The 57,671-nt window shown below is 49.1% G+C and carries 54 protein-coding genes, 7 tRNA genes and 1 other RNA gene (2 of these 62 only partly in view); 58 read left to right on the plus strand and 4 right to left on the minus strand.

Translation table 11 applies throughout. The features are described from left to right. The 38 genes from selB to MAMMFC1_RS06350 all read left to right on the plus strand — a co-directional run. A protein-coding gene (selB, locus tag MAMMFC1_RS06165; protein ID WP_126307398.1) for a selenocysteine-specific translation elongation factor crosses the window boundary here: on the plus strand, window positions 1-1,401 show its 3' portion. The gene continues 480 nt to the left of window position 1, outside the view; 1,401 of the gene's 1,881 nt are visible here — the last part of the coding sequence; its start codon lies beyond the left edge, outside the window; its stop codon occupies window positions 1,399-1,401. 359 nt (window positions 1,402-1,760) lie between these two features. Beyond that, window positions 1,761-2,867: a class II glutamine amidotransferase domain-containing protein gene (locus MAMMFC1_RS06170; RefSeq protein WP_126307400.1), complete on the plus strand. Its 1,107-nt coding sequence runs from the start codon at window positions 1,761-1,763 to the stop codon at window positions 2,865-2,867. Beyond that, window positions 2,855-4,489, plus strand: coding sequence for a glutamate synthase-related protein (locus MAMMFC1_RS06175; protein WP_126307402.1), 1,635 nt, complete (start codon window positions 2,855-2,857; stop codon window positions 4,487-4,489). The genes MAMMFC1_RS06170 and MAMMFC1_RS06175 overlap by 13 nt, the downstream gene beginning before the upstream one ends. A 14-nt stretch (window positions 4,490-4,503) precedes the next feature. Further along, window positions 4,504-6,804 (plus strand): FAD-dependent oxidoreductase, encoded by a 2,301-nt coding sequence (locus MAMMFC1_RS06180; RefSeq protein ID WP_126307404.1) that lies wholly within the window; start codon window positions 4,504-4,506, stop codon window positions 6,802-6,804. Window positions 6,805-7,269: 465 nt separating this feature from the next. Continuing rightward, the gene (locus MAMMFC1_RS06185; protein WP_126307406.1) at window positions 7,270-8,445 is read left to right on the plus strand and encodes an ABC transporter substrate-binding protein; all 1,176 of its coding nucleotides are present in this window, start codon (window positions 7,270-7,272) and stop codon (window positions 8,443-8,445) included. Window positions 8,446-9,026: 581 nt separating this feature from the next. Further along, on the plus strand, window positions 9,027-9,923 hold the full coding sequence (locus MAMMFC1_RS06190) for a branched-chain amino acid ABC transporter permease (protein ID WP_126307408.1): 897 nt from the start codon (window positions 9,027-9,029) through the stop codon (window positions 9,921-9,923). A gap of 9 nt (window positions 9,924-9,932) precedes the next feature. Beyond that, complete coding sequence (locus MAMMFC1_RS06195) at window positions 9,933-10,898, plus strand: branched-chain amino acid ABC transporter permease (protein WP_126307410.1); 966 nt, start codon at window positions 9,933-9,935, stop codon at window positions 10,896-10,898. Beyond that, window positions 10,879-11,640, plus strand: coding sequence for an ABC transporter ATP-binding protein (locus tag MAMMFC1_RS06200; RefSeq protein WP_408631230.1), 762 nt, complete (start codon window positions 10,879-10,881; stop codon window positions 11,638-11,640). Before MAMMFC1_RS06195 ends, MAMMFC1_RS06200 begins: the two co-directional genes overlap by 20 nt. A gap of 15 nt (window positions 11,641-11,655) precedes the next feature. After that, entirely contained in the window at window positions 11,656-12,360 is a 705-nt protein-coding gene (locus MAMMFC1_RS06205; RefSeq protein WP_126310478.1) for an ABC transporter ATP-binding protein, read from the plus strand. A 178-nt stretch (window positions 12,361-12,538) separates the two neighbouring features. Beyond that, window positions 12,539-13,183 carry a CBS and ACT domain-containing protein gene (locus MAMMFC1_RS06210; RefSeq protein WP_126307414.1) on the plus strand — a complete coding sequence of 215 codons (645 nt, stop codon included), beginning with the start codon at window positions 12,539-12,541 and terminating at the stop codon, window positions 13,181-13,183. Window positions 13,184-13,317: 134 nt separating this feature from the next. Continuing rightward, window positions 13,318-14,253, plus strand: a complete 936-nt coding sequence (locus MAMMFC1_RS06215) for a cation diffusion facilitator family transporter (RefSeq protein WP_232035701.1) — start codon at window positions 13,318-13,320, stop codon at window positions 14,251-14,253. A 318-nt stretch (window positions 14,254-14,571) separates the two neighbouring features. Continuing rightward, window positions 14,572-15,828: an aminopeptidase gene (locus MAMMFC1_RS06220; protein ID WP_126307418.1), complete on the plus strand. Its 1,257-nt coding sequence runs from the start codon at window positions 14,572-14,574 to the stop codon at window positions 15,826-15,828. A gap of 271 nt (window positions 15,829-16,099) precedes the next feature. Continuing rightward, window positions 16,100-17,149, plus strand: coding sequence for a selenide, water dikinase SelD (gene selD / locus MAMMFC1_RS06225; protein ID WP_126307420.1), 1,050 nt, complete (start codon window positions 16,100-16,102; stop codon window positions 17,147-17,149). Next, window positions 17,139-17,747, plus strand: coding sequence for a sulfurtransferase-like selenium metabolism protein YedF (gene yedF, locus MAMMFC1_RS06230; protein WP_126307422.1), 609 nt, complete (start codon window positions 17,139-17,141; stop codon window positions 17,745-17,747). Before selD ends, yedF begins: the two co-directional genes overlap by 11 nt. Next, the gene (locus MAMMFC1_RS06235; RefSeq protein WP_126307424.1) at window positions 17,747-18,064 is read left to right on the plus strand and encodes a DUF3343 domain-containing protein; all 318 of its coding nucleotides are present in this window, start codon (window positions 17,747-17,749) and stop codon (window positions 18,062-18,064) included. Before yedF ends, MAMMFC1_RS06235 begins: the two co-directional genes overlap by 1 nt. Before the next feature lie 67 nt (window positions 18,065-18,131). After that, entirely contained in the window at window positions 18,132-19,007 is an 876-nt protein-coding gene (locus MAMMFC1_RS06240; RefSeq protein ID WP_232035703.1) for a mechanosensitive ion channel family protein, read from the plus strand. A gap of 13 nt (window positions 19,008-19,020) precedes the next feature. Continuing rightward, window positions 19,021-19,227 carry a DUF951 domain-containing protein gene (locus tag MAMMFC1_RS06245; protein WP_174234365.1) on the plus strand — a complete coding sequence of 69 codons (207 nt, stop codon included), beginning with the start codon at window positions 19,021-19,023 and terminating at the stop codon, window positions 19,225-19,227. Between the two features lie 37 nt (window positions 19,228-19,264). Beyond that, window positions 19,265-20,371 carry a redox-regulated ATPase YchF gene (gene ychF, locus MAMMFC1_RS06250; RefSeq protein WP_126307428.1) on the plus strand — a complete coding sequence of 369 codons (1,107 nt, stop codon included), beginning with the start codon at window positions 19,265-19,267 and terminating at the stop codon, window positions 20,369-20,371. Between the two features lie 84 nt (window positions 20,372-20,455). Beyond that, window positions 20,456-21,670: an MFS transporter gene (locus tag MAMMFC1_RS06255; protein ID WP_126307429.1), complete on the plus strand. Its 1,215-nt coding sequence runs from the start codon at window positions 20,456-20,458 to the stop codon at window positions 21,668-21,670. A 151-nt stretch (window positions 21,671-21,821) separates the two neighbouring features. Next, entirely contained in the window at window positions 21,822-22,106 is a 285-nt protein-coding gene (rpsF, locus tag MAMMFC1_RS06260) for a 30S ribosomal protein S6 (RefSeq protein ID WP_126307431.1), read from the plus strand. A gap of 24 nt (window positions 22,107-22,130) precedes the next feature. After that, entirely contained in the window at window positions 22,131-22,535 is a 405-nt protein-coding gene (locus tag MAMMFC1_RS06265) for a single-stranded DNA-binding protein (RefSeq protein ID WP_126307433.1), read from the plus strand. 18 nt (window positions 22,536-22,553) lie between these two features. Next, window positions 22,554-22,790: a 30S ribosomal protein S18 gene (gene rpsR / locus MAMMFC1_RS06270; protein WP_126307435.1), complete on the plus strand. Its 237-nt coding sequence runs from the start codon at window positions 22,554-22,556 to the stop codon at window positions 22,788-22,790. A gap of 178 nt (window positions 22,791-22,968) precedes the next feature. Next, window positions 22,969-23,271: a MazG-like family protein gene (locus MAMMFC1_RS06275; RefSeq protein ID WP_126307437.1), complete on the plus strand. Its 303-nt coding sequence runs from the start codon at window positions 22,969-22,971 to the stop codon at window positions 23,269-23,271. Between the two features lie 14 nt (window positions 23,272-23,285). Beyond that, window positions 23,286-24,245 (plus strand): YybS family protein, encoded by a 960-nt coding sequence (locus MAMMFC1_RS06280; protein ID WP_126307439.1) that lies wholly within the window; start codon window positions 23,286-23,288, stop codon window positions 24,243-24,245. A gap of 15 nt (window positions 24,246-24,260) precedes the next feature. Further along, on the plus strand, window positions 24,261-26,297 hold the full coding sequence (locus MAMMFC1_RS06285) for a DHH family phosphoesterase (protein ID WP_126307441.1): 2,037 nt from the start codon (window positions 24,261-24,263) through the stop codon (window positions 26,295-26,297). Further along, window positions 26,257-26,706, plus strand: coding sequence for a 50S ribosomal protein L9 (gene rplI, locus MAMMFC1_RS06290; RefSeq protein WP_126307443.1), 450 nt, complete (start codon window positions 26,257-26,259; stop codon window positions 26,704-26,706). The genes MAMMFC1_RS06285 and rplI overlap by 41 nt, the downstream gene beginning before the upstream one ends. Before the next feature lie 283 nt (window positions 26,707-26,989). Continuing rightward, entirely contained in the window at window positions 26,990-28,930 is a 1,941-nt protein-coding gene (lonC, locus tag MAMMFC1_RS06295) for a Lon family ATP-dependent protease (RefSeq protein WP_126307445.1), read from the plus strand. A 73-nt stretch (window positions 28,931-29,003) separates the two neighbouring features. Continuing rightward, window positions 29,004-30,338, plus strand: a complete 1,335-nt coding sequence (gene dnaB / locus MAMMFC1_RS06300; RefSeq protein WP_126307447.1) for a replicative DNA helicase — start codon at window positions 29,004-29,006, stop codon at window positions 30,336-30,338. Between the two features lie 327 nt (window positions 30,339-30,665). After that, window positions 30,666-32,048 carry an NAD(P)/FAD-dependent oxidoreductase gene (locus MAMMFC1_RS06305; protein ID WP_126307449.1) on the plus strand — a complete coding sequence of 461 codons (1,383 nt, stop codon included), beginning with the start codon at window positions 30,666-30,668 and terminating at the stop codon, window positions 32,046-32,048. A 271-nt stretch (window positions 32,049-32,319) separates the two neighbouring features. Further along, complete coding sequence (gene purB / locus MAMMFC1_RS06310; RefSeq protein ID WP_126307451.1) at window positions 32,320-33,612, plus strand: adenylosuccinate lyase; 1,293 nt, start codon at window positions 32,320-32,322, stop codon at window positions 33,610-33,612. A 21-nt stretch (window positions 33,613-33,633) separates the two neighbouring features. Beyond that, a complete protein-coding gene (locus MAMMFC1_RS06315) occupies window positions 33,634-34,917 on the plus strand; it encodes an adenylosuccinate synthase (protein ID WP_126307453.1) in 1,284 nt (427 codons plus the stop codon). Between the two features lie 105 nt (window positions 34,918-35,022). Then, window positions 35,023-35,098 (plus strand) — tRNA-Lys (locus MAMMFC1_RS06320). A 124-nt stretch (window positions 35,099-35,222) separates the two neighbouring features. Next, window positions 35,223-35,299 (plus strand) — tRNA-Asp (locus MAMMFC1_RS06325). Window positions 35,300-35,379: 80 nt separating this feature from the next. After that, window positions 35,380-35,455, plus strand: a tRNA-Phe gene (locus MAMMFC1_RS06330). Window positions 35,456-35,608: 153 nt separating this feature from the next. After that, window positions 35,609-36,259, plus strand: coding sequence for a phosphoribosyltransferase (locus tag MAMMFC1_RS06335; protein ID WP_126307455.1), 651 nt, complete (start codon window positions 35,609-35,611; stop codon window positions 36,257-36,259). 99 nt (window positions 36,260-36,358) lie between these two features. Then, entirely contained in the window at window positions 36,359-36,856 is a 498-nt protein-coding gene (locus MAMMFC1_RS06340) for an NUDIX domain-containing protein (RefSeq protein ID WP_126307457.1), read from the plus strand. A gap of 293 nt (window positions 36,857-37,149) precedes the next feature. After that, window positions 37,150-37,223 (plus strand) — tRNA-Gly (locus tag MAMMFC1_RS06345). A gap of 214 nt (window positions 37,224-37,437) precedes the next feature. Then, window positions 37,438-37,698, plus strand: a complete 261-nt coding sequence (locus tag MAMMFC1_RS06350; protein WP_126307459.1) for a GlsB/YeaQ/YmgE family stress response membrane protein — start codon at window positions 37,438-37,440, stop codon at window positions 37,696-37,698. Window positions 37,699-37,801: 103 nt separating this feature from the next. On the opposite strand, the gene MAMMFC1_RS06355 is transcribed toward MAMMFC1_RS06350, so the two are convergent. Beyond that, window positions 37,802-38,251: a GNAT family N-acetyltransferase gene (locus tag MAMMFC1_RS06355; RefSeq protein ID WP_158618667.1), complete on the minus strand. Its 450-nt coding sequence runs from the start codon at window positions 38,249-38,251 to the stop codon at window positions 37,802-37,804. Between the two features lie 168 nt (window positions 38,252-38,419). Further along, the gene (locus tag MAMMFC1_RS21360) at window positions 38,420-38,563 is read right to left on the minus strand and encodes a hypothetical protein (RefSeq protein ID WP_158618668.1); all 144 of its coding nucleotides are present in this window, start codon (window positions 38,561-38,563) and stop codon (window positions 38,420-38,422) included. A gap of 294 nt (window positions 38,564-38,857) precedes the next feature. Here MAMMFC1_RS21360 and MAMMFC1_RS06360 point away from each other — a divergent pair, with 294 nt between their 5' ends. The 10 genes from MAMMFC1_RS06360 (at window position 38,858) to MAMMFC1_RS21365 (ending at window position 45,382) form a co-directional block, all read left to right on the plus strand. After that, the gene (locus MAMMFC1_RS06360; protein ID WP_126307463.1) at window positions 38,858-40,285 is read left to right on the plus strand and encodes a glycosyltransferase; all 1,428 of its coding nucleotides are present in this window, start codon (window positions 38,858-38,860) and stop codon (window positions 40,283-40,285) included. A gap of 89 nt (window positions 40,286-40,374) precedes the next feature. Further along, window positions 40,375-41,745, plus strand: coding sequence for a triphosphoribosyl-dephospho-CoA synthase CitG (gene citG, locus MAMMFC1_RS06365; protein WP_126307465.1), 1,371 nt, complete (start codon window positions 40,375-40,377; stop codon window positions 41,743-41,745). A 73-nt stretch (window positions 41,746-41,818) separates the two neighbouring features. Continuing rightward, window positions 41,819-43,066 carry an HD domain-containing phosphohydrolase gene (locus MAMMFC1_RS06370; RefSeq protein WP_126307467.1) on the plus strand — a complete coding sequence of 416 codons (1,248 nt, stop codon included), beginning with the start codon at window positions 41,819-41,821 and terminating at the stop codon, window positions 43,064-43,066. Between the two features lie 196 nt (window positions 43,067-43,262). After that, a tRNA-Thr gene (locus MAMMFC1_RS06375) sits at window positions 43,263-43,338 on the plus strand. A gap of 240 nt (window positions 43,339-43,578) precedes the next feature. After that, a complete protein-coding gene (locus MAMMFC1_RS06380) occupies window positions 43,579-43,803 on the plus strand; it encodes a death-on-curing protein (protein WP_126307469.1) in 225 nt (74 codons plus the stop codon). A 147-nt stretch (window positions 43,804-43,950) separates the two neighbouring features. After that, the gene (locus MAMMFC1_RS06385; RefSeq protein WP_126307471.1) at window positions 43,951-44,334 is read left to right on the plus strand and encodes a helix-turn-helix domain-containing protein; all 384 of its coding nucleotides are present in this window, start codon (window positions 43,951-43,953) and stop codon (window positions 44,332-44,334) included. 77 nt (window positions 44,335-44,411) lie between these two features. After that, window positions 44,412-44,486 (plus strand) — tRNA-Gly (locus tag MAMMFC1_RS06390). A gap of 48 nt (window positions 44,487-44,534) precedes the next feature. After that, window positions 44,535-44,866, plus strand: an RNA gene (gene rnpB, locus MAMMFC1_RS06395) — RNase P RNA component class B. 34 nt (window positions 44,867-44,900) lie between these two features. Next, window positions 44,901-44,977, plus strand: a tRNA-Arg gene (locus MAMMFC1_RS06400). A gap of 207 nt (window positions 44,978-45,184) precedes the next feature. Next, a complete protein-coding gene (locus tag MAMMFC1_RS21365) occupies window positions 45,185-45,382 on the plus strand; it encodes a hypothetical protein (RefSeq protein ID WP_158618669.1) in 198 nt (65 codons plus the stop codon). Between the two features lie 49 nt (window positions 45,383-45,431). Here MAMMFC1_RS21365 and MAMMFC1_RS06405 read toward each other — a convergent pair whose 3' ends face one another. Both MAMMFC1_RS06405 and MAMMFC1_RS06410 read right to left on the minus strand, forming a co-directional pair. Continuing rightward, window positions 45,432-46,268, minus strand: coding sequence for an SDR family oxidoreductase (locus MAMMFC1_RS06405; protein WP_126307473.1), 837 nt, complete (start codon window positions 46,266-46,268; stop codon window positions 45,432-45,434). Between the two features lie 70 nt (window positions 46,269-46,338). After that, window positions 46,339-46,602 carry an Atu4866 domain-containing protein gene (locus tag MAMMFC1_RS06410; protein WP_126307475.1) on the minus strand — a complete coding sequence of 88 codons (264 nt, stop codon included), beginning with the start codon at window positions 46,600-46,602 and terminating at the stop codon, window positions 46,339-46,341. Window positions 46,603-46,927: 325 nt separating this feature from the next. Between MAMMFC1_RS06410 and MAMMFC1_RS06415 the strand changes: the two genes are divergently transcribed. The 10 genes from MAMMFC1_RS06415 to MAMMFC1_RS06465 all read left to right on the plus strand — a co-directional run. Next, window positions 46,928-47,845, plus strand: a complete 918-nt coding sequence (locus tag MAMMFC1_RS06415; protein WP_232035704.1) for an AraC family transcriptional regulator — start codon at window positions 46,928-46,930, stop codon at window positions 47,843-47,845. Window positions 47,846-47,985: 140 nt separating this feature from the next. Further along, on the plus strand, window positions 47,986-48,867 hold the full coding sequence (locus MAMMFC1_RS06420; protein WP_126307476.1) for a DMT family transporter: 882 nt from the start codon (window positions 47,986-47,988) through the stop codon (window positions 48,865-48,867). A gap of 335 nt (window positions 48,868-49,202) precedes the next feature. Then, on the plus strand, window positions 49,203-49,856 hold the full coding sequence (locus tag MAMMFC1_RS06430) for a hypothetical protein (RefSeq protein WP_145987616.1): 654 nt from the start codon (window positions 49,203-49,205) through the stop codon (window positions 49,854-49,856). A 16-nt stretch (window positions 49,857-49,872) separates the two neighbouring features. Then, complete coding sequence (locus MAMMFC1_RS06435) at window positions 49,873-50,298, plus strand: DUF7005 family protein (protein ID WP_408631231.1); 426 nt, start codon at window positions 49,873-49,875, stop codon at window positions 50,296-50,298. A 124-nt stretch (window positions 50,299-50,422) separates the two neighbouring features. After that, complete coding sequence (locus tag MAMMFC1_RS06440; protein WP_197723929.1) at window positions 50,423-51,769, plus strand: radical SAM/SPASM domain-containing protein; 1,347 nt, start codon at window positions 50,423-50,425, stop codon at window positions 51,767-51,769. 67 nt (window positions 51,770-51,836) lie between these two features. Continuing rightward, a complete protein-coding gene (locus MAMMFC1_RS06445) occupies window positions 51,837-52,115 on the plus strand; it encodes an NHLP leader peptide family RiPP precursor (protein WP_126307479.1) in 279 nt (92 codons plus the stop codon). A gap of 278 nt (window positions 52,116-52,393) precedes the next feature. Continuing rightward, a complete protein-coding gene (locus tag MAMMFC1_RS06450) occupies window positions 52,394-53,566 on the plus strand; it encodes an efflux RND transporter periplasmic adaptor subunit (RefSeq protein ID WP_126307480.1) in 1,173 nt (390 codons plus the stop codon). A gap of 19 nt (window positions 53,567-53,585) precedes the next feature. Then, on the plus strand, window positions 53,586-54,557 hold the full coding sequence (locus MAMMFC1_RS06455; protein ID WP_126307482.1) for an NHLP bacteriocin system secretion protein: 972 nt from the start codon (window positions 53,586-53,588) through the stop codon (window positions 54,555-54,557). Between the two features lie 2 nt (window positions 54,558-54,559). Next, window positions 54,560-56,719 (plus strand): NHLP family bacteriocin export ABC transporter peptidase/permease/ATPase subunit, encoded by a 2,160-nt coding sequence (locus MAMMFC1_RS06460; RefSeq protein WP_126307484.1) that lies wholly within the window; start codon window positions 54,560-54,562, stop codon window positions 56,717-56,719. A 21-nt stretch (window positions 56,720-56,740) separates the two neighbouring features. Next, on the plus strand, window positions 56,741-57,671 hold the start of the coding sequence (locus tag MAMMFC1_RS06465) for an NHLP bacteriocin export ABC transporter permease/ATPase subunit (RefSeq protein ID WP_126307486.1). The gene runs 2,009 nt beyond the window's last position; only the first 931 of its 2,940 coding nucleotides appear in the window; it begins with the start codon at window positions 56,741-56,743; its stop codon lies off the right edge, out of view.

A 57,671-nucleotide genomic window follows, 5' to 3' on the forward strand; every position in this document is an offset into this window, starting at 1 on the left:
AAGAACACTTTGGCCCAGTTGGCCAAAACAGTCCCGGCCCGTAACGGCTCAGCCCCTTTCCGTTTGTGGATTGACAGGGTATTTACAGTGAAGGGATACGGGGTAGTGGTAACAGGATCAGTCCTAAGCGGCAGCGCCAAGAGCGGCGATACGATGATTCTGTATCCTGCCGGCAAATTGGTGCGAGTCCGGGGATTTGAGTCTCACGGCCGGAAAACCGAAGTAATCTATGCCGGACAAAGAGCGGCGATAAATATTAGCGGCGTGGATATGGAGGAAATATTCCGCGGCATGGCCCTAAGTTCGCCGGAACGGGGAGAGATAAGCAACTTATGGGACATAACAGTGGAATGGCTGCAGGAAGTGGCGAGCGGTACCAGAGTAAGGCTCCATCTGGGCACAGGCGAATTTTTAGGGAGAGTCTACCAATATAAGGACACTTCTAATAAATATATGCGGCTCATATTGGAAGCGCCTTTGGCCGCCAGCCTGGGAGACAAGGGAATCTTGCGGCTATATTCGCCGCAGTACTTGTTAGGAGGCGCAACTTTGCTGGCTCCCGGCAAAGCCAGCCGGAAGTTTGGTCCCGAACTGGCAGAATTAGAACAAGCCATAGCGGCCGGGAATACGGAAGGAATGATCTGGGGAAGACTTGCCGGCGCACATAAGATTCAGGGCGTTGAAGATATCAGGCGACAGGCAGGTTATCTTACGGATATTACGGTTGCTGCGGCTGTGGCCGGCTTGGAAAAAGACGAAAAGCTTGTTAACCTGAAGGAAGGCTATATAGCCCGTCCGGTACTTGAGCAAATGACAAAGCAGATGCTGGCGGTTTTAAAGGAATATCACCGCAGCCAGCCGGACAGGGGCGGGATGGGCAAGGATATCCTGCGGCAAAAGCTGAAACTGGATGAAAAGACATTTGAAAGGCTGTTGGAATACTGGCATGCCCATAGCGGTATAATCATGACCGGCGGCGATATCGCTTTAGCAGCACATGCGGCCAAGCATGGCGACTGGAAACAGGATCTGACGGCCAAGGCGGAGGCTGCTTTGGCCGGAATTGGGTTAACAGACATAGATATACTTCTTTTGGGGGAAAAGTTGGCTTTACCATTTGAAAAAGCTAAAGCCGCTCATGAGATTTTGACTCGCGCCGGCATTCTCATAAAGGTGGGCGATATGTTTGTATACAGAAAAACAATTCAATACATTGCGCAACTTATTCAGAAGCATTTTCAGGTGTATTCCACCCTGTCGGTAGCCGAGTTACGGGATATGCTTAACACTTCCCGCAAGGTGGCGGTGCCGCTGATGGAGTATTTTGATATGCATAAATATACAATAAGAGACGGAGATTTACGGCATGCGACCCGGAAAATACTAGATTTGTCAGAATAAAAGAAATTTAATGCAGCATATTGACAGTATAACAATTCATTTTTATAATTATATTTACAACTATTCGTGTATAGAAATGTACATCTACAATGTACAAATGCTTTGAGGGAGTGTGTCTAGGGTTCCGCGCCAATAGGCGGACTGGGCCAAGCGGCACAGGTGCAACACAGCACGCACTACACCGTTGGTATAAAAGACCCGGCGGAAGGTCCTGGAACGGGGTGTTTCCGGTCTTCACCGGGTTTTTCTATGTTTGAGACTGTTGAAAAGTTGAAAAAATGCTGGTGCATCTTTTTGAACAGTCTCAAGTAGAGATACAAAGCCCGGGAAATTATGATTTTTAGTGAGGTGGGGAGAAAATGTGCAGAATTGGCGCAATAAAAAGCAAGGCGGCGTTTCATCCGTCCCAGGCGCTGCATTTAATGCTGCCGCAACAGGAAGGGCATGACAATTCGGGTTTTGCCATGATAATGCAAGATCTTGACGGAGTATTTGCCAAACATAAAGACAAACCGCTGTTGTCGCTGGCCTGTACGCAAAAGGGTGCGTCGCTGGTGGAGCAATATATGGAGACAAACAACTTTACACCCGTTTTTGAATGGATACCCCGGGGGAACCGGCAGCCGGGCCTGGACATCAAAGCTATGCCGTATTACATTTTCCGGGCGTATGATTATCCGGAATATTACCGGGATGGCAGCCAAGAAGCCAAAGCGGAGCTTCTTCTCGATACCCGGCTGGCATTAAGGGCCTTGCTGGACAAAGAAGAACAGGGATATGTATATTCATTTTGGCCCGACGTGCTGACACTCAAGGAAATCGGCGATCCGCGGGATATTGCGGTCTATTTCAGACTCTGGGACAATAACGGCGAAATGAAAGCTAAGAATGTGGTTGTACAGTGCCGCCAGAATACCAATTACGATATCGTGCGCTATGCCGCCCACCCCTTCTTTATACAGGGATATACCCTTTGCGCCAACGGGGAAAATACTTTTTTCACCAAGAATAAAGAATATCAAAAATCGTTGCACCGGGGGTACATCGGTTTTGAATCCGACTCCCAAAACTTTTTATATACGCTGCACTATGTGTTAAACATACTTAAGTGGCCGATCAAGTATTATAAGCACGTCATTACCCCGCTGCCGTTTGATGAGATCCAGCAGCGTCCCGACAAACAGGAGCTGACTGCTATCCGCCAATCCCTGGGGCATCTGGAGATTAACGGCCCGAATACAGTGATTGCCATGTTGCCGGATGGACGAATGATGACTTGCTGTGATTCCAAAAAGTTGCGCCCGGTTGTAGTCGGCGGCGACGGCACAACAATCGCAATTTCATCGGAAGTATGCGGCCTAAACCAGATTCTCCCGCATCGGAATCCCGAGTTTGATGTATACCCCAACGAGCGGGAAGTTGTGGTGATAACCCCGGAAATGGAGGTGCAGCGATGGAAGCAGTGAGAACACAGGACATTTCGGCCAATGACCTTAACTGGAAAATAGACTATCAGCATGACCGGTGTACCATGTGCGGCTCCTGTGTTGCCGCCTGCACTTTCGGCGCTATCCAGCCGGTGATGGAACGCCGGTCCATGACCATTTCCACCGGACATCAGCCGGAACCCACGCAAAAGCATATGGCGGTACCGGTGATCAAGCAGGCGGCAAAGCTTGCGAATACCTGCGTCGGTTGCGGCATGTGCGAAAAAGTCTGTCCCAACCAGGCGATCAAGCCTGTCAGAAATTCCGACACCAGGTTCAATCTTTTAGCGAGAGCCGGCGGTTCGCCAATCAAGCGGGGAGGACGTACCAACCTGAATACTGACCGTACTCTCGACAAGATAGTCATCGGCCGTATTTCGCAAATGACTGACCCGGCATTGGATTCAGAGCGGCATACTTTTGACATACTGTCTCCCTTCGGCCGGGTGCTGCTGCCCCACGAACTGCCGCTGGCAGTTGAAGGCGGCAACCTGAAACTTAGCGGCCGGATGCCGAGTGTTAACTGGATATATCCCGTCATTTTCAGCGATATGTCCATTGGCGCCCTTTCCACCCGGGCCTGGGAAGCTCTGGCCCTGGCAACCGCCTACCTTAATAAAAAGCACAATATGCCGGTACGCATGTGTTCGGGTGAGGGTGGTATGCCGGTGAAACTGCTGCAGTCGGAACATTTAAAATATATGATCTTACAAATTGCTTCGGGTCATTTCGGCTGGAATCGGATTATTAAAGCTATGCCGCTGATGCGGGTTGATCCGGCCGGTGTCCTGATCAAAATCGGTCAGGGAGCCAAACCGGGCGACGGCGGGCTTCTGCCGGCGGCTAAAGTGTCCAATACCGTGCAGCAGATTCGCGGCGTTCCCAAAGCAGACCTGCTGTCCCCTCCCAATCATCAGGGACTCTATTCCATTGAAGAATCGGTGCAAAAAATGCATATGTCCTTAAATGCCGCTTTTAAATTTAGGGTGCCTGTAGCCATAAAATGCGCTGCTTCCGCTACTTCCGTATCGGTATATAATAATTTGCTTAGAGACCCGTATCATATTTGCGGCGGCTTCTTCCTTGACGGTATCCAGGGTGGTACCGGGGCGGCCAACGAGGTATCTCTCGACCATACCGGTCATCCGGTAGTATCGAAGATGCGGGAATGTTATCTGGCCGCCGTCAGGCAGGGGCGGCAAGGACAAATACCCTTATGGGGCGGCGGCGGTATCGGACTTACCGGCAATGCAGCCGCTGATGCCTTTAAAATGATTAGTCTCGGCGCCAACGGAGTAATCATCGGCAAGATTCTGATTCAGCTTATGGGCTGCGTCGGCAATGAGGCGGGACGCTGCAACGCCTGTAATACCGGCAAGTGCCCGGCCGGAATATGCACCCAGGACCCGCGCCTCACGCGGCGGCTTGATATCGATAAAGCGGCGCAAAATGTTGTTGAATATATGCTGGCTTTAGACAGTGAACTCAGAAAACTCATGGCGCCCATCGGCAACAGTTCGCTGCCGGTAGGACGGTCGGATGCCTTAGTGACAACGGATAAAGCCATTTCCGAGAAATTAGCCATTCAGTACGTCTGTTAGGAGGAGGGTAAGACATGTTTAAAATTAATACACTCGACGGTAACAACCGGATGTCTACCCAGGATCTGCTGCAGGCGATACAGGAGGCTCTTGCCCAGGGTGAGACGGAATTTTATATTGAAGCGTCAGGTCAGCACGATATTGGCGGGCCACTATGGCATCCGGAAGGAAAAACACTGAAATTTGTGGTAACCAATCCCGGACAAAGGGTAGGGTCCATGTGCCTGCCCGGTACCGAGATTATTGTTGAAGGGACGGCATCAGCCGATGTCGGCTGGCTGAATGCCGGCGGCAAAATAGTAGTAAAAGGCGACGGCGGTGATACCGCTGCCCACTGCGCCGCGGCCGGCGCCATCTACGTCGGGGGCCGGGCCGGGACTCGCTCCGGGTCGCTGATGAAGCATGATCCGCTGTATGATCCGCCTGAGTTTTGGGTATTAAAGAACTGTGGCAGCTTTTCCTTTGAATTTATGGGCGGCGGTATTGCGGTAGTCTGCGGTTATGACAGCGAGCAGTTTGCATCGGTATTAGGTGATCGGTCCTGTGTCGGCATGGTTGGCGGAGTATTGTACTTCCGTGGACGGGCCAGCGGTATATCCAGGAAGGACACCAAAATTCTGACCCTTGATGCCGGCGACATCGCCTATCTGGACAGGCAAATGGATGATTTTTTGGCTTCCATTGGCCGGCCGGAATTACGGAACGAACTCAGCCGGTGGGAAGAGTGGCACAAAGTTGTACCCTTAACTTATGACGAGCGTCCCAAAAAAGCAAATACCAATATTTTTGCTTTCCGTCATGAATCCTGGATACCGGGAGGAATTTTCAGCGACGTCTATGCTGATGATTTTCAGGTTATCGGCTTGGTAACAACTGACAAATACCGGCGTCAGGTGCCAGTGTGGGAAAATGCCCGTTATAGCGCACCCTGCGAATTTAACTGTACTGCATCCATACCGTCCCAGCTGCGTTTTAATTTGCTGCGGGAAGGAAGAATAGAAGAGGCTTATCGATTGGTGCTGGAGTATACTCCCTTTCCCGGCTCAGTGTGCGGGGCGGTTTGCCCCAATCTTTGCATGGATGAATGTACCCGGAAAAATATTGATATATCGGCCCAAATCGGGATGCTGGGCCGGTATTCGGCCGCTGTGGAAATGCCGCGGCCGGCAAATAAAACAGGCAAGCGCATAGCCGTAATCGGCGGCGGTGCGGCGGGTCTTACCGCTGCCTGGCAGCTGGCGCGAATGGGTCACGGAGTAACCGTGTTTGAAGCCGACGCCAAAATGGGCGGTAAAATGGAACAGGTTATTCCCCGCTCCCGCCTGCCGCAGGCGACGCTTACCGCTGAAATTGACCGGATCGCGGCCATGGGAGTATCCTTTAGGACCGGCTATAAAATCGACCAAGATAAGTTCAGGGAAATTAAAGAAGAATACCAGGCAGTGGTGGTAGCTACCGGCTCACATGTTCCCCGGGTGATTAACTGGCCGGGACAGGAACGGCTGGTCAGGGGACTGGAGTTTTTGAAAGCCATCAATAAGGGTGAGCGGCCAACGGTCGGCAAACAAGTGATTGTCATTGGCTGCGGCAACTCGGGCATGGATGTGGCCGTAGGCGCCTATGCCCTGGGGGCGGAACAGGTAACCTGCATTGATGTGCAAAAACCGGCTGCTTTCCCCAACGAAATTGACCATGTGAAAAAACTGGGCGGAGAAATTCTCTGGCCGGTCTTTGCCAGGGAAATAACGGCAGCGGGCGTTATCACCCAGGAAGGTACGCTGATAAGGGGTGACACGGTAATTATCGCCATCGGGGAATCGCCGGACTTAAGCTTCCTGCCGGCGGAAATAGCAGTGGAGCGCGGCTGCCTGAAACCAGGCGATGACTATCAAGTGGCGAAAGGAATATTTACCGCCGGCGACACCATCCGGCCCGGACGGCTGGTAGATGCCATCGGGGCGGGGAGGCAGGCGGCGCTGGCTGCAAATGCCTACCTTAATAATGAGGTATATCAAGTTGAGCAAAAGACAAAAATTCCCAGCGAGAGACTTAGTACCGCCTACTTCAAAAAATGCCACACCTGTGATCTGCCTGACGCCAATAATGACTATACCCGCTGTATCAGCTGCGGCACCTGCCGTGACTGCCATATGTGCCTGCAATCCTGCCCGGAGAATGCTATTTCCCGCGTCAACAATGACGGTGCCTGGGAATACGTATCTGACGCCGCTAAATGTATTGGCTGCGGAATTTGCGCCGGCATCTGTCCCTGTGGTATCTGGGCTATGACGCCCAATCAGGCGCCGCTGTCTTAATTCTTAAATAATTATATATCCAATTTCGAAGACACCCACTTCTATAAGTGGGTGTTACCACTTCCAAACTTCGGTGGGGGTAGAGTCCCCCACCGAAGCCCCGAAGTTTAGCAGAAGCTAAACGAGTTCACTGTCGCCTACCGTTATGGCTGTTATATGGCCGTAACGGTTTTTTATAACCGAGTCTCTTCCCTATGGCTGGAAGTACGCAATTGATGCACAATATGAACATGTCGAATGGGTATTAAAAGATACTATTGACAGCCGGAATGTATACAAATATAATAGTAGCGACGACAAGGAGTACATATATCTATCACTGCGGCACACGTATTTCTTCAAATAGGTCTTGCGCCCGGTAGCGGAAGGAGATGGTGTGTAGTAATTACATGCCAAGAACAAAGATAAATTCACAGGCATCAGGTATTCTGAAAATTACAGCAACAGGGGAGAGGGGAACAACAAATGAGCAAAAAATGGCACTCATTCATTGGTTTGGCAGTAATTCTGACCATGGTAGCCGGTTTGATCGCCGGCTGCGGCGGTAGCGGCGCCCCGGCGGCAGATTCCAAAGATATAAAAGTCGGCGCCAACTTTGAACTGACCGGCAATGTCGCCAACTTCGGACAACAAACCTTAAATGGTGTTAAGCTTGCCGTCAAAGAAGCCAATGCCGCCGGCGGCGTGCTTGGCAAGCAGTTAACGCTGGTTACAGCCGATAACAAGTCGGAACCGGCGGAAGCTACCAATGCCATAACCAAATTGATTACCCAGGACAAAGTAGTTGCCGTGCTGGGGCCGGTAACCAGTTCCGATGTTCTTGCCACATTGCAAGTGGGTCAGGACAATAAAATTCCTGTGCTTACCGCTACCGCAACCAACCCGAAAATAACGGTTGATAACGGCAAAATACGTCCTTATGCATTCCGGGCCTGCTTTATCGATCCGTTCCAGGGCAAGGTAATGGCCGACTTTGCAACGAAGACCATCAAGGCGAAAACCGCTGCGATTTATATTGATAACAGCTCCGACTACTCCAAAGGTCTGGCGGAAGTATTTGAAAAATCCTTCACCGCCGCCGGCGGTAAAATCGTAGCCAAGGAAGGATTCCTCCAAAAAGACGCTGATTTTAAAGCAACGCTGACCAAGATTAAAGCTACCAATCCGGAAACTATCTTCATTCCTGCCTATTATGAAGAAGTCGGTAAAATCATAAAGCAAGCCCGTGAGCTTGGTATTGACATTCCGCTGTTAGGCACTGACGGCTGGGATGACAGCAAGATTGTTGATATTGCCGGCGCCGCGCCGCTGAACAATGGTTTCTTCAGCAACCACTATTCCTCGCAGGACAAAGATCCTAACATTCAAAAATTCGTAGAAGCCTATAAGAAAGAATACAATCAAGAACCCAGCGCCCTCGCGGCCCTCGGTTATGACTCGGCCCTTATGCTGATCGACGCCATCAAACGCGCCGGCTCTGCCGATCCGCAAAAAATTCGGGATGCGCTGGAGCAGACCAAAAACCTGCAAGTCAGTACCGGTATTCTGACCCTTGATGCTGAACACAACCCGGTTAAGAGTGCTGTTGTTATCGAAATGAAAGATGGTAAGCAGGTATTTAAAGAAAAAATTAATCCGTAATTGTCCGTAATTGTCGAGGTTAATCATGTTAATATGTTTATAATTAAATAAAGCCAAACAATTTATACCTGTACAAGGGAGTGCAAGGGATAAGGCTAAGGTCTTATCCCTTTTTCTTAGTACCGGCAAATTAATACTTGTACGCATTATGTCTTCTTATAATGGACAACGGAGTGGTTAATCCTTGTTGGTTGGTATTGACAGTGTTAGACAGTGTCTCTATAATAAACACTGTATGTGGCACAATATTTGCAATTGGTGGACATTTCCATTGATTGCCATTATAGCTTGAGCGTAACTTATCCCACGGAAAGGAGTGTTATGTGAAGTAACTAGTGGTCTGTAAACTCTAAAACTATAGGATGAATTGCGAGAGGTTTTTCGTCCTGCGAGGCGAAGGAGGCGCGCATATCGGGAATATGTAAGCCGACGACAACAAAGCAGGACGGAAAAGATCTCGCAAGAACACTATAGAATTAGGGTTTACAGACCACTAGTACCGCACGGCCAATCGATCCGCATGCCTTGCGGTCACAGCGTTCGGTTAGACATAATTTAGGAGAGGGAGAACGAATGGAGTAATGGAATTAGGAAGCTTGGTTCAACAAATTGTCCAACAATTAATTAACGGTATATCTTTGGGCAGCATATATGCGCTCATAGCCCTAGGCTATACCATGGTGTACGGTATCATCAGACTCATCAATTTTGCTCACGGCGACATCTATATGCTGGGTGCTTACGCCGGGTTCTTTGCCACGACGGTATTCAAGATGTCTTTCATTCCCGCACTTATCTTTTCTATGGCGGTAGCTGCAGTTATCGGTATGATCATTGAGAGGGCGGCCTACCGTCCATTGCGTAATGCCCCGAAAATCGCCGTACTAATTACGGCGATTGGCGTTTCGCTGTTCCTGGAGTATGGCGGCATGCTGCTGGTAACGCCGCAGCCGCGGACTTTCCCGGCTGTATTCACCGCCGAGGTGTACAAGTTCGGCGGATTGGTAATCAACAGTCAGCAAGTGCTTATATTGTTTATTTCGCTGCTGCTGATGGTGATACTGACTTACATTGTCAATCGAACTAAAGTCGGCAAAGCCATGCGGGCGGTCTCCTTTGATACGGATACGGCCAGGCTGATGGGCATTGACGTGGATCTCGTCATATCCTTTACCTTCGGCATTGGTTCCGCCCTGGCGGCCGCAGCCGGTGTATTGGTTGGCATTTACTACAACTCCATTGATCCTTTAATGGGTCTGATACCGGGACTTAAAGCATTTGTAGCCGCAGTTCTGGGCGGCATTGGCAATATTCCCGGCGCCATGCTGGGCGGCACCCTACTGGGTGTAATTGAAGCGCTGGTCAGCGGCTTTTGGTCATCCACCTTCCGGGACGCAGTTGCCTTTGGTATTTTAATTATTATCCTGCTGTTCAGACCGTCGGGGTTGCTTGGCAGGAATATCCGTGAGAAAGTGTAGGTGACAGGCATGGGATTTAAGGGAAAAATAAAAACGGATCTGATGGCGTTAGGTGCATGCCTGGCTACTTACGCGGTAATTCAAGGATTAATTACCGCGGATATTATTAGTCCATTTTGGCAGTTAAATATTATTCTTATCGGTATCAATATTATCTTAGCCGTCAGCCTTAACCTGATTAACGGTTTTACCGGTCAGTTCTCAATTGGACATGCCGGATTTATGGCGGTTGGCGCCTATTTAAGCGCTGTATTAACAGTAAAAATGCAGCTTCCCTTTTTGGCAGCCATTGCCGGCGGAGCAATTGGCGCCGCTGTTTTAGGCTTTGCTATCGGGTTACCCACCCTAAGGCTTACAGGAGATTATCTGGCCATTGCCACCCTGGGTTTGGGCGAGATCATCCGGATTTGCATATTAAATATCCAATATGTCGGCGGGGCATCCGGCTTTATGGGCATTTCCCGCTATACTAACTTTACCTGGGTATTTTTCCTTGCGGTGTTAACTATCTTCGTCATCAAAAACTTTATTGATTCCACCCATGGCCGGGCGTGTATCTCCATCCGGGAGAATGAAATTGCTGCGGAAGCAATGGGGGTTGACACCACTAAATACAAAGTTCTTGCCTTTACAATCGGGGCGGGATTTGCCGGCGTCGCCGGCGCGCTGTTTTCCCACTACTTTTATATTGCCCATCCGGCATCCTTTACCTTTATGCGGTCATTTGACATCTTAACCATGGTGGTTCTCGGCGGTCTGGGCAGTATCACCGGTTCCATCACCGGCGCCGTTTTACTGACCTTTGTTTCGGCTGCCTTGGCCAGCTATCCTGAATGGCGCATGGTTATCTATGCGCTATCTTTGATTATTCTCATGATTTATCGGCCGCAAGGTCTGTTTGGCAATAAAGAAATCAGTCTTAAAATGCTTAGCCGCTTAATTGGAGGTGGACGCCGTGCTACTCAAGGCAACTAAGCTGTCAAAAGTATTTGGCGGCCTCCGGGCGGTATCTAACTTTGAAGTTGCTATTGCCCCCGGGGAACTGGCCGGCTTGATCGGTCCCAACGGAGCGGGAAAAACAACGGTATTTAACCTTTTGACAGGGGTTTATGAACCTACGGAAGGTGAAATTGCGTTTGACGGCAAAAGCGTTATCGGTCTGCGCCCTTATCAGATTACGCAACGGGGCATTGCCCGGACATTCCAGAACATCCGCCTGTTTAATGACCTAAGTGTACTGGATAACGTAAAGATTGCCTATCACTTTCACGTGAAGTATGGAATTCTGGAAAGCATGTTCCGGTTTGGCCGCTATCATAAAGAAGAGGCTGAGGTTGAAGAAAAGGCTGTACATTTCCTGGAAATCTTCCAACTGGCCGACAAGAAGGATGAAATAGCGAAAAACCTCCCCTACGGCGAACAGCGGCGTCTGGAGATTGCCCGCGCCCTGGCGGCTCAGCCGAAACTGCTTTTGCTGGATGAGCCGGCGGCAGGCATGAACCCGCAGGAAACCCAGCAGCTCATGGAAATGATCCGCTGGATTCGCAAAGAGTTCAACCTTACCATTTTGCTGATTGAGCATGATATGAGTCTGGTTATGGGCGTGTGCGAACGCATTTATGTATTGGATTACGGCAGTATAATCGCTCACGGCACACCGGCCGAAATCAAGAACAATCCACGGGTTATCGAGGCCTACCTCGGTGAGGAGGTTTAGACTATGGCAAAAACAATGCTGAAAGTAGATAATATTAACGTATACTACGGTGCGATACACGCCCTGAAAGGGATTAGTATTGAGGTTAACGAAGGCGAAATCGTCACCCTTATCGGCGCCAACGGGGCCGGCAAGAGTACGACCCTCCGCACTATCTCGGGACTATTGAAACCCAAAAACGGGCAAATTAGTTTTGAAGGCAAAAGTATTGGCGGCATGCTGGCGCAAAACATCGTAAAATTGGGAATATCCCAAGTCCCTGAGGGCCGCCGGGTATTTGCCCACATGTCGGTGCAGGAAAACCTGGAACTGGGTGCTTTTATCCGTAAGGACAGCAAAGGGATTAAAGAGGACATGGATATGGTATTTACCCGTTTTCCCCGCCTGGCTGAACGCCGTACTCAGCTTGCCGGCACTCTTTCCGGCGGTGAGCAGCAAATGCTGGCGATGGGCCGGGCCTTGATGAGCCGTCCGCGCCTGCTGCTTATGGATGAACCGTCCATGGGTCTGGCGCCGCTATTAGTAAAGGAAATATTCTCTATTATTACCGACATCAACAAAACCGGCACGACCATTTTATTGGTGGAGCAAAACGCGCATATGGCGCTGTCCATTGCCCATCAAGCGTATGTCCTGGAAACCGGACGGATAACTCTCGCCGGTGATGCCAAAGAACTGGCGGCGAGCGAGGAAATACGCAAAGCCTATCTTGGCGGCTAGCTATCAATCCACGAACTGCTTAGAAATTGCCAGCTGCTAGGCGCAACGAGTACTGGAACGCAACAAGCGTACTGGGATGTACGCTGGAGTGAAGCACGCAGGAGCAACAACGCAGATGGCGGTTTATAAGCAGTTCCCTACTTAAAGGCAAATAGTTAAAAAAAGGGGTTGTTATGCTGTGAACGTAGCCAAAAGAATGACGCCCAATCCAGCTACTATTGTGTCAACCATGACCATTATTGATGCACTGCAACTCATGCGCGACAGGAAAATTCGCCGGTTGCCGGTTGTGGACAACGGCAAATTAGTCGGTATTGTCACGGACCGGGACCTGCGGGAAATATCGGCGTCTCCGGCCACCAGCCTTTCCATATTTGAGCTCAATTACCTCTTGTCTAAAATGCAAGTAAAGGAAATTATGGCCAAAAACGTAGTTACCATAAGCCCGGAAGCAACTGTGGAAGAGGCAGCCCTGCAAATGTACAACCATAAAATCGGCGGCCTGGTTGTGCTTGACAGCGGTGGCAAGGTAATCGGCATAATTACTGAAACCGATATTTTTAAAACTTTCGTCGATGTAATGGGGCTGCCCCAGGGTAAAACCCGTTTAGCTATTGTAGTGCCTGACCGGCTGGGAGTAATCCACGACATCTCAGGCGTATTCAAGGAACTTGGCATCAGCATTGGCAGTTTTGCCAGCTATCCTACGGAAGATGGGCAATACGAGATCATTATCCGGGCGGACATTAAGGACCCTAAGCCTGTTACCGAACAACTGGCCAAAAAAGGATATACGGTTCAGCATATGGTGCAAATCGGTTAGTTAAAACGGAACAATTTACACACATTTGGCGATGTGCTAATATAATGGTAATAGGAACAGGCGACCGGACATTCCGCTCCAGCCGGGCGCAGGTATTTTTACGGTTTTAAATGGTTTCGATGGAGGGACTTATTTTGCACCAGGATGATAAGAACTTTAATCAGCTTAAGCAATCGGCAGCCCGGCTATCGGTTATATCCAACACTTTATTGGTAGTTCTGAAATTATTGGTAGGTCTTCTGACCGGTGCGGTCAGTATCGTGTCGGAGGCAGCCCACTCGGCCGTTGATCTTTTTGCCGCCCTTGTTGCCTACCTAGCGGTCAAAAAATCCGGTAAACCGCCGGACAAGCAACATGCTTACGGTCATGGCAAAATTGAAAATTTATCGGCCGCGTTTGAAGCAGGGCTTATTGTGATAGCTGCATTATGGATTGTGTATGAAGCGGTAGCAAAAATAAAAAGTCCGGCAGCACCGGCAATGCTGGAGTACGGTATAGCGGTAATGGCGCTGTCCATTGGCGCCAATTACTGGGTATCAGGGAAGCTGTACCGGGCTGCCCATCTCACTGCCTCCCATGCGCTTGAGGCCGACGCGCTGCACTTGCGGGCGGATATTTGGACCAGCATGGGAGTTTTAGCCGGCCTGGCCATAATTGAAGTCACAGGGTTTGTCTGGCTGGATCCGGTCATTGCGATTGCTGTGGCCGTCGTGGTGTTCAAGGCCGGATTTGAAATGACTAAAAAAAGCCTGTACGAGCTTACTGACATTAGTTTGCCGGCCGAAGAAGAGGAACAAATTCGTCTAATTGTCAACTCCCATCCGACCGTAATCGCCTTTCATCAGCTTAGAACCAGACGATCCGGCAGCAATAAGTTAATTGATATGCATGTCGTTTTGAAGAAAAACATGCAATTAAATAAGGCGCATTTAGTTTGTGACGAAATTGAGATTTCTATTAAGCAAGAACTGGGCCCGTGTGATGTTACCATTCATCTGGAGCCTTGTGATTACTATGAGGATGTTGGCTCCTGTCCGGTGGACATATGTGACGGAAAATGCAAAGAGTAAGTTTTTGTTCTCTTTAAGTAGGGAACTGCTTATAAACCGCCATCTGCGTCGTTACTCCTGTGGTCCTCGTTCCAACGTACAACCAGTACGTTTCCACTCCGGTCCCCGCACAAACTATTATGCATAGCTAACGAAATCAGAATCGTCGTCGTGCCTAGCAGCTGACGATTTTTAAGCAGTTCGTGGCATTTGGTGACTTAGCAATACGAATATGAGTACGAAAAATTCCCCAAATTTCGGTTAGGGGAATTTTTTTGTTGTAAGGCAGATAATATAGGTTATAATAGCAAGTAAATGGTATATGGAAGGAGATTGGGAATGAGCTCTGAACTCTTGGAGAAATATGTACGTCTGATTGTTAAGACGGGGATAAATCTGCAGCAAGGCCAAACCCTTGTTGTTACCTCTCCCATTGAAAGTGCGTCTTTTACCAGGCTTTTGGCTGAAACCGCCTATGAGGAAGGTGCAAGGGACGTGGTGATCAATTGGCGGGATGAATTGTTTAGCAAAATCCGGTATATGAAGGCGCCGGAAGAGGTTTTTGATGAATTTCCCGATTGGCAGAAGGAATTCTATATGTCCTATGTACGGCAAGACGCAGCTTTCGTAACAATATCCGCCACCGATCCCGAACTCTTAAAAGACGTAAATCCTGCCAGAATCGCCAAAGCGCAGAAAACCGGCAGCACTGCTCTCAAAGAATACCGGGAACGTTTGATGAGCAACAAGAATACCTGGTGTGTAGTATCCATTCCTACTCAGGCCTGGGCTAAAAAGGTCTTCCCCGGAATAAGCGGGGAAGACGCAGTTAATAAGCTATGGGCGACTATATTCAAGGTTGTTAGAGTGGATACTGAGAATCCTGTCGCGGCCTGGGAGGAGCACAAGAAGAACCTGAAAAAAAGCATGGAATTTATGAATTCCCACAATTTCAAATTTCTTCACTACCGTAGTTCTCTTGGTACCGATGTAAAAATCGAACTTCCGGAAAACCATGTCTGGCTGGGTGGCTCGGAATATACGCCGGAAGGGCGGGAATTTGTCGCCAACATGCCCACGGAAGAGATCTTCACCTTGCCGAAAAGAACGGGGGTAAACGGTAAAGTAGTAAGCTCCCGGCCACTAAATTATAACGGCAATCTTATTGAAAACTTCTCCCTAACCTTTAAAGACGGAAAAATTGTTGACTTTCAGGCGGAAAAAGGCTATGAGACGCTAAAAAACCTTATCGGAACAGATGAAGGCTCACACTATTTGGGCGAGGTAGCCCTGGTTCCTTTTGACTCCCCCATCTCAAAGTCGAACATTTTATTTTTCAATACTCTTTTTGATGAAAATGCGTCCTGCCATTTGGCCATAGGTAAAGCCTATCCCGTCTGTATAAAAGACAGCGGCAAGATGACTGAAGATGAACTAGCAAAACTTGGTGTGAACGACTCACTGGTGCATGAAGATTTTATGATAGGTACGGCCGACCTGGAAATAACCGGCGTTACTGCTGCGGGCGAGGAAATTCCGGTATTTCGCAACGGAAATTTTGCCTTTGAAAGACTATTTGCGGCGACCAAAAACTAGCTGGATAGCGAAATTTGCCGCGAAAGCAACATCGCAATTTAAAAATGAATTACCTATATGGGGCCTTAAAAAATTGACATCCGGGTATTAGGACCGCGCCGAAGCCTTTCCAATACCCGGATATAATTTTAACTCTTTGAGAGCAAGTGGCAGGATTCAACGGCAGGAATTTTGGAAAAAGGATTTTGCCGAAGTGGGTATAATAAATATATTTAGGAAGTAAAGCAAGTCTTTCCAGGGCAAAGGGCATATGGAGGAGAGGTGAGGGGAAATGGGCAATGTTAAACTGACTGAATTTACCAAGAGCGGCGGTTGAGCTGCCAAAATCGGGCCGGGGGACCTGGCCGGGATTTTGCGGGGACTGCCGGTGGTAAATCACCCGAACCTCTTAGTTGGCATACAATCTTCGGATGACGCCGGTGTTTATAAGCTGAACGACGATACGGCACTGGTTCAGACAGTAGATTTTTTTACCCCCATTGTCGATGATCCCTACCTGTTTGGACAAATTGCCGCCGCCAACAGTTTGAGCGATATTTACGCCATGGGAGCCAAACCCTTAACTGCCATGAATATTGTCGCCTTTCCCATTTGCTCGCTGCCGGGAGATGTATTGCGGGACATTCTACGGGGAGGACTGGATAAAATAAACGAGGCGGAAGCAGTGATGGTGGGGGGGCATACTGTGGATGACACCGAGCCTAAATATGGTCTTAGCGTAACCGGTTTAGTTCATCCGGACAGGGTCTGGACAAATGCCGGTGCCAAACCGGGTGATCATTTAGTATTAACCAAAGCCTTAGGGACAGGAATCCTCGCCACTGCCGCCAGAGTCGGCCTGTTCGAGGCAGGAGTCCAGGCTGCTGTCAACAGTATGGTGCTGCTCAACCGGACCGCGGCACAAGTTGCTTCAAACTATGGTATCCATGCCTGTACCGATATTACCGGCTTTGGACTATTGGGACATGTGTATGAGATGGTTGCTGCCAGCGGCGTGTCGGTAGAAATTTACAGTACCGGTTTGCCCCTGCTGCCGGCAGCGGCTGAAGCGGCGGGTATGGGTCTTGTACCCGGCGGCGCCTATGCCAACCGGGAATATCTTAATAATGTCGTTTCTTTTTCCGAGGCTGTTCCTGCCAATATACAGGATATTTGTTTTGACCCTCAGACATCCGGCGGGCTGCTTTTCAGCCTGCCGGATACAGAAGCCGGTGAGCTGGTGGAGGCCTTAAAAGCCGCCGGTATAACCCGGGCGGCAAAAATCGGCAAAGTAACATCCATTGGGATTGAAATTGGGGAGGGGAATATTTATGTCAGATGATAAGGTAATAGACTGCCGGGGGCTGAAATGCCCTCAGCCTGTTATTAATACGAAAAAAACACTGGAGACTTTGCGCGAAGGACGGGTGACAGTCATTGTTGACAATAACGTTGCCAAAGAGAATGTCCAAAAATTCGCTGTCAGCAATGGCTGCTCGGTGACTCTCGCAGAAAAAAACGGCCATTATTACATCGATATTATCAAAGGTGTGGGTTCGGGAGCAAAAACCGTGGAATCTCACACGGTGGAATTAACCGCTGCCGGCCCTTGTCCTGTTTACCTAATAACCAAAAATACCCTGGGGAGCGGTTCGGATGAACTCGGGGCGGTATTGATGAAATCCTGGGCCTATACTTTACGGGAAACAAAGCCATTGCCGTCGACAATCATGTTTGTAAACAGCGGTGTCCGTTTAACCTGTGACGGGTCGCCCATTCTGGAACATCTCAGCGCTCTGGCTGACCAGGGGGTGGAAATTTTGTCCTGCGGCACCTGTCTTGATTATTTCGGCCTCAAGGAGCAGCTTAAGGTCGGCAGCGTTACCAATATGTACACCATTCTGGAAAGACTCAGCGCTGGTCAAGCTATTACGATCTGATGACTGCTGGTGTAAAGAGTAGTGGGACAGAACATTATGACTGGCTGATATCGTTTGCTTCCGTGCATCAGGCTATTAAGGCGGAAAAAATACTGGTCCAGGCCGGTATTAAAGTAACGGCTATGCCTACGCCGCGGGAAATTGATATTAGTTGCGGCCAGTGTCTGCTAATTGCGGCCGGCGATGAAGCGGCTGCATTCAAGCTTTTCGCCGCGGGGCAGGTGCGCTGGGCGAAACTGTACCGCCGCACTCTTGCCCAGGGGCCTGGCGGCCCGGTGAAGATCTATGAGCGTGTTTCCGAAAATACGCAACTATAATTTCTAATTTCTAATGGAGGATGGTTAAAAAATGCTCAGGTGCCGGGCAACAATGCCGCTGAGCATTTTGAACCAGCCTCAATGGAGCTTGGGGGATAACGTGGAACATATACTTACTTCTGCCTACTGGATTCAACCTGTGATTACATTCTTTCGCCTCGCGGCTATCAGCATTGGCGGCCTATTGCTGTTGAAGTTTTTCAACCTGGTGGTGGAGCGCTATTTTACTCCGAAACCCGGGGCAAAAACCTTATATATAGATGAAAAGCGGGCCCGAACATTAAGCAGCCTGTTAATGAGCATCATCCGGTATATAATTTATTTCATCATAGCAGTAATGGTACTGCAGGAGTTTCGTATCGACACCACATCCATTATCGCCGGCGCCGGTATTATCGGCGTGGCTGTGGGCATAGGGGCGCAGGGTCTTATCAAAGATTTTATTACCGGCTTTTACATTATCCTGGAAGATCAATACGGCGTAGGCGATTATATTGTGAGTGAGAACATGGCCGGTACGGTAGAGGAATTAGGCTTTCGCGTGACCAGGCTGCGGGACGGCAACGGCGTACTGCATATAATACCTAACGGCTCTATCGGCCGAATCAGCAACTACACCAGAGGCCACACGCAGGCGGTGGTAACTGTGCCGGTTTCTTACCAGGCAGACATTGACAAAGTGCTGGCGCTTTTGGATAAGGTTTGCGCTGAGGTTGGCAAGAGTATGCCGGAAGTGCTGGCGGGACCGGTGGTAGTTGGCATCACTGATCTTGGCGCCAGCGAAATCATCGTGAAACTTACGGCTAAAACCGTACCTTTGGAGCAGGGAAAAGTAGAAACGGCCATAAGGCACAAAGTAAGAACTTTGTTTGCTGCGGCCCGGATTCCACCCTTCTGCCCCGGGTGCCCTGATTCGACAGCAGTGGCTGAAGCCCCAAATTAGGGAGGTATGGTTCATGAATATTCGGTATAACTATAAAGTCGGTGATATTGTAAAAATGAAAAAACCTCACCCCTGCGGTGAGTACAATTGGGAAATTACCCGCACAGGCATTGATTTCGGTCTCAAATGTCTCAAGTGTGGCCGGCAGGTCATGATTCCCCGGCCAAAATTTGAAAAAGGCGTTAAAGCAGTCGTAAGCACAAGGCAGGAGGAAAACTAGGAGACTTGAACTATTGTGATAAGGTGGAATTATTGTAATGAGCACAAATTTGGAAGTCGGTATTGTCGGCTTGCCGAATGTCGGCAAGAGTACTTTATTTAACGCCATTACCAAAGCTGGCGCTGAAGCGGCCAACTACCCGTTCTGCACTATAGAACCCAACGTGGGGGTAGTAGAGGTTCCGGACGAAAGGCTATGGCGGCTTACGGAAATGTACCGGCCCAGGAAGACCACTCCCACTGCCATGCGGTTTGTGGATATCGCCGGTCTGGTGAAAGGTGCGGCCCAGGGTGAGGGGCTGGGAAACAAATTTTTGTCTCATATCCGGCAAGTAGACGCGGTAGTCCAGGTGGTACGGTGCTTTACTGATGAAAACGTTACCCATGTGGCCGGCAGTATTGATCCTGTGCGGGATATCGAGATCATCAATACCGAACTATGCTTGGCCGACCTGGAGACAGTGGAAAAACGGATAGAACGGACCCAGAAGATGGTTAAAGGCGGTGACAAAAAAGCGCAAGCCGAATTGGAAGCCTTGAATACAGTTAAGGCGGCGCTGGAAAAAGCTGAACCCGCCCGCCGGGCGATTCAGTCGGAAGAGGTGGCGGCCATCCTGCGGGACTTGTTTTTGCTGACGGTAAAACCGACACTGTTTGTTGCCAACGTCAGCGAGGAGGAAGTGGCTGACCCCAGCGGCAATCCCTATGTACAGCAAGTAAAAGAATACGCTGAAAAAGAAGGCGCGGCGGTTATTGTCGTCTCGGCCAAGGTGGAATCCGAGATTGCCGAGCTTGCTGATGAAGAAGCCCAGGAATTTCTTGCCGACCTGGGGCTTAACGAATCCGGGCTGGATAAACTGATAAAAGCCAGCTATAACCTTTTGGGGCTGATGACTTTCTTCACTGCGGGTGAACCGGAGGTACGCGCCTGGACCATAGTGCGGGGAACCAAAGCGCCCCAGGCTGCCGGTAAAATCCACACCGATATTGAACGCGGCTTCATCCGGGCGGAAATCGTATCTTACAATGACCTTATAGCCTGCGGTTCCCACAATGCGGCGCGGGAAAAGGGTCTTGTCCGCCTGGAGGGCAAGGATTACATTATGCAGGACGGCGACGTAACCTATTTCCGCTTTAATGTATAGACTTTAGTGTATAAACTGTATAAACATAGAAGCCAGCAAAAGGTATAAGGTATTCTGTATGAAATAGCAAGAGGGAGGGAGTGTATGGTGAACAATACCGTGGGCAAGTCCGCCTGGTATAATGTCTCAGTGTTGACTGCCGCCCATTTCATGAGCGACTTTTACGCTGTCTTCCTACCGCCTTTATTACCGTTTTTAATGACCAAGCTGGGGATGTCCCTGACCATGAGCGGCATACTGGTCATGGTCAACTCAGTAGTATCAAGCGTCTTCCAGCCGGTCTGCGGTTACTATATTGATAAAAGCGGCTATAGCTGGCTGCTTATTTTTACCCTGCCTGTCAGCGCCGTTTTTATTTGTGTTGCCGGTCTGGTTGAAAGCCAGGCAGCTCTTTTTGCCGTTGTTGTTCTTTCCGGGCTGGCGATAACCATTTTTCATCCGCTCGGTTCCAGTCTGGTGGGGCGGGTTACACCTGAAACAGGTAAAGGAAGGGCTATGTCTGTATTTATTTTCGGGGGTAATGTAGGGTGTGCGGTTTCGCCGGCAGTGGTGGTCTGGCTGCTTGCAGACTATGGCGCCGGCAGCCTCCTGTGGCTGATTGTCCCGGGGTTAATCGTAACCTGGCTATGTTATCAGGCTGGGTTGCACCAGGTTGCTGTGGCTTCACCGTCTCTAGAAATTAGTAGTGCGCCCTGTTCTTCCAGGCCCTGGTACAAGTCAGGCAGTTTGCTTTTGCTGAACGCCGTCATGGCCTTGCGTTCCTGGGCCCAAATCGTTATAAGCACCTTTCTGCCTGTTATGCTTATCCAATTAGGGTACCCGGCGGCGATAAGCGGCAGCATGCTGTTTGTGTTTATGTTCGCTGCCGCGATTGGCGGTGTGATTGGCGGCCATATCGGCGATAAATTCGGCGGAAAAAATTGTATCGTATGGCTGCTGCTGATCAGTTTGCCGGCAGCCTATTGGTTTTTTCAGACCCGGGAAATCACTTGGCTGTCCTGGGTCGCGCTGGCGGTAGCGGGAGCTGCTTTGCAAGGTGTACTGCCGCCCTCCATTGTATGGGCGCAGGAACTGCTGCCGGATAATGCCGCTATGGCGTCGGGCATGATGCTCGGTCTTTCCTTCGGCTTGGGTGGGATCGGCGCCGCAATAACCGGTGCTTTGGCTGATCACGCCGGGGTACAGCCGGCGCTTATGTGGACGCTGATTTCCGTCATTCTGGCACTATTGCTGGCGGCTGTAATACCGGACCCAAGGCGGCAGTCTGCCGCTATAAGGCAAGAAGCAGGTAGCCTTTAATATTTCCGTGCCCTTAAGATTTACTTGCAATTTATGGACAATAAATGATATAATAATATATCGTAGGCTGTAGCCTGCATGGTTAGGTTTATTATAATGAACCTTCCCTGCTCCCTTAGGGGGCCATTAGTCCGGAGGAGGAGGTGATTTCGTGAGAAAATACGAAGTCATGTTCATTGTGAAGCCGGGGGACGAAGAGGTTATCAACAATGCGGTTGCCAAGTTTGAAAACCTCATTAAAAGCACCGGCGGCAATGTGGATAAGGTAGACCGTTGGGGTAAGCGGCGGCTGGCCTATGAAGTAAAAGACTTCATAGAAGGCTACTACTGCTTGATTACCTTCAGCGCTGAAGCAGCAACCGTATTTGAGCTGGAACGGGTGCTGAAGATTACCGATGACGTCATCAAGCACATGATTATTAAGCTGGATGACTGATCGTGCCGGGAGGAAAGAATATCCATGAACAAAGTAATTCTTGTAGGCCGTTTGGCTCAAGACCCGGAAGTCCGCTATACCCAGAGCGGCAAGGCGGTGGCTTCTTTTAGTCTGGCTGTTAACCGGCCGGGAGTGCAAGGCCAGCGGGATGCAGACTTCATTCCTATTGTCGCTTGGGAAAAGTTGGCCGAAATTTGTGGCAACAACCTGACCAAGGGTCGTCTTATCCTGGTGGAAGGCCGGTTGCAAGTCCGCTCTTATGAAACCAGCGATGGGCAAAAGAGACGGGTCACAGAAGTAATTGCAAGCAATATTGAGTTTTTAGAACGTAAACAAGCGGCGGCACCAGGTTCTGATGCCGGCGGCGTCGACATAAATTCCTTTGGCAAGGATATTCTCGCGGCTGGTGACGAGGAAATTCCGTTTTAAAAAGGAGGTTAAGTAAATATGGCTGTGAAACGGGAAAGAGGCCGCAAACCGAAAAAGAAAGTTTGCAGTTTCTGCGTTGACAAAATTCAAAACATTGACTATAAAGATACAGGCAAACTGCGTCGGTATATTACCGAACGGGGCAAAATTTTGCCGCGCCGCATTTCCGGCAACTGCGCCAAACACCAGCGCCAAATGACGCTGGCGGTTAAACGGGCAAGAAATATTGCGCTGTTGCCATTTACTGCAGAATAAATTATTTAGGCAATTAACGATAATCAACGATGAGCAAGAGTGCCTGAGGGGTATTCTTGCTCATTTTACTATCCGACTTTCTTAGTCAACTCCATGTCTGATTTTTATCCTTGCTTGTGGCAGGAAATAGCCGGTCTTCCTCCGAATAAACAAAAGATAGGCCTAAGGAGGGATACCAGTGTTCTCCCAAGAACCGGACATTCTGCGCAAGCTGCGGTTAATTGAAGGGCTGAAAGCCGATCTGTTAATAAATGTGGGTGAAGTCTACCGGGCTATGGCTCAAAACCGGCCGCAGGAAACTGTTGCCGGTGCTTTGGCTGAGGTTATAATCACGGCGTATGTGCTTGGGCGCAGATTGGGACTTGATTACGCTGAAATGGATGATATTGTTGTCGCCAGGCTTGGGCAGGATATAAAGAAGGAACCCGAGATAGAAAGATGGTTTGGAGATTTAAGCGAATACCGTCGCCATCTTCGCTAGAAAGGATGAACTACATGCGCCAAACCAACGTGAGGCCGGTGGTGGAAGGTGGAATTCTAACCGCCGTCGCCATTATTTTTGGCCTTATCAGCACTTACCTCCCAATTCTTGGCCCCTTTGTCAATTTGATATGGCCTGTGCCCCTGATTCTTTTGGGGGTGCGTCATGGATACAAATGGAGCATTCTGGCTACTGTTGCGGCCGGCATCATTATTGCCCTTTTGATGCACCCCCTTGCCGCCGTAACGGTAGTAGTAGGGTTCGGTTTGATAGGTATCGTATTGGGTCATGCTTTACGCCAGGGATACTCGCCATTTTATACTCTTCTTGCCGGCTCGGCGGCATCCCTCTTATCCAAGGTGGCTGTGCTGGTTATTGGCGCCGCAGTCTTGGGCTTTAACCCGTTAAATATGCAAATTGAAGCCATGGGGAACGCTATCGATCAGGTACTGGCATTCTACCGGTCTATGGGCCTGAGTGAGGAGGAGCTCAGCCGGATGGACAGCATCCTGCGGCCCATGATTGATCTGATGAAGATCATTCTGCCGGCGAGCTTTGTCATAGCATCTGTGGTTGACACATATCTTAATTATCATGTTGCGCGGATTGTACTGAAAAAACTTGGGCATACGGTAGGTGCCTTCCCGCCTTTCAAATACTGGGTAATGCCACGGCAAACCATCTATGCGCTGGCTGTGGCCATGGTGATGATCTATTGGGGCCAAAGCCGGGAGATAAGCCTATTATACCAGGCCGGAATGAATCTGCAGGTTCTAACGATTATGGTACTTTTACTGCAGGGGCTGGCGCTCTTTTACTACCTTGCCGATAAATACAATTTGTCAAGACTGGCCCGAGGTATTATACTGGTCTTGATATTTTCTAACGGATTCTTTACGCAAGGACTAATCTTCGCCGGCGTATTTGATCTTATTTTCGACTATCGTCGGCTGCGCCAACCGCGTACCGATTAACAGGAGGTACTCTTTATGCCTCAGGGTCCGTCGTTTTGGTTTGATACTCGCGTATATTTGGCTGTAGCTGCCGCCTTGCTTTTAGTTATTATGTTTTACAATCCCTATGTGGGCGTCTTGGGGACCATACTTTTATATGCCTTGTATCTTTTTGGGCGGGAACGCCACGTGGAGCGGCAAAAGGCACTGAATGAATACTTATCCTCCATGAGCTGCTATGTGGAAGAAGCAACCGCTCTGGCGCTGTCAAACTTGCCGCTGGCCATTGCCATTGTCGACAACTCCGGCTTGATTCATTGGCGAAACAGCATTTTGGCAGCGTGGTCCGATAATCCGGCGGCGCCTAATGAGTCACTGCTAAAGATATTTCCGGACCTGGATCTAAGTAAGATCTGGGATGAGGCCGGTCAGTTCAGGCTGGAATCGGATTCCCGTTTTTTCGATGTCATTCATAAGCCTATCCCTAGCTGTGCTGCCAGCGGGAGTGATGAACCTGCCCAGGCGTTGATGATACTGTACATTACGGATATTACGCCCTGCGAAGTCTCGAAAATCGCCTGCCAGCAAGCGCGGCCGGTAATGGCTTATATCCAGATTGATAACTATGATGACGCGTTAAAAGGCCTGAGTGAGACTCAACGCACCAATATTTTGGCTGAGGTCAGTAAACATTTGTCCGAATGGATTGCAGAGTTAGGCGGCTTTCTCAAGAAATTTTCCGAAGATACCTATCTGGCTATGATTGACAGAAAAGCCCTGGAGCAAGTTGTCTTCAACGACAAGTTTGATATTTTGGATAAGATCCGGGCTATTCACGGCGGCAATAAAATACCCGTTACGCTGAGTCTGGGCGTTGCAGCCGGGGACGACTCCATCGCGGCTCTCAGCCAGGTGGCGCAAGCCGGCCTTGATTTGGCTTTAGGGCGGGGGGGAGATCAGGCCGCCGTAAATATAGACGGTAAAGTCCAGTTTTTCGGCGGCAAAGCCAAGGCTGTGGAGAAAAACACCCGGGTCAAAGCCCGAATTGTGGCTCATACTTTAAGAGATCTTATCGACCAGGCGGATAGTGTGATTGTTATGGGGCATGCCGGCGAAGATTTTGACAGCCTGGGAGCATCCCTTGGTGTGACCCGCATGGTGATGCAGCGCGGTAAGACAGTAAACGTGGTTGTTAGCCAGCCAGGACTTGCTGTTGACAAGTTATCCGAACTTCTCCTCGATTATGAGGAATACAGGGAATTATTCATATCACCAGCGGAAGCCGGCGCAATTATCAGCGGGAGAACCCTCCTATTTGTTGTGGATACCCATCGCCCCGAACTGGTTGCAGCACCTGAACTGATAAACAGGACGGAACGGATTGTGGTGATTGACCACCATCGCCGCGCCGAGACATTTATCCCGAATACTTTGCTGGTGTATCTTGAACCTTCGGCATCCTCTGCCAGTGAACTGGTGGCGGAACTGCTTATGTATTTTGACGACAAGCTGGAATTGAACCGCCTGGAGGCCTCGGCATTATACGCGGGAGTTGTGGTTGATACCAAGAATTTTGCCGTGCAGACCGGAGTGCGCACCTTTGAAGCTGCCTCCTATCTTCGCCGGGCGGGAGCCGATCCGATGCTGGTACGGCACTTGTTTAGAATGGATTTGGAAACCATCAAGAGTAGAGCCGCTATTATCGAGAATACCATTATGCCTTTTGAAGGCGTGGTGGTTGCCGTATGTCCGCCGGAGGTAAAAAACGCCCAGGTTCTAGCGGCTCAGTCGGCCGACACACTGCTAAACATTGAAGGGGTAAAAGTCAGTTTTGTTTTGTTTACGGCTGAAGACGGGATCGGGGTAAGTGCCAGGTCTAACGGCGATATTAATGTGCAGATTATTATGGAACAGCTTGGCGGCGGCGGACATCAGTCGGTAGCCGGCGCCAAAATCAAGAATATGACCGTTGATGACATAATAAAACGCATTATTGCACTCGTCGCCGACTACATGAAGGAGAGTGACCAACATGAAGTTAATACTGCAACAAGAAGTGAAAAAACTCGGTAAGAAAGGCGACATAATCGATGTCGCCGAAGGGTATGCCCGCAATTACCTTTTGCCGCAAAAACTGGCCATACCGGCTACAAATAATAACATCAATCAGATTACCCAGCAGAAGGCGTCTGAAGCCCGTAAAAAAGAACAGCAGCTGGACGAGGCCAAAGTGATGGCTGGGCAAATGTCCAAGGTGGAAGTGACCATTCCTGTAAAAATGGGTGAAGGCGGTAAGTTATTTGGTTCGGTGACCGCTAAGGATATTGCCGATGCTTTGGCCAGTCAACACAAGATTGAAATGGATAAGCGGAAAATCGAACTCAAAGACGCTATCAAATCACTAGGATCCTATCCGGTAACCATTAAGCTCCATCCGGAAGTGAGCACTCAAATTACCGTGCACGTAGCGACAACTGATTGAAAACGCCAATCTGCGTCGTTGCTCCTGCGGGCGTTCCCTTCAGCGTACGTCCAGTACGCTTCCGGTCACGTCCCCGCGCAAACTAATGCCAGAGTTATTCTGCACAGAATCGTCGTCGCGCCTAGCATCTCGGCATTTTGAATCAGTTGTCTGTACCTTACCGCTATTAGCCAATCTGGGCTTCAGGGTGAGAATAGATTCGAGTGTAATAAGTAATTTCGGTGTACCCTTTCCATTGTACCCTTTCCTTAATTTTAAAATATCGAAAGGACATCAATCGCAAATGAAAGAATTCTTTAACAAATTTGTCGGCCGACGCCGTAGTATGGATTCAGCTTCCAACAGCAATAAAGAAGATCAACTCAAACGGCAGGTGGCTGCCCTATATGGGTTGTATACCGGCGTGATGGGCGCTGAGCGAGTGGTATTGAAAGCCGGCAAGCTTGGTGCCCTCGACCTTATGCGGTCAGAGTTCATGCCGGAACGGGTGCTGGCCTTGCAAAAGCTGGTATTTGAAGACCCTACAGTGGAAAAATTGCCAACTTTTCAGGAAATCCCGGATATTCTTAATGAAATCGAGGATGAGCTGGCCGACTTATGTGCCCGGCGGACAGTGGAAGATCGGATCGAAAAGAAGATCGCCGAAAAAATGGAAGAGCGTCATCAGGAGTATATCCAGGAAATCCGCGCTCAAGTATTAAAAGAAGAAAGCGATTCCAATGCCGAAAACCCTCAGACCCTTAAAAAATACGCCATGCTGGAGAAACTGGAAAGCCGTAAGCTAACCAAATCGGCGATGGAACTCCTGCGCCCAGCCAGACTTGATGAGATTGTGGGGCAGGAGCGGGCGATTGAGGCTTTGAGAGCCAAGCTGGCATCGCCTTATCCGCAGCATCTTATTCTTTATGGCCCGCCGGGAGTAGGCAAAACAACCGCAGCCCGTTTAGTCTTGGAAGAAGCGAAAAATTTAAAGACTACCCCTTTTCCTAAAGATGCTCCTTTTGTTGAAGCGGACGGCACTACCCTCCGCTGGGACCCCCGGGATGTTACCAATCCCCTTCTCGGTTCGGTTCATGATCCCATTTACCAAGGTGCGAGGCGGGATTTGGCTGAAACAGGCGTTCCGGAGCCCAAACCGGGAATGGTTACCGACGCCCACAGCGGCATACTGTTTATTGATGAAATCGGAGAAATGGACCCCATGCTGCAAAATAAACTCTTAAAGGTATTGGAAGACAAACGGGTTCGTTTCGACTCCGCCTATTATGATCCTTCCGATCCCAGCGTGCCGAAATATATCAGAAAGCTATTCGAAGAAGGGGCTCCCGCCGATTTTGTACTTATCGGCGCCACTACGCGGGATGCACAGGACATTATGTCGGCGGTACGTTCGCGGTGCGCCGAAATCTATTTTGAACCTTTGGCTCCGAAAAATATCGAAGAAATCGTATATAACGCCGCCGCCAAGCTGGGAGTAATCATTGAAGCCGAAGTGCCGCGCTTAATTAGTGAATACACCATTGAGGGGCGAAAAGCCGTTAACATCCTGGCGGATGCTTATAGTCTGGCCCTGCTGGATAAGGGGCACAAAACCACTGATGTCACCATTAGCGCCCAAAATGTCTATCGTGTGGCCCAAGTCAGCCGTTTGACACCTTATGTCAATTTAAAGGCTTCAGCCACCGCCGAAGTAGGAAAGGTCTTCGGTCTTGGCGTCTCCGGCTATTTGGGCTCCGTACTGGAGATCGAAGCCATAGCCTTTGCCACAGAAAAAGGAAGAGGCAACATACGTTTTAATGACACTGCCGGCACTATGGCCAAAGATTCAGTATTCAACGCCGCCGCGGTTGTGCGAAAAATTACCGGCGAAGATTTGGCCAATTATGATATTCACGTAAATATTATCGGCGGCGGTCGTATTGACGGTCCTTCCGCCGGCACAGCCATTCTGGCGGCAATTATTTCCGCCATCACCGGCCGTCCTATTCGCCAGGATGTAGCCGTTACCGGCGAAGTGTCCATCCAGGGGCGGGTGAAAGCCGTCGGCGGGGTATTTGAAAAGGCCTATGGCGCCAAGCAGGCTGGAATCCGCATAATGATAATCCCTGCGGAAAACAAGGTGGATATCCCCGAAGCACATCTGGGTTTGGACATTCGTCCCATCGCCACCGTAGAAGAAGCCCTGGCCATCTTACTTGTTGATGAACAAAAATCCATAGCTTAAGGGAATTTCCGGGTGTAATCGGTAATAACCTGGTTCTCCTCCTGTTGACGATATGAGGCTGGGAGGTTATGCAGTGCTTGACAGAGTACCGCCCCAGAATGTAGAGGCCGAACAAGCCGTTCTGGGGGCAATGATGATAGAACGCGAGGCCATCTCTAAGGTGGCCGAATTTTTACGCCCGGAGGACTATTACCGGGAAGCTCACCGGCTAATCTATAATGCCGTACTTGAATTGTATAATAAAAATGACGCCGTTGATATGGTTACGGTGGTGGAAATATTGCGCCGTGACGAAAAGCTGGAAGCTGCAGGCGGCATAGCATACATCACCGCCCTGGCCAATAGTGTGCCCACAGCCGCCAACGTCATGTACCATGCCCGGATCGTGGAAGAGAAAGCGCTGCTCCGAAAGCTGATCAGCACGGCAACCAATGTAGCAGGCATGGGCTACGAAGCCAATGAAGAAGTGTCCGTTATCATGGATAAGGCGGAGAAAATGATTCTTGAGGTCTCCAGCCGGCGGAGCGGACAAGAATTTGCCTCAATCAAAAACATTATATTTGACGTATTTGACAAAGTGTCGGAACTGTATTCCGCCAAGGGCGGAATTACCGGTCTTTCCACCGGGTTCAAGGACCTGGATAAACTAACCTCCGGCTTGCAGCCGTCCGACCTGATTCTGATAGCTGCCCGGCCCAGTATGGGTAAAACCGCCTTTGTCCTCAATATTGCCCAGCATGTGGCGGTGCGCGACAAAAAGCCGGTAGCTTTTTTCAGCCTAGAGATGTCAAAAGAGCAGTTGGTGCAGCGGATGCTTTGCGCCGAAGCGCCTATTGACGCTCAGCGGCTGCGTATTGGCGAACTGGAACATGAAGACTGGAACAAACTTGTGCGGGCGGCCGACCGGCTGGCAGCGGCGCCTATCTTCATTGACGACACCGCCGATGTTTCCGTTATGGAGATGCGCTCTAAGGCCCGCCGTCTCAAAATCGATCATGATTTAAGCCTGATCATCATCGATTACCTGCAGCTTATGCAGGGGGGAGTCAACGGCGGACGAAGTGAAAACCGCCAGCAGGAAATATCGGAAATTTCCCGCTCTCTGAAAGCCCTGGCCCGGGAACTTAAGGTGCCGGTTGTTGCCCTGTCCCAGCTTAGCCGCAGTGTGGAATCACGGCAATCCAAAAAGCCAATGCTTAGTGATCTCCGGGAATCCGGATCACTGGAGCAGGATGCCGATATTGTGGCCTTCCTGTACCGGGAAGACTATTATGATCCGGAAACCGACAAGAAAAACATTACCGAAGTCATTATCGCCAAGCACCGGAACGGTCCGGTGGATAGCCTCCAATTATTCTTCCATAAACAATTTACTAAATTCAGTGATCTATCCCGCATACCCGGCTAAACAAGCAGCCGGGTATATATTTCCTGCAGACCAAAATGTTTTATGGGTTTTTTACGGCATAATCCGAACATTTTTGATATATCGACAAAAAATATTCGATTTTGCAATTGACATTAAGCTACTGAGGTGCTATGATAAGCAAGGGAAAAAGCGTAATAAATTCGTTTATTTCCCTGAGAGCTCAACTATTGCCAGGCCATAGCAACTATTTGAGTTTTTTTGGTCTGCCCGAAACCCGAAAGTTGATAAGTTGCGCGGCTCACAACCCAATGACCCAATGAATTGAAGTTTTTGGGCAGCTAAACTTAAGGGCTAGAGGTGAAGTAATTGAAGCAGTATGATGTAATTGTGATCGGAGCTGGTCCGGCAGGAATTTTTACTGCCTTGGAACTGGCGGATAAAGGGCTTGAGATATTGGTGCTGGAGAAAGGGCGGGACATTCGCAAACGTCACTGTTACTCCAGCAGTGAAAAAAGCACCTGCATTAATTGCAAACCCTGCGATATCGTCTGTGGCTGGGGCGGGGCGGGAGCATTCAGTGACGGCAAGCTGACCCTGACTACGGAATTCGGCGGCATTCTGGATGCCTACATGGAAAAAACTAAAGTTGCTGAACTTATTGAATATATTGACGGAATATACTTAAAATTCGGCGCCACAACAACTGTGTACGGTGGTGAGCATAAAGAAGAAATTCGCAAACTGCAGCGGATAGCGGCAGCTGCTGACCTAAGTTTTATTCCTGCCCGCATCCGGCATTTGGGAACAGAGAAGTGCCTGGAAATCTTAACCCGAATGCGTGATTATCTGGAAGATAAATGTGAAATCCGCACCATGACACCGGTTGAACATATTTTGGTTAAAGACGGGAAATACGAAGGCGTTGAACTGGTGAACGGCGAAATCGTCAGGAGTAAGTATCTGGTAGTCGCTCCCGGGCGGGAAGGCTCCGAGTGGTTTGCCGCTCAGGCTGCCCAACTGGGGCTTAGTATGGTCACCAATCCGGTGGATATTGGCGTGCGGGTGGAATTGCCGGCAACTATTATGGAACATATTACCGAAACTGTTTATGAATCCAAGCTGGTATATTATACGAAATCTTTTGATGATAGAATAAGGACCTTCTGCATGAATCCCTATGGGGTAGTGTCTACGGAAAACAATTCCGGACTTGTGACGGTTAACGGCCACAGCTATGCAGAAAAAAGGACCCAGAACACCAACTTCGCCCTGTTGGTCTCCAAGAGCTTTACCCAGCCGTTTAAAGAGCCTATTACCTATGGCAAGTCAATTGCCAAACTGGCCAATCTGCTTGGCGGCGGCGTAATCGTGCAGCGGCTGGGGGATCTTCTCGACGGCCGTCGTTCTACTGCCGAGCGGATTACCCGCGGTCTGGTTGAACCCACTTTAAAAGATGCCACTCCCGGTGACTTGAGTCTGGTCCTGCCCTATCGGCATATGGTGGCGATAACCGAGATGCTGGAAGCTCTCGATATAGTGGCTCCCGGTGTTAACTCCCGGCATACATTGCTTTACGGTGTGGAGGTAAAATTTTATTCTTCCCGTCCGAATTTGACCAATAATTTGGAAACGCAAATATCTAACTTATTTGCCATCGGTGACGGCGCCGGCGTTACCAGAGGGCTTGCGCAGGCTTCGGCCGCCGGTGTGGTCGTTGCGCGGGAGATTCAATGCCGCACCGGAAAATAATTTAATCTCTTTTCTGTGCAACTCAAATGCCACGAACTGCTTAGAAATCGTCAGATACCGTTGCATATGAAAAAAAATTATTGCAATAATATTGGCTGATTACGGTTCTACTATCATAGTCAGACCGCCGAGGCGTGACGAGGACCGGAACGGAGGCGTACTGGACGTACGTCGAAGTGAGGACCGCAGGAACAACGACGCAGATGGCGGTTTATAAGCAGTTCCCAACTTATTGTAAAATAGTCTCTAATATGAAGGTGGGCGATATATAATGATCGAACGTTATACCTTGCCGGAAATGGGCCGGATATGGACTGATGAAAACGAGTTTCAAACTATGCTGGCTATTGAAATCGCAGCTTGCGAAGCCATGGCCAAAATTGGTCAGATCCCGGCGGACGCCGTGCCTGCCATCAAAGCTAAGGCAAAATTTTCGGTGGAGCGCATCCGGGAAATCGAAAAGGAAACCCGTCACGACATTCTGGCATTTCTCACGGCTGTTGCCGAAAATGTAGGCGATCCAGCCAAATACATACACATGGGACTTACTTCCAGCGATGTGAAAGATACAGCGCTGGGATATATGATGAAACAGGCGGCAGACATCATTATTGCCGACCTCCTCAAATTTCGGGACGTTTTAAGGCGGCGAGCGGGGGAACATAAGCATACCCCCATGATTGGAAGAACTCACGGCATTCACGCCGAACCCATCACCCTGGGTCTTAAATTTGCTCTTTGGATGGATGAAACCGAGCGCAATATTGAACGGGTCAAACGGGCCCGGGAGGCTGTAGCGATCGGCAAGCTGTCCGGAGCTGTGGGAACTTACGCCAGTATAGACCCTTCCATTGAAGTGTATGTATGCGAAAAGATGGGCTTAAAATCGGCCAAACTGGCAACTCAGGTCATTCAGCGGGACCGCCATGCCGAATTCATGACTACCTTGGCTATTGTCGGCGGATCGCTGGATAAAATGGCGACAGAAGTAAGAAACCTGCAGCGTACCGATATCCGGGAAGTGGAAGAATATTTTCACCCCGGTCAAAAAGGCTCGTCCGCGATGCCGCATAAACGCAACCCGATTACCTGCGAACGGGTAAGCGGTCTGGCCCGGGTAGTACGGGGCAATGCCCTGGCGGCCCTGGAAGATATGCCGCTGTGGCATGAGCGGGATATCTCTCATTCCTCGGTCGAGCGCGTTATTCTGCCTGACAGCACTATTTTGATTGATTACATGCTGCACATTTTTACGGATATTGTCGATCGGCTTTTGGTCTATCCGGAAGCCATGAAAGCCAACATCGAGAAAACCGGCGGGCTTATTTTCAGTCAGCGGGTGCTGTTAAAACTTGTCGACAAGGGTGTAGCGCGGGAAGAAGCCTACCGCTGGGTTCAGCGGAACGCCATGGCCAAATGGCTGGAAGGCGCTGATTTTAAAACCAACGTTATTAACGATCCCGATATTCAGAAGTATCTGTCGCCGGCCGAGATAGAAGAATGTTTCAACTATGCTTGGCATTTGCGGCACATAGATACCATTATGGCCAGATTTGGACTATAGCGAAAATGGGGGGAATAGCATATGTCAGCAGTTGTGGTTATCGGCACTCAGTGGGGTGACGAAGGAAAAGGCAAAATCGTTGATTTTTTAGCCGAACAGGCGGATGTAGTTGTCCGTTACCAGGGGGGCAACAACGCCGGACATACCGTGGTGGTAAACGGTACGGAATTCAAGCTGCACCTTCTGCCGTCCGGCATTCTTTATGCCGGTAAGGCTTGCATCGTGGGCAATGGTGTAGTTATAGACCCGGCGGTGCTGCTGCAAGAATTAAAGGGAATGCAGGACAAAGGCATTGATACTGCCGGACTGAGAATATCTAACCGCGCTCATGTGATTATGCCCTATCATCGCCTCTTGGATGCTTTGGAAGAAGACTCCAAAGGCGACCGCAAAATCGGTACGACCAAACGCGGTATCGGACCTTGCTATATGGACAAAAATGCCCGGGTGGGTATCCGCATGGTAGATCTCCTGGATGAAGAAGAATTTTGCGCTAAGCTTGAATGTAATCTTGAGGCCAAGAATCACCTGTTAAGAGCCGTATATGAAACAGAGGGCTTTGAATTCGAAGAAGTTAGAGACGAGTATTTGGAGTACGCTCGTCAGTTGCGGCCTTACGTAACTGATACTTCCGCTGTTTTGCACGAAGCATTCCGCAATGGCAAGAAGGTACTGTTTGAAGGTGCTCAGGCTACGCAGCTTGACCTTGATCACGGCACCTATCCCTATGTGACTTCTTCCCATCCCATAGCAGGCGGCGCTTGCATCGGCGCCGGCGTCGGCCCGTCTAAAATCAGCCGGGTTATCGGCGTGGTCAAGGCCTATACAACTCGTGTGGGGGAAGGTCCGTTTCCAACCGAACTAACCGATGAAATCGGTGATACCATTCGGGAGCGGGGCCACGAATATGGCACGACTACCGGCCGTCCCCGCCGCTGCGGCTGGTTGGACGCTTGTGTTGTCCGCTATGCAGGATATGTCAGTGGTATTGATTATATGGCAATTACCCGCCTGGACATTCTGGATGAACTCGCGGCTGTGAATTTGTGTGTCGGTTATAAATATAAAGGAAAAAAACTCGAAGAGTTTCCTGCCAGCCTGAAGGTTCTGGCGGCAGTGGAACCAATATATGAAAAGATGCCCGGCTGGAATGAACCCACCAGTCACATACGTAAATATGAGGACTTGCCGGCCAATGCCCGTCGTTATATTGAGCGGTTAAGCGCCGTAAGCGGCATTAACATCGGCATTGTATCCGTCGGGCCAGGCAGGGACCAAACCATCATTCTGCGGGATATGTTTTAAATATCTTTGACATTTGACATATGTTTAAATATGTTTAAGGGTTGGGATTCCGTTAATAGGTGTTGACAGGGATCATTTCATTAATGTATAATTTTGTCTTGTAGTGACCCACTAGCTCAGTCGGTAGAGCACCTGACTTTTAATCAGGGTGTCCCGCGTTCGAGTCGCGGGTGGGTCACCAAAGCAGTTTTTAGTCAGCAGGCGCTAGTTCGATGCTCATCCGTTACTGGATGAGCTTTTTATTAGTAACATAACTCTCTTGACTTATGTAAAAATGTAATATATAATAACTAAGTCAGTTAATTGGCCCTGTGGTGTAGCGGTCTAACATGCCGCCCTGTCACGGCGGAGATCGACGGTTCAAATCCGTTCAGGGTCGCCAATTTATTCCTTATTGTTGATCATGATCAGCCTTGCGGCTGATTATAAATGCCGAGATGCGTTTGGAATCTGGCGCAACTTGCCTCGGTAGCTCAGTCGGTAGAGCAGAGGACTGAAAATCCTCGTGTCGGCAGTTCGATTCTGCCCTGAGGCACCATTTATGAATCGTAGCAGCCTATAAACCACCATATAGGTTGTTTTTTTTATTTTTGAATTTATAAAAAGATAGCATGAAAACTTCCTTTAATACAAATTCTATATACAGGTATTTATTAAACCTGTGCCGCGTATATCAAGGGAGGGAGACAACATGTTTAATAATCGTACTCATGCCGGTGAATTATTGGCGGAAAGGTTAGCGGAACTTCACCTTAACAATCCTTATATTTTAGCGGTGCCCCGGGGAGGATTGGCTGTTGCAGCGCCGATCGCCGCTAAACTGCAAGCTAAAGTCGGGGTACTAATTGCTAAGAAGATCGGACACCCGCTGAATCCGGAAGTGGCAATAGGAGCAATGATGCCGGACGGCAGCCTGATTCACGACAATCAGTATGTCAGCGGTATCGGTGTCAAGCAAGAAGCGTTCGATGAGATTCTTAACAAAGTACGCAGGGATCTAAATGAACGTTTGCAAGCTTACAGTCATATCGTGGTAAAAAACCATGAAGTTAAAGGCCGGCACATCATCATTGTTGACGATGGGATTGCCACCGGCTACACCATGCAAGCCGCTGTAAAGTGGCTCAAGAAATGGGGACCATCCAGTATAACGGTTGCTGTACCGGTAGCGGCCAACGACGTGTTGGCCAAGTTAAAAAAAGAAGTAGACAATCTCGCCGTTTTGGATCAACGGGACGTCTTTGAAGCCGTGGGGGCCTATTACAAAGATTTTGGCCAGATGACCGACAAAGAAGCGCTGGAATACCATCGTTATAGCGAAAACGCAGTTGTCAGACCGTGACTCTTAACAAAAAGTTTACATTGAATTAAAAGACCGGAAATATTTCTATGATACACTGATTTAGGAGCCACGAATAAGCAAACAAGCTAAGGAGGGGCTATGAAAAACTTTGAAATTAGTACCGGGCTTTTAATGTACCGGATTCATACCGGCAGGCTGGAAATACTTTTGGGCCATCCGGGCGGACCACTTTATGAAAACAAGGATTTGGGCTACTGGGGGATACCCAAAGGCGGCCTGGAGCCGGGGGAGACCCTTTTGGACGGAGCAGTACGGGAATTCGCAGAAGAGACGGGAATCACGCCTCAGTATAACGAACTGATACCTTTGGGAAGAGTACTGGAACGTCCCCGGAAATTTGTCTATATTTGGGCCTTTCCCGGTGATTGCGACACCTCTGAGCCGGTAAGCAGCAATCTTTTTGAAATGGAATGGCCGAGACATTCCGGTATTATTCAATCTTTCCCCGAACTGGATCAGGTTGCGTTTTTTGCAGCAGTTACGGCCAGGAAAAAAATAGAAAAATATCAGAGCCCGTTTGTTGACCGGCTGGAGCAAATTCTGCTCGACCTTAGTACCGGCGGCCGTACGGCCTAAGAGTGAATAAAAAGGAAAAAAGGCATTTCAATCCCGGTTGCCAGGATTGAAATGCCTTTTCCTGTGCTATTAATCAGGTCCTGACTACTACCGCTTTATACTTTATAGCTGAAACAAATAAGTGCTAAAGCTTTAGAGTAAATATAGTAATATTTTTCATACATGGGTTAGGCTGTAATTCTTTGGAAATAGCTGCCGGACATTGATTTACCACGATTCTTGTGATATAATTATCTGCGGCGGGAAGTAGGCCTTGAACACTTCTTACCAACCCAACTATTATATATGTATATGCGGGTGTAGCTTAATGGCAAAGTCCTAGCTTCCCAAGCTAGTTACGTGGGTTCGATTCCCATCACCCGCTCCAAAAAAATCCAGCCTTCCGGCATTTTTGCCGGAAGGCTTTTTCAAGTCTAACAGAAAGTATAAATACTTTCTGTTAGACCTAAGTGCAACCAACGGCTATCGCTTTCGTTTAGGCTCGGCGTTAGCCGGGTTTTTTAATAAAAGATCAACTAGAAAAATCTTTCTGGTAATGAAGGGTGTAATAATTGGCAATACTATCATTGGAGGTGATAAATTTGTTAGGGAATGCAATATGGTTTCTGATCATCGGCGCAATCGCCGGATGGGCAGCCGGTAAATTGACCCGGGGCCAAGGCTTCGGCCTGTGGGTGGATATGATTTTAGGAATCGTCGGTGCGTACATCGGCGGCTTTGCACTCTCTATGCTGGGCTTCGCGGCCTATGGTACAATCGGCCAGTTAATTACCAGCATAATCGGAGCTGTCCTCGTATTATGGATTTCTCGCCTATTTGTCGATACTACTAAAAAAACTTGAAGTCGGACCTAGGACTACGTAAAGTTTGGAATTAATTTCTATAATTTTGTTATTTGTTATATTTAAGCCTGCCGGTGTTTTTTTGTCGGGGGCTATTATTTTTTTAGCGCAAATCCTTTTTATAAAAATATTGTGAATGGCCAACCCCGGGAAAGTCATCGAGCTTGCCATAGAGTTCATAACCGCGTTTGGCGTAGAAATGCGGCGCCTGAAAGCTAAATGTGTCTACCAGGATGATCTTGCAGTCGGCGGCGACTGCCATTTGCTCCATAGTCTGAAGAAGTTTGGTCCCAAAACCTTGACCGCGCAGCTTGGCATCTGTCCAAAGCATGTCAATATAGCAGCGGGCCCGGAAATAATTAATTGTGGCGGTAATGCCGCCGACAATGTTGCCGTCGTCGTCTTTCAGGGCAAGCTGCACCGGATCAGTGACGAACGGCCCGTCCGGCGGAACATGGCCGGCGTTGTATTCGAGCAGCTGGCGTCGGATAAAACATGCAGTTTCTTCATTACCGGGATTTATAGTGATGTTTTTGTATTGACAGTCAGGCAAGGTGCTCATTCCCCTTTATACACTCATTCTATATTTGAGTATATAGGAACCTATTCTGCAGAATTTGTAAATTGGCGTCGTCAGGGGACCAATAATTGGACAAACACAGTCGGAGAGTATTGCGAAAAAATAGAAGCCTAGGCGCTAAACCTAGGCTTAAGGTTAGTGTTAGTCTTCCATCATGTGATGGATAGCTTTAGCGCCGATCCAGACCAAGGCACCGACAGCTAGAACTTTAAATAATGTTGAATCCATCATGTCACCCATATCCAACATTTTGGACCTGTGATAACGTGAAGGATAATTGAACATTATACAACACCTCCCCTTGATATTAGTTTTTCCGGCAATCAAAATTATCAATCCCGAGATATATTGGAACTAAATTATTTCCTTTCAGCAAAATGGTTTTTCAAAAAAATGCGAAAACTGCTATTGGTGTTTACAAAAATTAGGAAATGTTTTATAATTAAATTTAAAAGGTATGCTCAAATATATCTATTTCAATTGAATGAGTCTGCACAGAGGCTCTTTTTTGTTTTTCACGTGTGGACTATAGGTGAGTACATACCTATTGATAAGTATTAATAACGGAGGGGATGTGACATGCCAGGGGATCTTAGAGAACAGTGGCCTGTTGGCAAATTAGGGGAAGAAGAGTCCAGGATTCATATTAAGGCAATACAGGATATAGATAATTATGAAGAACATCCGGATGACATTATCGCTATCACCGACGGTTGGCGGCAGGGACCGGTAGCTGCCGTTCTCAGGGGAGGGATAAACGCTAATGCTGTACTTACTGTTTTAGCGCAAGCCGACGTTCCTGAACTTAAAATATTTCACCTGGAAGAGAAAATAGCCGATTTGGAAGATGTGTTTATTTCAACGGTGGTAGGTCCGGCGCACGCTATGTTTGACAGTGTATCTATCAATTGGCGGCGGGAACATTCGGTATATGACCTGATAAAAAATATTGGCAAAGACTATAGTATGTTATTTTTCGGAGCACCATTGGCGCATTCAGAGCTTCTCCCCTTTTACCAAAACCTAAAAGAAAATTTTGACGGCGGCATCACTATCGTCCGGGGGCCGATAGCTGATATCGATTTTGATGAAAGCGACGAAATCTTTAAGTGGGTCAGGGACCGGACTTTTGAAGCGGATGCATTTTCCCTGCCGGCTCTTCTGCGCAGCTATAAGAAAAAGCTTAGTGTTAAAGTTGCCGTTGTGCTGCCAAGTCTCAATGAAGAAAAAACAGTGGGAAATGTTATCAGAACGGTACTGGAAGTGAAAAAAACCGGTGTAATTGATGAAGTAATACTTGTTGATTCCATGTCGACGGATCAAACAGTGGCAATTGCCAGGTCCTTTGACATACCTGTGTATATTCATCAGGAAATAGAACCGGATCGCGGCAGCTATCGGGGCAAAGGCGAGGCTATGTTCAAAAGCGCATTTATTACCGATGCGGATATCATCGCCTGGGTAGATACCGATGTGGAAAACATTGCGCCCCATTTTTTTTACGGACTGCTTGGACCGATACTCGCTTTCCCGGATATTCGCTTTACCAAAGGGTATTTTTCCCGGCCGGTGCGAGTCGAGGCGTCAGGGGTAGAACTTGGCGGCGGCAGGGTAACCGAGATATTGGCCCGTCCCTGGATTAACACATTTTTGCCGATATTATCAGGATATATTCAGCCTCTGGCAGGCACAGTTGCTATTTACCGGGATTTGCTTCTCAAGATGCGGATACCGGTCAATTACGGTGTGGAAATCGCCATGCTGGCCCAGGCAGTGACTTTAGGCGGGTTATGGTCGACTTGTCAGGTCAATTTAGGAGAAGTGGTTCATAAGTCCAAGGATGTCATCGGGCTGAGCGAGATGGCCTTTCAAATTTTACAGATACTGGTCGATATGGAACAGATACCAAATGCGGGAAACAAGGACGTATTGCGGCGGGTATACTCTGCCCACGGAAATTTTGAAATTGGCATCAAACGGTTTACGACTGTATGGCGTCAATACTAGCGTTGCGATATAATAAAAAGAGATGCCGTCTGTAACTAATAAATGTTCTTAATATTTATATTAGTGACTATCTGAAGGAGATTCGTGTCATGGTCACGTTGGAAGCCATACTCGCAGCCAAAGAGGCGCGGCAATCGCGGCAAGCGGTGTTTAGAAAACAACATCCGCAAACGATGGTCAGCATTACTATCAATATGCCGGGTCCGGTCAAAGATACTCCGGTTATCAGACAGTTGGCCGATTACGCCGGACAAGAACTGAAAAAAAAGCTGAACATTATAGCTGACGAACGGATTTATCTTTTCACCGGGCCGGAAATTCTTCTGGCCGTTGCCGAAGATGCACATCACGTCAAACGGATATGCATGAGCCTGGAGGAGCAGCAGTCCTTTGGGCGGCTGCTGGATTTAGACGTATTTTCCGCCGGGGGCGGCCGCTTGTCACGCCAGGATAATGGACAAGCAAGAGGCTGTTTGGTTTGCGGTGATCCGGCTGTTGTTTGCCGGCGGGAAGGCAGACACCAGCTTGCCGGTGTACTTGCTGCCGCCAACAAGCTGCTTGACTTGTTCAGCGCTTATCAGACCAGGTGGATTAGTGAGTCTGCCGGGGAAATAGGAACCGCCGCCGTCGAGGCCATGCTGTTTGAAGTGGCCGCAACTCCGGCACCGGGCCTTGTTGACCGAGTGAACGCCGGTGCGCATACCGACATGGACTTCTTTACATTCATGTCGGGTACGGCTGCTTTGTCCACGACCATGGCCCGTTGCGCCCAGGCGGGATATAATCACACCGGTGAGCTGCCGCAATTGCTGCCGGTGCTTCGTTGTATCGGCAGGGAAGGTGAAGCGGCCATGCGAGCCGCCACCCAGGGAATCAATACTCAGAAAGGACTAGTATTTTCACTGGGAATTACGGCGGCGGCGGCCGGCTGGCTGATACGCCGGCAGGGGCGGGCAAACTCCGGGGAAGTACTTAATACGGTTGCTGCGATTACGGCTGGAATCGTAGCCCGCGAGCTGGCAGGCAAACATGATGGCGAAAAAACCGAACCAACCGCTGGGGAACGGTTATACCTAACCCATGGTATCACCGGGATACGGGGAGAAATGGAACAGGGATTACCTGTCGTACGGCAGTGGGGTCTGCCAACTCTGAAAAAAGCTGTTGCCGCCGGGCTTACGATTAACGATGCGCTGATCGACGCTCTGTTGGCAATCATGACGGTTGTGGAAGACACAACCGTCATGCATCGTTGCGGTCCTGAGAAAATGCACGTTTGGGTCAGGCAAAAAGCAAAGGAAGCGTTAGCTGCCGGTGGCATGGGATCAGCAGCGGGACGGGACATAATTCATAGTCTGGATGCGGAGTTCATTGCCCGCAATGTCAGCCCTGGCGGGGCGGCAGACTTACTTGCGGTTACCTGGTTTTTGTACAGATTGGACACAATGGTATTTGGCTGAGTAGAGCGGGACCGCAAGGTAACAATCGCAATATATGAGCTTATCTGACGTAGTGAAATAAGGGGTGGAGAGAATGCAGTTTAATATTTACCCTGGCAACTTGATAAGTGCCTTATCCATTGCACTTGAATTATCAACCGACGGGCTATCCAGGCACCATTGGCGAACAGCCCTTATTGCGTCCAGGATTGCGGAACGCCTGGGGGTGGATGAACGGCAGCGCCAGATACTGATTTATGCCGCGCTGCTTCATGATATTGGGGCAGTGTCCAATTGGACGGAAAGAAGAATTTTAACTCAGTTCAATCCCGGCAACGAAGTCTACCGCCACGCCGAGGACGGATATCACCTGTTAAAAGATTCAAATCAGTTCGGCATGTTGGCGGAAACCATCCGTTACCATCATGACCGGTGGGATGGTGCGAATCCGTCAGCTCTTGCCGGCAAGGATATACCTTTGACCAGCCGAATTATCAATCTTGCAGACCGGCTGGAAATATCATTGAACGATAAAAGAGACATTTTCGATCAGCGGTCAGTAATTTTGCAGGTGATTAGAGAACACAGCGGGACATTCTTTGATCCGGAACTGGTGAGAGTTCTCCACGAACTTGCGCGACAGGAAAGTTTTTGGCTGGATTTGACCAATCCCCATTATTACCAGAACTTCTTCCGCCAAATTGACGCTTATGGGCGAGTAGCTTTTACAATGGACGATGTGGTGAATATCGCCGAAATATTTGCCACCATAATTGACCGCACCAGCGAATTTACCGGTGTTCACTCCCGCAGTGTGGCAAGGGTGGCCGCCTTTTTAGCCAAGTCCAGAGGTTATAGTGCGGAGGAAATCAAAATGATGCGCATCGCCGGACTATTTCATGACCTGGGAAAACTGGCCATTCCCAACGCGATACTGGAAAAACCGGCAAGACTAACCGATCAGGAGTTTTCCCTCATTAAAAAGCATCCTTACTATACCTATCGAATCCTGGAGCAAATTGACGGCTTTGCCACCATCAGCGACTGGGCGGCCTTTCATCACGAAACCATAGATGGCTCCGGCTACCCCTTTCGGGTATCCGGTTCCTCGTTACGCCTGGGTTCCAGGATTGTCAGCGCCGCCGACGTATTTGTGGCCCTGACGGAAAATCGTCCGTACCGCAAACCACTGCCGCTAATCGAAGTGGAAAAGATTATGCGCAGCATGGTGGACAACCGCAAGCTTGACGGGAGCTGTGTCGCCGACCTGTTTTCCAGCCGGTCTGAGGTTTTGTCGCTTATTGACCAGATTGCCCATGTTGATTATACGGAGCAGGAATAATATGTTTAAGTATATATAAGGTGCAATTGTTGACTTTTATCTATCGGCGCAGTAAAATGATAATGTCCAATTTGCGGTATAGCTCAGCTGGTAGAGCAGCTCATTCGTAATGAGCGGGTTGGAGGTTGTTGATAAGGTAGTATAAGTTAATATAATAAAATTGAAAACGAGGGGGGGCAGTCCCGTCCTCAAACATGCTGGCATAGCTCAGTCGGTAGAGCAGCTGATTCGTAATCAGCAGGTCGGGTGTTCAAGTCACCTTGCCAGCTCCATGAAAAAACCGTGTAGTTTCAATGGATACACGGTTTTTGTTGTCTTATTGTATATCCATTTATCTGGCAAATCTATGTTGTATTATTCGCTTGAGAGATGTATCGTTACTCCTGCGTCTGTGGTGGAGGCTGTTGCTGAAAGTGAGCAAAAGGTAACCGAGGGAACGGCAGAAAAAGAAACAGGGTCTTAAATTACTTCGCTGCGAGGTAATTTATTTTATATGCGGGAGGGCAACACAAATGGAGCATGAAGATAAGATAATTTTATATACGACTGGCAGCGGCAAAGTGACTGTTTCAGTTCGCTTTGAGGATGAAAACTTTTGGATGACACAAAAAGCAATCGCGGATCTCTTTGAGACCACGACTGCCAACATAAATATTCATATTAAAAACATTCTGGATGATGAAGAACTTGATTCAAATTCAACTATTAAGGTGAAAAAGTTTAGTAATAAGGCTTGATCCTTGTGATTGCTCTAACCATAAACAAAAAAGTAATGTCCTATTTTGGATTCTGTTTTGCTTTTAAAGGATTCTCCAAAAATAAACCCCTGCTGACTTTGCAGCAGGGGTTACAAAAATAATAGACGCCAGTAAGAGGTGAGTTTCATGGGGCAAAGAGTCCGAGAAGTTCGGAAAGAATATAAAATAACATTGAGAGAGCTTGGGGAACGGATTGGCAAGTCAAAGCAATGGCTTTCAGAACTGGAACGCGGAATATTAGGCTTACGTATGAAATGGCGGTTAAAATTGCAAAGGTTTTTGGAAAGACACCGGATATATTTTTACCCATTTAGTCCAATAAAATTGGTCAAAAGGACAAGCAATTTAGTTTACCATGTGACGCTAGAAACTTATCAGATATGGAGTGAGTTAATCATGTCCGAACAGCATTTAAGCGATTTTGAGATAGGCTATAATTACGCCCGACAACGGTATGCGGTGGTTAAACATAGATCTTATCGTTTAATTCCAAATGAATTGTTGTGTTAAAAAATTGCAGAATCCGGGTTGTTGACAAAATTGAATTATACTGATAGAATATTATTCTATCCTGTAAAAACGGTAATGCGGAAATAGCTCAGCGGTAGAGCATCGCCTTGCCAAGGCGAGGGTCGCGAGTTCAAATCTCGTTTTCCACTCCATACAGGGGGATATCTAATATTCATTTAAAAACAACTCCAGCTTTCCTTAAAAACGGGAATTTGCGGTACCGTTTGATTTCGGTACTGAGGAAAGTCCAGACTGCCACAGCCTGAGATGGCTGTAATGTTTGTGCCCATCGCAAGATGGGGCGGAACAAAAGTTCTGACGACGGCCAAATCGACTCACGCAGTCGAAAGTAACCATAAAGTGCACAGAGAATGAGTAGGCTGGCGACAGCCTAGTGAAAAGTGGTAAACTCCGCAAGGCAGAAACCCAAATTATGGTAGGGGAACTTCCTATAGGGAATAATGAACCGAAGGGAAGAACGTATTTACACGTTAGACAAATGAATTCCTAAAACAGAAACTGGCTTACGGTTTTTAAGGAAGGCTGTGTATATATAATTTTTGCGAGACTCCGTAGCTCAGCTGGATAGAGCGTTTGACTACGAATCAAAAGGTCGCAGGTTCGAATCCTGCCGGGGTCGCCATAGATATTTCAAAGGTTTTACGATACTTTCGTAAAGCCTTTTTTGTCGTTTTTATAGCAATTTGACAACAACCGTGACAACAACGCGGCCGAATTGCTTTTTGTACATTTTCATTGCAGTGGTGTTTCATGGTCGGTCGGGGCAGCCGGAAAGGAAGAATTGAGCCATAAGGCGAACTTACCAGCGCGATTAACCAGATGTGTAATTGTGTCGAAAGGATGGGGTCCCGAAGAAATGATGCTGAAAACTGTGTACGGTCCGCCGCCGAAGGACGAGGAACGGATTGAGGATTGTGAGTTTACGAAGAAAGTGCTATACAAGAGGAAAAGATTACGAAAGAAATACCTGACAAACAGCAGTCGTAAAATGGCATTGGTGATTCAGAAACTACCGGATAATTTGTGATTTAAAAACAGCGTGTCAAGCGGCACGCTGTTTTTGTTGAAAAATTATTTTAAAAATCGGTTTTAGGTGAAATATATTTGTTTTGTTCGAGTTCTCTGGTTAAAAATCCGATTTTTTCCAAAGCGCGCTGGTACGCATCGCTGCCTAAAAACAACCGCACTGGAGGGTTGGGGGATTCAACCAGTTCGATGAACACATCGGCTGCTTTATCCGGGTCTCCGAGCTGTTTGCCGTCAAACGATACGAAACGATTGCATGCTTCATGAACGTCTTTATAATCGTCAATCTTATTTGCTGCGAGAACGAGAGAATCCTTTTTGTTAAATTGAGTTCTAAATCCACCGGGTGCTACTACGGTTACTTTAATTCCCAGAGATTTTACGTCATCGGCGAGTACTTCCGATAATCCCATAATGGAATATTTGGTTGCGGCATATATACTCCAGCCTGTATGCGGGGCAAAGCCGGCAATGGAAGAAATATTGATGATATGGCCTGATTTTTGCTTCCGCATAACGGGTAACACACTCTGGATTACGTGGATCGGACCAAATACGTTTACATTAAAGCTGGAGAGTATCTCACTATCCGATAACTCTTCTACTGCACCGCCAATTCCATAACCGGCATTATTCAGTACAACATCAACAGTTCCAAAAGTTTGCTGTGTTTCATTTATGGATTGGGTAATAGACTGGTGACTGGTAAGATCAACCTGCAGCGGTAAAAATTGATCTTTGGCCACATCTCCGACCGCCTGTTTTAGTTCTTCCAAATTGCGTGATGTTGCGGCAACTTTATAGCCATTCGTGATTAGTTTTTTTACCAGGGCAAGTCCTAACCCTTTTGATGCTCCGGTGACATACCATACTTTTTTACTTTCCATCTGTATCAGCTCCAGTTCATAGAATTAATAAACATCAGATTGGTACTTGTGTGAGCAGTCTGTTTTGTAATCATGGCTGAGACTTCTCACGGTACAATACCATTCCCGCATGGTATAGAATTCCGTCCCGGAATTCACCATCGGCGCTAAAGCCAGTATCATCCACATAATCAATGTGATTACCCTTGATCGTGTAGCTGCCGGTATAGGCGCTTTTTTTAGTGCCACGGGCTTCATCGTAGCGGCCGTTAGGCAGAAGTTCCTGACGAACGGAACCGTCTTTGGTAACCCACATTCCAATATACGATGGCTGGGTGTTTGCTTGTTTTTCCATTTTTCCCACTTCCCCTATATTAGAGTTACTTCCGGTAGATTTCATAGTGCTTTCTGAAGATGCTTGTGATGGCTTATCTACTGAGCAGCCCTGTAAAACGAAAAAGCACAATAACAAACTGGTAAATAATAAGAAAAACCTGATTTTTTCATAAATGTTTTTTATCACACCTTGCTGTCCTCCCTTGTTTGATAGTAGTTGTTACAACGTCATTATGCATCAAAAGTCATGACAGGAGGTAATCCGATTTTAGAAAATGATTGCCTGATTCTCCAAACGATATTAAAATATAAATAATTATTTGGGTAACGGCGGGGGAAATGTTGTGAAAAAAGAAGTACAGAACGATATTGTGATAATGCAGCAACAAAAAGAACTGGCGCAGCTTATAGAAGCTTTTACCGGGGAAGACGGGATGCATCCTACAGCGATTCCGGCATTACGTTTGCTGCGGGCTTCACAAAAATCACAGCCGATATATTCTGTTCACACCCCGGTTCTGTGTATTGTGGCCCAGGGAAGAAAACTGGTGGTGCTGGCTCAGGAAAGTTATTACTATGATCCTTCCCAGTATCTTGTCATTTCGGTGGATCTGCCAATTTCAGGGCAGGTTCTGGAAGCAAGTCCGCAATGTCCTCACCTATGTATGCTTTTGGATTTTCATCCGGATCAGATTTTTGACATTCTGAAAGAAGCGGACCCGTCATGGCGCAAAAAAGGCGACTCAAAAAGAGGGCTTTTTGTCAGTAATTCGAATGCTTCACTTCTGGATGCCGCATTACGACTTCTCCGGCTCCTGGACACACCCAGTGATATTCCCATCCTGGCTCCCTTAATCATTCGGGAAATTCTGTATAGAATTCTGCAAGGCGAGCAGGGAGACACTGTGAAACAAATAGCGATAGTGAGTAGTCATGTATACTATATCGCGGAAGTCATTCGCTTGATAAAACAGGATTTTGCCAAGCCTCTGGAGATTGACAAGCTGGCCTTATCCGTAAATATGGGAATATCATCACTATATCAGCATTTTAAAACGGTCACGGCAATGAGCCCTTTGCAATTTCAAAAGCAGTTGCGGCTTCATGAGGCCCGGCGCCTGCTGCTGACGGGAGTAGCGGATGCGGCAAATGCCGGATTTCAGGTTGGTTATGAGAGTCCGTCCCAGTTTAGCCGCGAATATGCACGCATGTTTGGTTTGCCTCCCATCAGTGATATGAAACGTTTGCGCGATTTAGGGTGAAATACAAAATGTTTTAGTGATACCTTCATTCAGTAAGGCTGGAGAATTAGACAATTATTTTCCAAAATAAGATTACCGCTCCTGACTAATTTTCATGCATAATTGCATTGAGTTAATTAAGTTAGGGGATGAGGGTATTTATGCCGCAGCTTTCTCGGTCTAAAACTACTTTATATTTGACATTTTTAGTGTTCGTTTGGGGCATTAACTGGCCGTTAAGCAAATATGCACTGAATTATATCTCGCCGCTATTATTTGCAGGGTTGCGTACCTTATTCGGGGGTCTAATATTACTTGGCTTTGCCCTAAGAAGGCTGGAGTTACTCCGGCTGAAAAAAACCTGGAGGATGTATCTTATCTCATCGTTTTTGAATATTATTCTGTTTTATGGTCTTCAAACTGTTGGATTGCAATATATGCCTGCCGGGTTATTTTCAGCGATTGTATTTCTTCAGCCTGTGTTGCTCGGAGTGCTTTCCTGGTTGTGGCTGGGAGAAGCCATGTATTTTTTGAAAGCGGTGGGATTAGTGCTGGGCTTTGTGGGCGTTGCTTTTATCAGCAGCGGAGGGCTGAGCGGGGATATTTCTTTGCACGGCATATTGTTTGCTATTGGCACAGCTGCCAGTTGGGCGTTGGGAACTGTATATATTAAAAAAATTGCAATGGATGTGGATATCCTCTGGCTGACTGCCGCACAGCTTACGACCGGCGGACTGATTATGCTAATTTGCGGATTCCTGTTTGAAGATTGGTCCGGCGTCATTTGGAACCGAATATTTATTTATGATATCGCGTTTATCTCTATTTTCGTTATTGCTCTGGGCTGGTTGGTTTACTTTGTTTTGATTAACACTGGGGAAGCAAGTAAAATAGCATCTTACACGTTTCTTATACCGTTGGTTTCTGTCAGTAGTAGCGTTCTTTTTCTTGATGAGCGAGTGAGTATCAATTTAGCAGCAGGATTATTGCTAATCGTATTGAGTATTGTGCTAGTGAATTATAAAAAAGTATCCGGCGTGTAGTGCGGAGAAAGCACAGTCGGTAGCGTTAAGTTTATATCATCATAGGTTTGGCGGTAATAGGTGATCTTTCACTTAAACGGGAAATTTTCCGCTCCAGACCGTCGACTAAAAGGCACTTTACGCGAAACGTAAAGTGCCTTTTAGTCGACGGTTGTAATATTTATTTAGATAACTATACCTAGTTGGAATACATACTGGTAAGAATAAGCGTTTAATTATATGTTGCTTTGCCAGGTTACCTGTAGTGGTGCTCTGTCTACCAGGCGTTTATGCCGATGTTGGGGGTAGCCTACCATTAGCGCACCGGCGACGCACATGTTACGCGAATTCATAAGTTGAGTAAGCGTTTTCATAAAGCTTTTAGAGATCCAAATTTGGATGAAGTCTATTGTTTACACCAAGTTAAGGTTGAAATGATTGATTTTGCCTATGCGTCTTATCGAAGGATGCTTGAAAGATCCACATTACGTGTTACCAGTATAACGGATATACTACGTGAGAAAGAGCAACTTGTCGTACTAGAAAATATCTTAGACGAGTGCAGTGTCCACGGCGAGTTAAATGACTTTTTTGGTCACAGTTGGTCGGTACTGGGGCTTGACAAGATGCGTGCAAATATGGAACAAAATTTTACTTTGAAAGTTGCTAGATTGTCAGAGATACGTGGTTTCAAGATCCAACGGTTTGGCTGGATACTATCTATTCTTTTTGGTTTATCAGGAGCTGTAAACTTAGCACAAAATTTCATAGCAATTTTACAACAACGCAGAAGACGCTTGGTACCGTCAGTCTTGACATTTTTGAACGCCGGGTATTCTGTGAGTGTAGATATTGAGAGCAGTTTCAGTGGTGTCTGCTCCGCCTGCAGGTATTCCAAAGAGCGCCATTTTCTGCGATGGCAACAAAACCGGCAGTTGGAAATTATAAAAAATATTGGGAAAGCGTGTAATACAGACAAGACTCCAACGTATTACCTTTATGATAAGTAGTAAAGCGAAAAGATAATTGACGGAGTTTAGTCCTACGAAAGGCGGTGGTTACCATTTATATGGCGCCATGCGCAACAATATCCTGGATGAGTTAATCGCCGATTACATAGGCATCGTGGCGGCGGGACACTATGAGGCCGGCTGGTTTTTACGTTTTACCGGACTGGAGAATTATCCGCTCTACCGGGACGGCGGCCGGCTGGAAATTTACCGGGGCAATCCGTCGCTTTCCGACGAAGCTTTCCGTGTTTTGCAGACTCTTGTGAAAAGAGCGGCGGAAAATCTGGCGCGATTTGACCGGGAAAACAGAATGCATTTGCACAAGCCGGCCGGGCAAACGGCGCTGCTGGCGGCGCTGACCCGCCTGACACTGGAGGAACTGGCCGGTGAAGAGGCTGGGATTTATCTGGCGCGGTCTTTAAGGCTTAAAAAAAATTTCTAAAATTGTGTGTATCGTGGTGTAATGAAAATGCGTTTGGCACGTATTAACAAATAGTTAGACAAAGAGGACGAGCTTTTTATTATAAGTATTTTGCGGAATATACCCCCATGAGGAGATGGTTGTGGTGAAACCTTCCATATACAATTTTATCTGGCCGGCAGAACAACAGGACAAAGTAATTGTTTTTAACAGCATGACTACCGCCTTGATCGAACTGGACAAGGACTGCGCGGCAGTCTTGAATAAACCCGGCTTTGCCCTTGAAGAATTGTCTTTTGGTGACAGGCTGCTTGTCGCAGGCTTGAAAGAAGGCGGCTTCGTGCTGGATGATGAAATCGACGAATTGCAAGTTCTGAAGTTCAATTATAACCGGCAAAAATATGACCCTGGCAGGATGGGCCTTACCATTGCCCCGACTATGCTGTGCAATTTTGCCTGCACCTATTGCTTCGAGCAACCCGGTGAGGGCGACAGGCGTGACGGCGGCCATAGTATAATGCCTGAACCGGTCCGGCAGGAGTTAGTTGACTTTGTCGCCAGGGCTGCCAAGAATTTAAAAAGCCTACAGGTCATATGGTACGGAGGCGAACCACTTTTAGCCCAGGATGTTATTGTTGAGCTGTCGGAAAAATTTATTAGCCTGGCTGCCGAAAATAACATTGCTTACTCGGCTTATATGGTTACGAACGGGTATCTGGCTGACGAAAATCGCTGGACCGTTCAAAAGTTAAAAGAAAACAGAATCAGCACTATCCAGGTCACTCTGGATGGTCCGCCGGAGGTCCACAACCGGAGGCGGATGCTTAAGTCCGGCCGGGGTTCCACCTTCGAGCGAATCCTGAACAACATTAAATTGCTTTTAAGCCAGGGGCTGGCAGTTCACCTGCGCATCAACGTGGACCGGTCCAATATGGAAAACGCGGAGGAACTGCTCGATATCCTGGAAGCAGAAAACTTAAAGGATATCCAGAATATATATCTCGGACAAGTTCATGCGGACACGGCAGGCTGCAAGTCTGTGGAAAGCTCATGCGCCACCACGGAAGAATTTACCCGTTTTAGCTGCGCCTTTCACAGGACTCTGGCCCACAGGGGCTTTAAGGCGGGCCGCTATCCCCGTTCCGCGGTCAGCTGTTCGGCCAATTATCTGAACGCCTTTGTAATCGACCCGGACGGTGATATGTATAAGTGCTGGCATGAAGTCGGCAATAAGCCGCTTGCTGTCGGCAATATCGCCGGATTTGACAAACCCCGGGACAGACAGCAGCGCATGCGGGAAATCCGCTGGCTGACCTGGGAGCCCTTTGCCTATGCCGGCTGCCTTTCCTGCAAGCTGGTGCCTGTCTGTATGGGCGGATGCAGCTATCGGGCGATGCATGCCGGTGACAACCAACCGGATTGTTTGGAGTGGAAGTACGGCCTGGAGGATTATATCAAATTGCGCTGCCGCCCGACAGAAATGAACCAATAATCCGACTAAAAAATTTATATAAAAAATGTTGGCTCCAATCGTTTATATAGAAAGGAGGTGAGTACAAATGAGTCAGGAAAATCAAAATGCTTTATTTGAGAAAATTGTTAAGAAAGCCTGGGAAAACGATAATTTCAAAAAGTCATTGATAGCTGATCCTAAAGCAGCTATAGAGGCCGAATTCGGCGTCAAGGTTCCTGCCGGTATTGAACTCAAAGTTGTTGAACAAACGGCTAAACTGAGGTATATCGTTATGCCCGAGAAGGCAGGAACGCTCTCGGAAGAGCAGCTTGATAACGTAGCAGGCGGTGGATGCACTGGATACTTCTGCCCGATCTACTGGTAACAACGTATTATTATGCTCCAGGTTAAATTAAATCAGGCCTATCTGAGACACTAAAAGTGTTCAGACGTGGTGGTTCTTTCCTTTATCAAGGGGTTATCGATTTTTAGGGCGGTAACCTCTTGATATTCTTGCATGCGCAATGACAGCTTTGGCAAGGCTGCCGGCGGGGAAAGCGGTTATATTGCGCTTTGATCCGGTTAGGAGGACGCCGGATTGGAGCATTTTAAGGGCTATACGCTTGATTGCTCCTATAGGCTGTGTGGGCAGGGGGGAGTGCGATGCAGAAACAATACGTTTATGCGTTTTTTGGCAGCGCCATTGTCCTGATTGGGTTACTGGCGGGGTACGGCATCTACGTCAATGCCACCAGCAGCGCCCATGTGGCGAAAATGGCGGCTGCCCAGTATGTCCGGGTGCGCAGCGCGCCGGCTCTAATCCGGGAAATTGCGCCGGCGGTCTATTTTTCGGTCGTAAATATCTATTCTCCGAACATGCTGGACGTGCATTTTGAGCTGGACGGCATGTTGACTAAAGTCTTTGTCAAGCCGGGCGACCGGGTGCGGGCCGGCCAATTGCTGGGCGAAATCGTCAATACGGAACTGCCGTCGCAACTGTTGCAGGCGGAAGGGAAAATTCATTCCAGCGAAGCCACTGTTGTAAAATGGGAGAATACCTTACGGCGGTATCAGGCCCTGGCGACTCAGAATGCAATTTCCCAGCAGCAACTGGATGAGGCGTCTACCAGCCTGAAAGCGGCCGGAGGAGAACTTACCTCAGCCCGGGCGTACCATGGAGAACTGATTACCCGGCTGGGGAAGCAGCAGATCGTGGCGCCCTGTGACGGCGATATCCTGCAGGTGTATCAAGGGCCGGGGGCGGTAGTGCGCAGCGGGGGCTCACTGGTAATGATCGGTGAACTGGCATCTTTGTATTTTCGCAACGATGTTGCCGGTGATATTCTGGAACAATTGCAGCCGCTGACAGGGCGCTTCAAGCTGGCGGTGCATCGAGGCGATGTTATGGAGAAGGCTTACTCTTCCTCGCTCAAGGACGGAGGAACTACCGGCGGAACAGATGCTTTTGACCTGCAGATTACAGGAGTGTCACCCCCGCCGGAGACGCCGGCCCGATACCGTACCGTGGAGTACCGAATTAATAATTCCGCCGGTTTGCTGGAACCGGGCACTTATTATCAGGTCAGGATTTACAGCACAGAAAAACGGCAGGTATTGTGCGTGCCCCAAGATGCCGTCATGGGTGGCGCGGCGCCCTTTGTGTTCGTAGTCGGGCCGGACAGCCGTCTGGAACAGCGGCCGGTCAGGACCGGGATACAGGATGACGAATATGTGGAAGTGCAATCTGGTTTATCAGAAAATGAAGTGGTTGTGGTGGCCGGGAAGTATGCCGAGTTCGTGCCGGGCATGAAAGTACAGGCCATTCAGGCGCCGTAAGCGAGAAGGGGCTGGAGCGATGCAAAAAGAGCAAAGTCAGGGATTATTCCGGCAGGAAGCGCTGGAGAAGCTGCGCTCGCCGGATCAACTGGATAAATTGTTTGCGCCGGCTACACCCGTGGCCTGGATTGCCCTGGCCACCATGCTGCTGCTGGTATTTTCCGCGCTGGTGTGGTCGGTTTTCGGCGTGATGGCCACCAAAGTGAACGGGACCGGTATGATCATTGATGCCGACGGTTTGGTCAATATCAGTTCAGCGACCAGTGGACGGCTGGCTGAAATACGGGTGAAGGTCGGTGACCGGATACAGCGCGGGCAGGTTGTGGCCACAGTGGAGCAGCCGGACCTGGAAGCGCAGATTGCCCGGATCAACCGGGAACTGAATACCGCCATGTCCCGTGAAGATATGGCGAACATGGTGGCCAACCTGAATGAACTGCAGGACAAACTGGAGCGAAACAGCCGGGTGATCAGCCCGGTGGAAGGGATTGTCGCCGACTGGGTGGCAAGCGGGGTAGGTGACATTTTGGCGCCCGGTACGCCGCTCTTGAACGTGCGCATCGACGAAGAGGCCCGGGGTGAAATCAAGGTCTTGCTGTATGTGCCGGTGCTGGAGGGCAAAAAAATCCGGCCGGGAATGACGGTACAGATCGCGCCCGGTTCGGTGGACGCCACGGAATACGGCACTCTGGTTGGACAGGTGCACAGTGTATCGAATTATCCCCTCCAGGCCGACAGCATGACCAACTGGACAGGCAACAAGGACCTGACCACCTGGATTCTACGGCAAACCGGCGGCGCGGCTATGGAGGTCCAGGTTGACTTGATCAAGGACAATGACACGGCGACCGGCTATCTGTGGTCGTCCATTCATGGCGCGCCGGAGAAAATTACAGCGGGGACGGCTTGTACGGGCAGTATTGTGGTGAAGCGGCAGGCACCGATTACCAAGGCTTTTCTAAAATTGAACCAGTGGCTGCGGAGTGATTGACCATGATGAAACCACGACGTATTAAAACTCCGACGGTTTTACAAATGGAAGCGGTGGAATGCGGCGCTGCCTCCCTAGGCATAATTCTGGCCTACTATGGGCTGTTCCTTCCCCTGGAGCGGCTGCGGCTGGAATGCGGCGTGTCCCGCGACGGCAGCAAGGCCAGCAATATGATGAGAGCCGCCCGGCGCCTGGGACTGGAGGGCGCGGGCTTCCGTGACAGCGCAGCAGGACTGCGGGACCAGGAGCTGCCCTTGATCATTCACTGGGATTTCAACCATTTTCTCGTATTGGAAGGTTTCAAAGACAACCTTGTGTATCTGAATGATCCGTGCGCCGGTCACCGGACGGTGACCTGGGACGAATTTACCGCCTCCTTCACCGGTGTCGCGCTCCGGCTGAAGCCCGGCCCGGATTTTCAAAAAGGCGGCTCGACTCCGGGGATTATCCCGGTTCTAGCCAGACGGTTGCGTGGTCAGAACAAAGTGCTGGTTTTTGCCTTGCTGACCGGTGCCGGCCTGATCATTCCCGGACTGGCCATTCCGGTGTTCAGTCAGGTGTTTTTGGATGATATTCTGTCCTTGAAACATGCGGACTGGCTGTTTAATTTGCTGCTGGCCATGGGGTTCGCGGCGGTGCTGCAGGGGGCGCTGACCTGGCTGCGTTCCTGGTGCCTCACCCGTTGGCAGGGCGCGCTTACCGTCGGGGAGTCCAGCCGCTTTTTCTGGCATCTGCTCCGGCTGCCGATGGAGTTCTTTCAACAGCGCTACGGTGGAGAAGTAGCTTCCCGGGTACAGTTCAATGAAGAGGTGGCAGCGGTGTTAACCGGTCAGGCCGCCACGGCGGTTCTGGATGTGTTGGTAGCGCTGTTTTATCTAAATCTCTTGTTTCAGTACGATGTGTCCTTAACCCTTATCGGCATTGTGTTCAGCTTGCTGAATGTGAGCATTCTCTATTTGATGTTCCGCTGGATGACCGAGCAGCAGATGAAAATCCAGCAGGATAGGGGCAAAGCCTATGGTACGGCTATCGCCGGTATTCAGATCATCGAAACCTTGAAGGCCAGTGGCAACGAGGGCGATTTTTTCAATAAGTGGGCGGGCTATCAGAGCAAATTACTGGAAACGCAGCAAAAAATCGAATTATCCGCACAGACGCTCATGCTTGCGCCGGCTTTTCTGGCCGGTTTGAATACCGCCGTCATTATGGCGGTGGGTGGCTTTCAAATCATGGACGGACTAATGACCGCTGGTATTTTTGTGGCGTTTCAGCATTTGATGGGTAAATTTCAGGAACCGCTGACGAATCTGCTCAATCTAAGCCAGGCGCTGCAGACGACTCAGATGCAGATGCAGCGCCTTGATGATGTATTCCGTTATCAGACTGACCAGGCCAACTATCCGGCGGAGCCGCCGCCGGCCATCGACCGTACCAAACTGTCCGGCCGCGTGGAACTGCGGCAGGTAACCTTTGGCTATAGCCGGCTGGAAGCGCCGCTGATTGAAGATTTCACTCTAACCATCGAGCCGGGGCGCTGGGTGGCACTGGTCGGCGGATCGGGCAGCGGCAAGTCCACGGTGGCCAAATTGGTAGGCGGTCTGTATCAGCCCTGGACAGGGGAAGTCATGTTTGACGGCTTGCCGCGCCGCCGCATTCCCCGGGAGGTCATTGTTAACTCGGTAGCGGCGGTAGATCAGGAGATCATCTTGTTCGCCGGTACGGTGGCGGAGAATATTTCCCTGTTCGATACCACCCTGGCACGCTTCGAAATTACGCGCGCGGCCAAAGACGCCGCCATTCACGGCGATATTACCGCACTGCAGGACGGCTACGACGCCAAGGTGGCGGAGGGAGGACGGAATTTCAGCGGCGGACAGCGGCAGCGACTGGAAATTGCCAGAGCCCTGGCCGGAAGCCCGTCCGTGCTTGTGCTTGACGAAGCGACCAGTGCTTTGGACCCCTTGACGGAACAAGCGGTTATTAACAATATCCGCCGCCGCGGCTGCGCCTGTCTGGTGGTTGCTCACCGTTTGAGCACCATCAGGGATTGTGATGAAATTATTGTTATGCAGCATGGCAAAGTCGTACAGCGTGGCAGGCATGAGGAAATGATGGCAACCGAGGGGCCGTACCGGCAACTGGTTGCCCATGATGCCGGGTGATGTACCGGGGAGGAGGTATATATGGGAGCGGACATGACAGGAAACCGGCAGCTTATACTAAGTAACAGCCAGGTTGCATGGCTGGATGATCAGGACAAGGTATGGCGGGTGGACGAAGGAACGGTGGACATCTATGCCGTCACCGCTGCGGAAAGCCACCATTACCGGCAGCTTTTTCTAGCCCAGGCCGGGGAGGGGCGGCTGCTGTTCGGCTTGTCCCCGGAAACAGCCGGCGGTATCCGGCTGATGGCCATCGCTGTTAAGGCGGCGAAGCTTTGTGCGATGCCGCGGGCGGATTTGCTGCAAACAGCCCGGGAAGCCGGCGAATGTAAGCCGGAGGAGATATTGCCCGCCATTGAAGCATGGTTGGAAGCGCTGCTGGCCGGACCGGAACCACCGGCCGGTCCGACAGCTTTTTCCCTGCTGTCGCCGGGAGAAACCCTGTCTTTGCCGGCGGGGCAGGCGGTCAGAACAGGCCGGGACATAACCTGGGCGCGTGCCGTGTCGGGAGAAATAAGCCTCGGCGCCAGGCCGGAGGATGGCCTGGCGCCGGATATGGCGATTCCGCTGGTTAAGGAGACCTGGCTGGTGGCGAACAGCGAGGCCGTAATACAGGGGCTGACCACGGCAGATATTTTCGTTCCGGCGCAAATGGAGAATCCACAGCGGTTCTGGCAGCCCTTGGACCGCTGTCAGCAATTGTTTGCGACCTTGATGGCCGGCTGGTTTACTGGTGAAGACCGGCGCGACGGCGAACGGCTGGCGGCAAGAGGGCGGCTGAAGGAGCAGTTGCTGTATGGCGCCGCCAATCATCTGCTGCGTACCGATATGCCGGATTTGCCTCCGGCGGCGGTGCCAGACGGCCCGTATTCACCGTTATTAATGGTGGTGAGAGCGGCGGCCGGCCATCTGGGCATTGCGGAGCGGCAGGTGCGCCTGCCGGCCGGAGCGG

It is taken from the genome of Methylomusa anaerophila, assembly GCF_003966895.1.
Taxonomy (GTDB): Bacteria; Bacillota; Negativicutes; order Sporomusales; family Sporomusaceae; genus Methylomusa; species Methylomusa anaerophila.

Bases quoted from the DNA above. Each gene is read 5' to 3' on its own strand.
- MAMMFC1_RS06170 (WP_126307400.1), top strand. From the start codon at position 1,761: ATGTGCAGAATTGGCGCAATAAAAAGCAAGGCGGCGTTTCATCCGTCC.
- MAMMFC1_RS06175 (WP_126307402.1), top strand. From the start codon at position 2,855: ATGGAAGCAGTGAGAACACAGGACATTTCGGCCAATGACCTTAACTGG.
- MAMMFC1_RS06180 (WP_126307404.1), top strand. From the start codon at position 4,504: ATGTTTAAAATTAATACACTCGACGGTAACAACCGGATGTCTACCCAG.
- MAMMFC1_RS06185 (WP_126307406.1), top strand. From the start codon at position 7,270: ATGAGCAAAAAATGGCACTCATTCATTGGTTTGGCAGTAATTCTGACC.
- MAMMFC1_RS06190 (WP_126307408.1), top strand. From the start codon at position 9,027: ATGGAATTAGGAAGCTTGGTTCAACAAATTGTCCAACAATTAATTAAC.
- MAMMFC1_RS06195 (WP_126307410.1), top strand. From the start codon at position 9,933: ATGGGATTTAAGGGAAAAATAAAAACGGATCTGATGGCGTTAGGTGCA.
- MAMMFC1_RS06205 (WP_126310478.1), top strand. From the start codon at position 11,656: ATGCTGAAAGTAGATAATATTAACGTATACTACGGTGCGATACACGCC.
- MAMMFC1_RS06220 (WP_126307418.1), top strand. From the start codon at position 14,572: ATGAGCTCTGAACTCTTGGAGAAATATGTACGTCTGATTGTTAAGACG.
- yedF (WP_126307422.1), top strand. From the start codon at position 17,139: ATGTCAGATGATAAGGTAATAGACTGCCGGGGGCTGAAATGCCCTCAG.
- MAMMFC1_RS06235 (WP_126307424.1), top strand. From the start codon at position 17,747: ATGACTGCTGGTGTAAAGAGTAGTGGGACAGAACATTATGACTGGCTG.
- MAMMFC1_RS06245 (WP_174234365.1), top strand. From the start codon at position 19,021: ATGAATATTCGGTATAACTATAAAGTCGGTGATATTGTAAAAATGAAA.
- ychF (WP_126307428.1), top strand. From the start codon at position 19,265: ATGAGCACAAATTTGGAAGTCGGTATTGTCGGCTTGCCGAATGTCGGC.
- MAMMFC1_RS06255 (WP_126307429.1), top strand. From the start codon at position 20,456: ATGGTGAACAATACCGTGGGCAAGTCCGCCTGGTATAATGTCTCAGTG.
- MAMMFC1_RS06265 (WP_126307433.1), top strand. From the start codon at position 22,131: ATGAACAAAGTAATTCTTGTAGGCCGTTTGGCTCAAGACCCGGAAGTC.
- rpsR (WP_126307435.1), top strand. From the start codon at position 22,554: ATGGCTGTGAAACGGGAAAGAGGCCGCAAACCGAAAAAGAAAGTTTGC.
- MAMMFC1_RS06280 (WP_126307439.1), top strand. From the start codon at position 23,286: ATGCGCCAAACCAACGTGAGGCCGGTGGTGGAAGGTGGAATTCTAACC.
- MAMMFC1_RS06285 (WP_126307441.1), top strand. From the start codon at position 24,261: ATGCCTCAGGGTCCGTCGTTTTGGTTTGATACTCGCGTATATTTGGCT.
- rplI (WP_126307443.1), top strand. From the start codon at position 26,257: ATGAAGTTAATACTGCAACAAGAAGTGAAAAAACTCGGTAAGAAAGGC.
- lonC (WP_126307445.1), top strand. From the start codon at position 26,990: ATGAAAGAATTCTTTAACAAATTTGTCGGCCGACGCCGTAGTATGGAT.
- purB (WP_126307451.1), top strand. From the start codon at position 32,320: ATGATCGAACGTTATACCTTGCCGGAAATGGGCCGGATATGGACTGAT.
- MAMMFC1_RS06315 (WP_126307453.1), top strand. From the start codon at position 33,634: ATGTCAGCAGTTGTGGTTATCGGCACTCAGTGGGGTGACGAAGGAAAA.
- MAMMFC1_RS06335 (WP_126307455.1), top strand. From the start codon at position 35,609: ATGTTTAATAATCGTACTCATGCCGGTGAATTATTGGCGGAAAGGTTA.
- MAMMFC1_RS06340 (WP_126307457.1), top strand. From the start codon at position 36,359: ATGAAAAACTTTGAAATTAGTACCGGGCTTTTAATGTACCGGATTCAT.
- MAMMFC1_RS21360 (WP_158618668.1), bottom strand. From the start codon at position 38,563: ATGTTCAATTATCCTTCACGTTATCACAGGTCCAAAATGTTGGATATG.
- MAMMFC1_RS06360 (WP_126307463.1), top strand. From the start codon at position 38,858: ATGCCAGGGGATCTTAGAGAACAGTGGCCTGTTGGCAAATTAGGGGAA.
- citG (WP_126307465.1), top strand. From the start codon at position 40,375: ATGGTCACGTTGGAAGCCATACTCGCAGCCAAAGAGGCGCGGCAATCG.
- MAMMFC1_RS06370 (WP_126307467.1), top strand. From the start codon at position 41,819: ATGCAGTTTAATATTTACCCTGGCAACTTGATAAGTGCCTTATCCATT.
- MAMMFC1_RS06380 (WP_126307469.1), top strand. From the start codon at position 43,579: ATGGAGCATGAAGATAAGATAATTTTATATACGACTGGCAGCGGCAAA.
- MAMMFC1_RS06385 (WP_126307471.1), top strand. From the start codon at position 43,951: ATGGGGCAAAGAGTCCGAGAAGTTCGGAAAGAATATAAAATAACATTG.
- MAMMFC1_RS06405 (WP_126307473.1), bottom strand. From the start codon at position 46,268: ATGGAAAGTAAAAAAGTATGGTATGTCACCGGAGCATCAAAAGGGTTA.
- MAMMFC1_RS06410 (WP_126307475.1), bottom strand. From the start codon at position 46,602: ATGGAAAAACAAGCAAACACCCAGCCATCGTATATTGGAATGTGGGTT.
- MAMMFC1_RS06420 (WP_126307476.1), top strand. From the start codon at position 47,986: ATGCCGCAGCTTTCTCGGTCTAAAACTACTTTATATTTGACATTTTTA.
- MAMMFC1_RS06445 (WP_126307479.1), top strand. From the start codon at position 51,837: ATGAGTCAGGAAAATCAAAATGCTTTATTTGAGAAAATTGTTAAGAAA.
- MAMMFC1_RS06450 (WP_126307480.1), top strand. From the start codon at position 52,394: ATGCAGAAACAATACGTTTATGCGTTTTTTGGCAGCGCCATTGTCCTG.
- MAMMFC1_RS06455 (WP_126307482.1), top strand. From the start codon at position 53,586: ATGCAAAAAGAGCAAAGTCAGGGATTATTCCGGCAGGAAGCGCTGGAG.
- MAMMFC1_RS06460 (WP_126307484.1), top strand. From the start codon at position 54,560: ATGATGAAACCACGACGTATTAAAACTCCGACGGTTTTACAAATGGAA.